This is a genomic window from Sphingobium sp. TomMM15 (genome assembly GCF_055397045.1).
Genome location: NZ_AP027316.1, coordinates 1 through 57,671 on the forward strand (window position 1 = coordinate 1; position 57,671 = coordinate 57,671).

Consider the following 57,671-nt stretch of genomic DNA (forward strand, 5'->3'; position numbering starts at 1 on the left):
ATGTTGATGGAGGAAAAGGCGCTTGATCGCTCTAACGGATCGACAGCCGATGTGGACGGGATCCGTCCTGCCTTTCTCGGCCCCAAGGCCTTGCTTGCGGCGGTAGAGGCGCTTGCACCCGAACTGACCGCTCGCGGCGATGAGATCGAGCGGGCGCGCGTCATGCCCCAGGACATATTCGAGAAGATTCGCGAGACAGGCATATTTCAGGCTATTCGAGATCCCCGCTACGGTGGCGCGGGATTGCGCGTGCCGGATATGCTGCCTGTGATGGAGGCCATGGCCCGCGGCGACGGATCGACGGCATGGTCGGTGATGGTCGGGTCCGAGAGTCCGATCGCATGGCAATGGTTTCCGCCCGACGTCCAGGAAGAGGTGTTCGGGAGCAATCCGGACGCTTTAACCCGGGCCACGGTAACGCCGCGGCCCAACATCATACGCGTGGACGGCGGGGTACGTATCAAAGGTACGTGGCCACTTGGCAGCGGATCCTATCCCGCCAACTGGGCAGTCGTCGGTGGTATGGTCACGCTGGCGGACGGAACGCTGTCCGTGGGAGCGGACGGCAAGCCCGAGATGATAGTAGCGGCAATTCCCTTTTCGGAAATCCGGGCGCTCGACACCTGGTACGCCCTAGGCATGCGTTCCACAGAAAGTCATGACTTTGCCGTCGATGACCTGTTTGTCCCCGATCGGTTCACAGCGCCTTATCATGGCGCGGGCGTTGCGGGATCCACCTTGTCGCGTCTGCCCTGGTGGCTTGGCGTAGGCCCGTTCCATGCCGGTGTCGTATTGGGCATTGCGCAGGGGATGCTTGACGAGATCGTCCCGCTTGCAGCAGGCAAAAAGCCGTTTCTCAATCCCCGCGTGATATTGGCGGCTGATCCCATTTTTCAAGATCGGATCGGCCGGCTCCAGACACGGCTCTCAGCTGTTCGCGCCTTGGCAATGCAGGAAGCAGAAGCCGTCTGGGAGATGGCGGAAACCGTATTCCCGTTGCCTCCCGAGGTGCGAGCCCGCTTCCGCTCAGCGATTTCGCACGTGCATTTTGAGTGCCTCGACGTGGCGAATGATGTGTTCACGCTTGGGGGGACGACGGTACTTTACGACAGCGCATCGCTGCAGCGCCGCTTCCGCGACATCCGGACCGCTTGCCAGCATGTTTGCGGCAGCGCCGACCTGTACCGGCCTTATGGAGCTCTTCTTCTGGGTCAGGTCCCTGAAAATGTGGCGATGCTCTGATCGAGCTGTCGGAAGGAAACGGCTGATGGAGCTCATTAATGTTACGGCATCGATCGATGCGCCCGTGGAGATGGTCTGGTCCTTATTTTCCGACTTTGGAGGAGTTGACAGGATTTTCCCGATTGAGGGCGTGCCGCCACTGGGATGCATCGAGAAGGTGGACATGGAAGGAGAAGGCCTCGGCTCAATTCGCACCATGTATTTTTCGAATAGCGATCCGGTACAGGAGCGTCTTACGCGCTGCGATCACGACTCACTGATTATGGAATATGAAGCGCTTGCGCTTCCTATAGGAGTTGAAGACTATAGGGCGCGCATCATGTGCCAGCGAGAGGCAGTCGGTCGCACCGGCGTTATTTACACGGCACAAGGGGTCCCAACTTTTATGACCCAATCCGAGCTTCGAGAAATGCTGACCCCGCTCTTCTCTGCACTGATTTCGCGCGCGCGAGAGCTCGCTGAACCGCGTGTGAAGACGGCTTGAAGGATGCGCGATTGAACCATTGAGGTGCATCGCTCTCGCGAAATGAAATATTGATACATTATTGCGCGCGCCGGAAAGTGGATTGTTCTTGCAAGAACGTCCGTCGGGCGGATCGTTGCGGCAATTGTTGGAGATCAACATGACGAAACAAGAAATCACAGCGGTTCGCAATACGGCCTTCGAATCCGGCGACTTCGACGTGGTGATAATCGGAGCAGGCGTGTCGGGCATCGGCATGGCGGCCTACCTCCGGCGCGAGTGTCCATGGGCACGATTCATCATCTTCGAGGCGCTGGACAGCTTCGGCGGAACGTGGTGGACGCACCGCTATCCGGGCGTGCGGTCGGACACCGACATGTTCTCATATGCTTACAAGTTCAAGCCTTGGACGGGCGAAGTGTTCGGGGCGGGCCCCGACATTCTGCAATATCTTGGCGAGGTGATCGAAGAGCAGGAACTCGCGAGCAGCATTCATTATGGGCATCGGGTCCAGTCAGCGTCGTGGTCAAGTGATGCAGCCCGCTGGACTTTGTCCGTGGACACCGGGGGCGAGAAGCTGGCCGTCCGGGCATCTTTTCTTTGGACCTGCTCGGGCTATTTCGGCCAGGAAACCCCCTACATCCCGGACTGGCCGGGCAACGAACGGTTCCGCGGCAAGATCGTGCACCCGCAACATTGGCCGGCGGACCTCGATGTAACCGACCAGCAGGTGGTCATCATTGGTTCTGGGGCCACAGCCGCGACCTTGATCCCGTCGATCGCGGATAACGCAAAACATGTCACGATGCTCCAGCGCTCGCCGACATATTTTTACTGCCCGCCGCGCAAGACCGAACTGGAGATGACGCTAGAAGCACTTGGTATCGATCCTTTGTGGACTAGCGAAATCCTGCGCCGCAAATTCTTGCAGGATCTCACAGCGATCGGAGCACGCTGCGCGGCGGAGCCGGACGCTGTGGCCGCCGATCTGATTGCAGGAGTAAAGGCTATCGTCGGCGACAAGGTGGACGTCGCGCGCCATTTCACGCCGCGCTACACGCCGTTCCGGCAACGTATTGCGCTCCTCCCTGATGGCGACATGCTTCACAGCATCGCATCGGGCAAGGCAAGCGTCGAGACTGACGAGATCGAGTGTTTCACCGAAACAGGGCTAGTTTTGCGTTCAGGCAAGATGCTCGACGCCGATATTATCGTCTCGGCGACTGGGTTCAATATATGCGTGCTCGGTGACATAGAATTCCACGTGGACGGCAAACTGGTCTCTTGGAACGACACGGTCACCTATCGGGGAATGATGTTCACCGGCGTGCCGAATCTTCTGTGGCTCTGGGGCTATGCAAGATTTGCCTGGACGCTTCGGGTCGATCTCATCGCCGAACTGGCTTGCCGCCTCCTCAACCATATGCGCGAGCGAAAAGCCGATATTGTCGTACCGGTGCTCCCGCAGGGCGAGGAAGCCGTTGGCTACTGGTTCGATCCGGAAGACTTCAATCCGGGATATTTGATGCGCAGTCGCGACATTTTGCCGCGGTCTGGCCGGGCAATGGAGTGGCAGCATCCCCAGAACTACTGGACCGATCTCGACGAAATGCCCAACCTGGATTTTGAGACAGCTCCTTTCGATTTCTCCAGTGCCAAGCAGGAGATGGCGCCGGCTTGAACTCAACCCGAATAAGCACGCTGACAATCGGAGGCGGGGCCGGGATTGTTCGCTGCTCAGAAGGATAGGCAATGATTGTGCATTCAAATGTTCCGAACAGCGGGGAGCAGACTGAACCTGTCGCCGCGTCGTCAGGCTATCCACTTCTTCTGAAGCGATTGCTACAGTCGGGCATTGCGCGCGCGCCGGGACAAGAGATCGTCTACCGCGATCTCGTCCGCTATAACTATGACGAACTGGGTGCGCGCGTAAGCCGGCTGGCCAATGGCTTGGCCGCATTGGGCTTACGCGCAGGCGCGACGGTCGGCGTGCTCGACTGGGACAGTCATCGTTATCTGGAGTGCTATTTCGCCATTCCGAGCATGGGTGCGGTGCTGCACATGGTGAACATTCGCCTGTCGCCTGAACAGATTCTCTACACGATCAACCATGCGGAGGACGAGGTGTTGCTCGTTCATACCGATTTCCTTCCCATGTTGGAGAGCATCTGGGATCGCATCGAAGGCGTGCGTGCTGTGGTTTTGCTCACCGATGACGGGTCGGCGCTTGCTACATCGATACCGGTCAACGTCGAATATGAAGCAATGCTCGGCGCCGCATCGGCCGATTTCCTTTTTCCGGATTTCGACGAGAATATGCGGGCCACGACCTTCTATACCACAGGCACGACCGGGCTGCCGAAAGGCGTGTTCTTCAGCCATCGCCAACTCGTGCTTCACACATTGGCAATCGCCGCCACATTCGGCGCCAATCCCGTGCAGGGCCACCTGCATCGGGCAGATGTCTATATGCCGGTCACACCTATGTTCCACGTTCACGCCTGGGGACTGCCGTTCGTGGCGACGATGCTAGGGCTCAAGCAAATCTACCCCGGGCGGTACACACCGGAGATGCTATTAGCGCTCTATGAAAATGAAGGAGTGACTTTCTCTCATTGCGTGCCGACTTTGCTGCATATGCTGCTGACCAGTCCCGCAGGAACGGACGTCGATATGTCCGGCTGGAAAATTGTGATTGGCGGTTCGGCCCTGCCGAACGGACTGGCGCGCGCGGCCATGGAACGTGGCATCGACGTTTTCACAGGCTATGGGATGTCCGAAACTTGCCCGGTCCTGACCCTTGCCCAACTTTCGAACGACGACCTCGCAAAATCTGCCGAGGAACAGGTCGAACTGCGCGCGCGCGCGGGCAAACCGATACCGCTGGTTGATATCCAGATCGTAGATCCTGCAATGGCGGTACAGGCGCGCGACGGCAAGACCACCGGAGAGATCGTCGCCAACGCGCCGTGGTTGACGCAGGGCTATTTGAAGGACCCTCGCAACTCAGAGATTTTGTGGGACGGTGGCTATCTCCACACGAACGACGTAGGTCTTCTTCATCCGGACGGTACATTGCAGATTACCGACCGGATCAAGGACGTAATCAAGACGGGGGGCGAATGGGTCTCTTCGCTTGAGATCGAAAATCTGATCTCGCAGTGCGAGGGGGTAAGCGAAGTTGCAGTAATTGGTGTCGCCGACGAGCGGTGGGGGGAACGGCCGCTCGCCATAATCGTCCCGAACACCCAGGACGAAGGCCATGTATGCGAACAGTCAATCAAGGCCTACCTTACGGAATTCAGCGAACGTGGTGTAATTTCCAAATGGGCGGTGCCGGCCCGTATTGTGATCACCGGCAGTATAGCGAAGACAAGCGTCGGCAAGATGGATAAGAAGGCGCTGCGGACGCAATATGCTTGAGGTTGCATTCGGGTAGTCTCATCCCGGCGCAGGGCTATTCCGCCCCGAAGGCCGCACTATGTCCACCCTGCGGAGAGGGGGGCGGGGATCACGCCTAACCGGCTTCGCGGCCGCGGAACTATGTGCTAGCGCCGCGCTTGATGATCAGATCCAGCACATCTTCGGCCCTGAGTAATGAGGGTTCGAGCCGCCGCCGCCAGATATTGGAGATAGCCGCTCAGCTTTTCGCGCGGAAAGGCTATCGCGGAACGTCAATGCGGGACATTGGCGAAAAGGCGGGGGTGCTGGGCGGCTCGCTCTATCATCACATCAAATCCAAGGACGCGCTGTTCGTCGAATTGCACAATGCCGCGCTGGATGGCGCCGCGGAGAGGATTCATGCCGCGGTTGAACAGGAGCGCGAGCCCTGGGCGCGGTTGGAGGCCGCCTGTGCGACGTTGCTGGATATTCAACTCGCCCCTGATTCGCTGACGATGCCGATGATGAACGATTTCCGCGAGGTGCCCCAGGAGGTGCGGGAGCAGTTGATCGCACGGCGGGACAGGTTCGAGGAACAGTTCCGGACGCTTGTGGGGGAACTGCCGCTGCCTGGACATATCGACAGGTCGCTGTACCGCAACCTGTTGCTGTCGCAGCTCAATTCAGTGGCGGATTGGTATCGCGCGGGCAGATTGAGCCCAAGCGAAATCGCGGGGCAGATTGTTGCCATTTTCCGGCACGAATAGGTTTTTCCGAGAATGAAATAGTGAATTGACAGCGTTTCGACGGCGCGCGGTTGACTGTAACAGATGTTTGGTATAGCTGCTCCTCCCGTACTTTGGGAGAGGCCTGATGTTCAGCTATGTTCCGCCGCTTGACGACTATCGCTTCCTGCTGAGCGAAGTGCTGGGCTTTGATCGGGCGATGGGAGAGATCGGCAAGGAGGTCGATGCGGACCTGGCTGCCGCCGTGCTGGAAGAGGCCGGCCGGATGTGCGCGGAAAGGCTGTTTCCGATCAACCGCGAGGGCGACGAACAAGGCAGCCGCCTGATCGACGGGCAGGTGAAGACCCCCGCGGGCTTTGCGGAAGCCTGGCGCGATTTTGCGCAGGCGGGCTGGACATCGCTGTCGGCGGAGCCGGAGCATGGGGGACAAGGCCTGCCCTTCATCCTGCAGCTCTGGCTGGACGAGATGATCTCTGCTGCGAATCTGTCCTTTGGCCTGTTTCCGGGCCTGACGCGTGGAGCATGCGAAGCAATTTCCGCCCATGCCTCCGAAACGCTGAAAGCGGCCTATTTGCCGCCCATGATCAGCGGCGAATGGACCGGCGCCATGGCGCTGACCGAAGGCGGAGCGGGCACCGACCTTGCCCTGCTCAAGACCAAGGCGGCGCCGCGCGGCGATGGCAGCTATGCGGTCACGGGCCAAAAGATGTTCATATCCTCTGGCGATCATGATTTCGGGGGCAATGTCATCCACCTCGTCCTCGCCCGCCTGCCCGATGCGCCGGCGGGGGTGAAGGGAATCAGCCTGTTCCTGGCGCCCAAACATCTGCCGGACGCGGATGGCACCTTTACGGTTCGCAACGCCATGTCGGTGGGCGCGCTGGAAAAGAAGATGGGCATTCATGCCCAGCCGACCTGCGTCATGAACTATGACGGCGCGACCGGCTGGCTGGTGGGTGAGCCGAACAAGGGCCTGGCCGCCATGTTCACGATGATGAATGCGGAGCGGCTGATGGTCGGCATTCAGGGGTTGGGCATCGCTGGCGCTGCCTATGGGCAGGCGGCGGCCTATGCCAAGGAGCGGCTTCAGGGGCGGAGCGCGGATGGCGCGCGGGGGCCGGTGGCGATCATCGAGCATGCCGACGTGCGGCGCATGCTGCTCAACATCCGCGCTTTTGTGGAAGGCGGGCGCGCGCTGGCCGGATGGACGGCATTGCAGCTCGACCGGGCGCGCCATCATCCGGATCCAGCTGAACGAAGCAAGGCCGATGCGCTGGTTGCGTTGCTGACCCCGGTGATCAAGGCAGCCTTCACCGATTGGGGCTTCGAAAGCGCGGTCCAGGCGCAACAGATATTCGGCGGCCATGGCTACATCCGCGAATGGGGCATGGAGCAATATGTGCGCGATGCGCGCATCGCCCAAATCTATGAGGGCACCAATGGGGTGCAGGCGATGGACCTTGTCGCTCGCAAGCTGCCGCTGGGGGGTGGCGCCGTGGTCGAGGGCTTTTTCGCGCTCGTAGCGGCCGAACTGGACGCCGCAGGCGACATGGTTGTGGCGGAAAGGACGCGGGCGGCGCTGACCCTGCTGCGCACCGCCACTGCTTCTCTCCGGCACGCCGGGGTGGAGGCGGCTGGCGCCGCGGCGGTCGAATATCTGCGGCTGTTCGCGCTGGTTTCAATGGGCTGGATGTGGACGCGCATGGCCGCTGCCGCACAGAGCGACAATATTTTGCATGAGGCCAAGCGCGCCGTGGCCGGCTTCTTCGCCGAACGGATGCTGCCACAGGCGAAGGGCCTCGCGGCGAGCGTCGCGGCGGGTGAAGCGACGATCATGGCGCTTGGCGCCGACACCTTTTGAGGAAAGGGACTTCCGTGGCTATCGAGATTTCCCATGCAGGCGCGATCATGATCCTGCGCCTGTCGAATGGACCCGTAAACGCCCTGTCCGCCGGCAACGGCTTTGTCGAGGAAATCAGGGCGGCGATCAGGCTGGCGGTGAGCGATCCCGTCTGCCGGACGGTCATCATTGCCGGCGCAGGCCCCATGTTCTGCGGAGGGGCCGATATCAGCGATTTCGACAATGATCCGGCGCAACTCCTATCATTGCGCGAACTCATGACCGCGATCGAGGATTCCAGCAAACCGGTGATCATGGCGATCCACGGCATGGCGCTGGGCGGCGGGCTGGAACTGGCGCTAGCGGGGCATTATCGCATCGCTCAGGCCGGCAGCCGCCTGGGCCTGCCCGAAGTGACGCTGGGACTGCTGCCCAGCGCGGGCGGGACGCAGCGGCTGCCTCGCCTGATCGGGGCGGGCGTAGCGCTTGACATGATGCTGACGGGCAAGCCGGTGAGCGCGGAACAGGCGCTGTCGCTGGGGCTGGTGGATCAACTGGTGGAGGGCGATGTGGTGGAGGCGGCGCTGGACGTGGCGCGCCGTACCCCCGCGCTGCGCCGCACGGGCGCGCTGCCGGTTCCCGCCGATCTTGCCGAAGCGGTCGCAGCGCACCGGACGAAGCCGGGCGCGGGTTTGAGTCAGGCGCCTGCCCGGATCGTCGATTGCGTCGCCGCGTTATCGGACGATCTGGCCGCTGGCCTGGCGGTGGAAGCGGAACTGTTCGGAAAGCTGGTGCGGTCCGAGGCGTCGCGCGGCCTGCGGCATGCGTTCTTCGGCGAGCGAACCGTTGCGCGCATTCCCGGGCTGTCGCGGGACGTGCGCCCGCGCGATGTGCGGCAAGCCGGCATCGTGGGCGGCGGCCTGATGGGGACCGGCATCGCCCTTGCCCTCCTGAATGCGGATGTGCCCGTGACGATGGTGGAACTGCGCGCCGAGGCGCTAGCCCAGGCCCAAGCCACCATCCGCACGACGATCCAGCGCGATGTCGAGAAGGGCCGGATCGATCAGGGCGTGGCCGATGCGCGCCTCGCCGCCTTCACCGCCGCGACGGAACTGAAGGCGCTGAGCGACGCCGATCTGGTGATCGAGGCGGTGTTCGAAGAAATGGGCGTCAAAAAGCAGGTCTTTTCCGCGCTGGACACGATCACCCGGCCGGATGCGATATTAGCGAGCAATACATCGACGCTCAACCTCGACGCGATCGCCGCGCTGGTGCGAGATCCCTCGCGGGTCGTTGGCCTGCATTTCTTTTCGCCGGCCAATATCATGCGTCTGCTGGAGGTGGTGCGCGGCAAGGACACCGCGCCGGATGTTCTCGCCACGGCGATGGCCCTGGGCAAGCGGATCGGCAAGGTTGGCGTTGTGTCGGGCGTCTGCGACGGCTTCATCGGCAACCGCATGTTCGAGGAATATCTGCGGCAGGTTTATTTCATGCTGGAGGAAGGCGCGCTGCCGCAGCAGATCGACGCTGCGATGGAGCGTTGGGGCATGGCGATGGGGCCATGCCGGACGATGGATCTGGCCGGGCAGGACATTGGCTGGTCGATCCGCAAGCGCCGCGCGGTGGAGCAGCCCGGCCGTCCTTATTCAGGCGTGATCGATCGTATCTGCGAACTCGGCCGGTTCGGCCAGAAGACCGGGAAGGGCATCTATGCCTATCCGGACGGCCGGACGGCGGAGCCCGACCCGGAGGTCACCACGCTGATCGAGGATTATTCGGCGGAGATCGGCCTGACGCGGCGCGCCATCGGCGACGAAGAGATTGTCAGCCGCTGCCTATTGGCCCTGATCAACGAAGGCGCGCGGATCGTGGAGGAGGGGATCGCCTACCGGCCGGTGGATGTCGATATGATCTACCTCCATGGCTATGGTTTTGGCCGTGAGCGCGGCGGGCCGATGTTCCAGGCCGATCTGATCGGCTTGCCCACGCTATTGGACCGGCTTCTTACCCTTGCCGCCGGCCGCAACGGCTGGGCATGGACGCCCGCGCCGCTGATCGAGCGGCTCGCAGCCAATGGTGGACGTTTCGAGGATCTAAACCTTCAGGACAGGAACAGCATATGACGGACGTCTTTCTGGTATCGGCGGCGCGTACCGCCATTGGCAGCTTCGGCGGGTCGCTCAAGGATCAGAAGCCGGGCGAGTTGGGCGCGCATGTCGCCCGGGCCGCGATTGAGCGGGCGGGCATAGACGCAAGCCAGATCGGCAATGTCGTGCTGGGCAATGTCATCCACTGCGAGCCGCGTGATGCCTATGCCGCCCGCATAGCCGCGATCGGCGCAGGGGTTCCGCAGGAAACGCCCGCGCACAGCGTCAATCGCCTCTGCGGATCGGGCCTTCAGGCGATCCTGACCGCCGCGCAATCCATCATGCTTGGCGACTGCGACATTGCGCTGGGCGCGGGCGTGGAGATCATGAGCCGGGCGCCCTATTTCCTGCCGGCCGCCCGCTGGGGCCAGAAGATGGGCGATGCGGTCATGCAGGACGGGCTGACCGGCGCGCTGACCGATCCGTTCCAGGCGATCCATATGGGCGTCACCGCGGAAAATGTCGCGGCGCGCTATGGCGTTTCGCGGGAAAACCAGGACGCGCTCGCCTATGAAAGCCAGAAGCGGGCGGCCAACGCCATTGCGCGGGGCTATTTCAAGGATCAGATCGTGCCGGTCGAAGTGATGGTGCGGCGCAAGTCGGTGCCATTCGACACCGATGAATTTGTCCGCGCCGATGCGGCTGCGGAGGATTTCGGCGCGCTGAAGCCGGTATTCCAGAAGGGCGGGACAGTGACGGCGGGCAATGCGTCGGGGATCAATGACGGCGCCGCAGCTGTCGTGCTGGCGAGCGGGGCATCGGTCAAGGCGCAGGGTTTGAAGCCCTTGGCGCGGCTGATCGCCTATGGCCATGCGGGGGTCGATCCCGCCTATATGGGCATCGGCCCGGTGCCAGCCACGCGCAAGGCGCTGGAGCGGGCGGGGATCAGCGTAGGCGATCTCGACGTGATCGAATCCAACGAAGCCTTTGCGGCGCAGGCCTGTGCCGTCTCGCGGGAGCTGGGCTTCGACCCGGCCAGGGTCAATCCCAATGGCAGCGGCATTTCGCTGGGCCATCCGGTTGGTGCGACGGGCGCCATCATCACGACCAAGCTGGTTTATGAATTGCAGCGCACGGGCGGCCGCCTGGGCCTGACGACGATGTGCATCGGCGGCGGCCAAGGCATCGCCGCCATCTGGGAACGCGTCTAGAGCGCGCTGCGTTAAACCAGACGGAGGTCGCGCTCGCCCGCCATTTGAGGCGGGCGCATTGGTCCTCCCGGCGGCTGCCCCCTTGAACATCGCCCGAGTGCGCTACATTATCGTGTCGGAGGCGCGCGCTACCCGCAGCAGTACCAAATCTATCGAACAACCCTTGACATCGATAGAAGCTCGCCATACCTACCTACTAGTAGGGTGAACTCTTGATGGAGTGCAGGATCATGCAGACGGGTCAATTTGAAGGTCGCAAACTTCTGGTAGTCGGTGGCACCAGCGGGATCGGCTTGGATGTCGCGCAGATGGTGGTCGAGCAGGGCGGCGCAGCTGTCGTCGTCGGCAACCGGGTCGAGAAGGCAGAGGCTGCACGCCAGCAACTGGCCGCGGTCGCCGGCGAAGGTGCTGCGTTCGCGCTGTCGGCCGATCTCTCGGACTTCTCTCAAGTCGAATCGCTGATCGCGACACTTGCGTCTGAACATGGCGATATCGACCTGCTCGTGAATTCGGCCGGGATCTATTATCCAAAGGCGTTCCTCGATCATACGCGCGTGGATTATGACAATTTCCTCAATCTCAACCGCGCGCTGTTCTTTATCACGCAGCATGTGGCAGGAGCGCTGGTCGCTGCAAAGAAGCCGGGATCGATTGTCAATGTGACTGCCGTCGCAGCGCGCCAAGCCGTCGAGACGGTTCCCGCCTCCGCCTATTCAATGGCGAAGATTGGCCTGGAAGCCATGACGAAGCATGTGGCCGCCGAACTCGCCAAGCACGCGGTGCGCGTCAACGCGGTCAGCCCTGGCATCGTCGAGACGAAAATATTCGAGCGCTTTATCCCACAGGAGCAGTTGAGCGGCGCACTGGACAATTTCCACAATTTTCATCCGCTGGGCCGGAACGGTCTTCCCCGCGATGTCTCTGAAACCATCACTTTCCTGCTTTCGGACAAGGCCTCCTGGGTCACCGGCGCAGTCTGGGATGTGGACGGCGGCGTCATGGCCGCCCGCGGCAACTAAAGCGGAAATCATCAGAACCGAGGTACATAGGATGGAAAATAACTGGAGCGAAAGGCTCACCGCGCTGGTCAAGCGTGTGGGCGCATTTTCGAAGGCGAATGCGCCGGTTGCCAGCGCCTTTCATAAGCTGGAGACCGCTACGCGGGAAAACAGCGCGCTTGATGCAAAGACGCACGAGTTGATCTCGCTAGCCGTAGCGGTGACCACAAGGTGCGACGGGTGCATCGCCGCGCATGCCGGAGCCGCGAAGAAAGCGGGCGCCACCCGGGAGGAGATTGCCGCTGCGCTGGGCACGGCGATCGCCCTCAATGCAGGGGCGGCCTATGTCTATTCCTCCCGGGCCCTTGAAGCCTATGAGGAACTCTGATCCGGGCGACCGGTGACAAGGTGAACAATATGCGCGGAAACGCGCGATGGATGGAAAAGATGGCGACCGGAACGCGCGACGCACTGATTCAAACGGCCGAAGGCCTGATGCGCACGAAAGGCTATGCAGCCTTTAGCTATGCGGATCTGGCCAAGACCGTTGGCATCAGCAAGCCGAGCATACATCATCATTTTCCCACCAAGGAGGATTTGGGCACGGCCATCGTTGAAGCCTATATCGATCGGGTCCGGGAGGATTTCGAGCGGATCGAGGCGCGGAACGACATGCTGATCCCCCGGCTCGAAGCGTTCTTCCGGATGTTCAGGACCAGCGCAGAAGGCGGGTTTCTGCCTCTGTGCGGGGCGCTGGCGGCGGAAATGTCGGCGCTGCCGGCCGGGTTGCAGGCGATCACACGGCGCTTCTTTGGTATCCAGCTCAAATGGTTGACGAGGATCATCGATCAAGGGATCGATCGCGGGGAAATCCCGCGCGGGTCCGGGGCCAGGCAGAAGGCGTTCGTGCTGCTGAGCTTGCTGGAAGGGTCCAGCTTCATCGACTGGGCGACGAAGGACGGCGATCTCATCAACGACGACATGATCCGTGTCATCGTGGAGCGCGCCTGAACGAGACACCTAAAATACCCAAGCGCGGAGCCCGGGACGGCTCCAGAGGAGGGCTTCCTTTTGCCAGTAAACCTACCAACTAGATGGTTTGTTTATCACGCGCAGAAGGGCGTCCGATCATGAAAGGAACGAAGATCATGAAAACGGTCAATGTGGAAATGTGGTCGGACTTTGTGTGTCCGTGGTGCTGGATCGCCAAGCGCCGTCTGGAGACGGCAACTGCCGCGCTCGCCGGGCAGGTCGAGGTGTCAGTGACGAGCAGATCATATCGCCTCGCCAAAGGCATGGCCCCGGCCGGCTTTGCCCAGGCCCTTCATCAGAAATTCGGCAATCGGGAGATGGCGATGGGCATGATGGCGGCAGTCGGCGAGAATGGACGCGCCGAAGGGCTGGTCTACAATTTCGATACCATGCGCTTTGGCGACACGAGCGATGCGCATGCCCTGATCCGGAGCATCGCGGCGCCTGAATTGGCGGCGCGTGTGGCTGAACGGCTTTACAAGGCGGGGACGACCGACGGGATCGACATCTTCGATCGCGCCGCGCTCCTGACGCTGGCCCGAGATGCAGGCGCGGCCGATATCGACTTCGATTTCGACTCACCCGCCATCGCTGCCGGAATCGCCGATGACGAGGCGCGGGCGAACCAGATCGCCAACGGCGTTCCGCTGTTCGTGTTCAACAACAGTTTCTACCTCTCCGGCGCGCAACCGGCATCCGTGTTCCAGAAGGCGTTGACGGACGCCGCGATCGACAGGCCCGACCCGTTGAGCGCCAGCGGAGCCTTCTGCACGGTTGACGGCTGCACCGGCTGAGCCGGTTCCCCGAGAGTTTTCCCTATCATTCCACATTCAATAACAAGGATATTTTCCATGACCGATAAACCCAATGGCATCGACGTCGCCGCCCTTCAGCAGTTCGCCCGGGGCGTCGCCCAGGACCCTGCGAAGCGCAACGCCCGTTTCAACGTCAAGACGAAATGGGCTGGACAGACCCGTTCGGTCGCGACCGTCAGGCACTATTCGCTGGGCGGCGTCGAATACCAACGTGCCCATGAGATCGTGGCGGACGAGCCGGCCGAACTGCTCGGCCAGGACTCGGCGCCCAACCCGCAGGAACTTCTGATGGCGGCGCTGAATGCCTGTCTGACGGTCGGCTATGTGGTCAACGCGTCAGCGATGGGGATCACCGTCCACAGCCTGGAGATCGAGACCGAAGGCGAACTTGACCTGCGCGGGTTCCTGGGCCTCGATGACAGCGTCAACCCTGGATATGACGAAGTCAGCTATGTCGTTCGCCTGGCGACCGATGCCTCGCGCGAAAAGCTCGAGGAACTGCACGCCACCGTCACCAGGACCTCGGTCAATCTGGCGAATTTCTCCAAGGCGATCAGGATGGTCTCCAAGCTCGAAATCGTTGGCGCGTAAACGCGGCGTCCGCGACCTTCCCATCAATAGCGGTGGCCATTGGCAGGCCGCGTCCCTTTTAAAGAGAACCAGCATGAGCAAATTATTCACCCCCTACGATCTGTCCGGCACCTCTCTTGCTAATCGCGTCGTCATGGCGCCGATGACGCGCACCCGCACGCCGGAGAATGTCCCGGGCGAACTGACCGCGCTCTATTATGCGCAGCGGGCCTCGGCCGGCCTCATCATCACCGAGGGCCTGCCGATTTCCGAGGAGGGCCGGGGCTATCTTTACACGCCCGGCATATATAGCGACGAGCAGGTGCGGGGCTGGCGCATCGTCACTGACGCCGTGCATGCGAAGGGCGGAAAGATCTTCGCCCAGCTCTGGCATGTCGGCCGGATGTCGCATGTTTCGATCCAGCCGGGCAACGCCGCTCCCGTTTCGGCGGGTGTAGTGCCCGCGACCGGCACCACAGTCTATGCGTTCACCGATGAGGGCCAACCGGGTCCGGTCGCGCCCAGCGCCCCGCGCGCGTTGACCACGGGAGAGGTGCACCGCGTGACGCAGGACTTCGTCGCATCCGCCCGCCTGGCGATGGAGGCCGGGTTCGACGGGATCGAGCTTATGGCGGCCAACGCGTTTCTTTTCGACCAGTTTCTCAGCAGCGAACTGAACAGCCGCACCGACCAATATGGCGGCTCGATCCAGAACCGCATGCGTTTCCTGCTGGAAACCGTCGATGCACTGGCAGACGCAATCGGAGGTGCACGCGTCGGCGTGCGCATCTCGCCATTCGGCCGGCTATATGACTTCAAGCCCTTCGCCCAAGAGGCGGAAACGTGGATGCAGGTCGCATCGGCGCTGGACGAGCGGGAACTGGCCTATGTCCACCTGAACTATCAGCCGACCATCACCGCCGCCGAAGTCCCCGCCGGGTTCGGCGCCGATTTCCGCAAGGCATATCGCGGTACGCTGATTGGCGCGGGCGGGTTCGACCGGGAACTGGCCGAGGCCGAGCTGGCCAAGGGTGAACTCGATCTGATCGCATTTGGCACATCCTATATCGCCAACCCCGATCTGGTCGAACGGATGCGCCACGGCTGGCCGCTCGCGCCAAGCGATCATTCGACCTTCTACGGCGTCATTGGCGTCAAGGGATACACGGACTATCCCTTCTATGATGCCGCAAGTAGCCAGCGGGAGACGCTGGAAACCGTGTAAACGCATCGGGGGGGGGCGGCGGGCAACGGTCGGCCCCACTCGCCATTATGATGCGTTTCACGCCTGGCAGGTCGCGCGTTACAACTGGTGTGTCGCACGGCGCGGCGTTGTAACGCAAGGCCCCTCGCGACGATGTTGCTAACGATCCGATTGTATGCGCAATTTCGCGTACAGATCGCCTAGCATCATTCGCACGTCGATACTTTGGTAAACTCGAATTTTACGCCCATCACTTCGTGCACGAGGATTGCCTTTAGCATCCAGTTGCGGCGCGATCGTCTCGATAAAGACGCTCGACCCGGTTCGCTCGAACTTTGGCTGTCGGCCAAACTGGCTGGGCACCCAGTCAGTGAGCGCTGTAAGCAGGACGAGAGGGTTATCGCCCATCGTCCAAGTTTCGCCGGTGTTCATACGAAAACCCGCCATTTTAACATTGGCCGCTAGCAGCTTTTCGTAGAGCCAAGGGCCGATCTCGCCATAGGGCGCGATGAAAGCCTGTATCTCCGTGTTTGAAACCAGGGAGGTCGCATAGGCTTCTTTTGGCACCTGCCAGATCGGGACCGTCGTTTCGTTGAACACATATTGAGCGGCAAGGGGATCGATAGCGAAATTATATTCTGGCTCATGCGCCGCAGGGGATAGGCTGCCGCCGATCCAGATCAGTGTGAGACGCCCGGCAATGGCGGGATCAAGCATCAGCGCGCTCGCTACTTCCGTCAGGCCGCCGCCAACGGCGACATAGAGTGGCAGAGACGTGTCATCCCGCATCGCTTCTGCAATGATCGCCTGGGTGCCTGCCGATCGGATCGCTGTGCCCGGCGCCGTCAGCTTCCCTTCGGCGCCGGCATAGAGCGGAATCTTGCCATCCCGATTGGTCAACCGCAGCATTTCATGGGCCAGGGCAACCGAGGCCTCGGCGGTTTCGCCACGGGCACGGGTGGCCGTTCCGATAATCGCGCGAAGCTCTATCGAAGGCGACAAAAGCATATGAGCCGCGGCAAAGAGGCCATCGACGTCGCCGCTCAGGTCGTTGACCAGCACGACCCGCGCGCGCGGCCCGGCCTTGGGTGCATAGGGGGTTTGTCGGGTAGCCGTTGTTGCGGCGAGCGCTTGGGAAACCGGAAAAGCTCCTGCCGCAACCAGGGATATTCCGATCATCATCCTTCTGCGATTAGGGTCCACCGGCTTCATTCTCCCTCTGCCCATAGCGCGACAACCAGGCGCGCCGTCCCTTAAATAACGGTGAGCGTGGCGTGTTTCAGCGCTTCGGAGCTGTTTCCGGCGCTGATGCGGAAGGTGCCGGGTTCGACCGACCATTTCATGTCCACGTCCCAGAAGCCGAGTTCGTCCGGCCCGAGTTCGAAGCGAACGGTTGTCCGCTCGCCCTTCTTCAACGTCACGCGACGGAAAGCCTTCAATTCCTTGACGGGACGAGGCGCCGAACTTTGTTCGTCGCGGATATAGATCTGCACCACCTCATCGCCCTCGCGGCTGCCGCTATTAGTGACATCGACTTCCACCTGAACCCTGCCATCCGGCGCAATCCTGTCCGCTGACAAGCGGGGAGCAGATAGATCGAAAGTGGTGTAACTCAGGCCATGGCCGAACGGAAAGAGCGGCTGCTGCTTGCCTTCGACATAAGGGTACAGATTGGCGGAAGGGTGGCGGTCATAGGAGGCGGGCAGTTCACCCGCTTCGCGCGGCAGGGATACGCTCAGCTTGCCGCCTGGAGTGATCCGGCCAAAGAGCATGTCGGCTACCGCATGGCCGCCCTGTTCCCCCAGATACCAGCACTCGACCAAAGCATTGGCTTTCTCGGCCAGCTTCGCCACGGCCAGCGGCCGCCCGTTGATGAGCAGGGCGACGATCGGCTTGCCCGTCTCCAGCAGCGCATCAACCAGCGCATCCTGATCGCCGAACAGGCCAAGGGTTCTGCGATCTCCCGGCAGCATGGCCATGACAGCTTCCCGCGTGATCTGTTCGTTATCGCCGACCACCAGCAGGATGATGTCGGAGCGCTGCGCCAGTTCGACGGCCTGGGCAATGCGGGCCCGGTTCTCGGTCTGCGGCACGGGACGAAAAGGCGCTGTTTCGGGCCGCTGGATCTTGCTGGCCTGCGAAAGCCACACGCCATCGGCCTGTTCGATGGTCGTCCCCGGGCCGACGGCAGCTTTCAGGCCTTCCAAGATGCCGATATCCGCTTCAAGCGCGCGCGAATAGCCGCCGAGGCGCGGCACTACGGAATTGGGACCGATCAGCGCGATTTTCGTCGGCTTGGAACGCTCGAGCGGCAGGATGCCATCGTTTTTGAGAAGAACCATGGATTTTTGCGCCGCCTTGCGCGCCAATGCCGCGCCCACAGGGTCGGCCAGCACGCGCGCCGCTCGCTTCACGTCCACATAGGGGTTTTCGAACAGACCCGCCTCGAACTTCAGCGCCAGCATCCGTGCAACGGCGGCGTCCAGACTTTCGACCGGTACGCGCCCGGACCGGACGAGGTCGGGCAGATGGATATAGCAGGCACTGTCGGGCAGATCGATATCGACCCCCGCCTTCATCGCCAACACCGCCGCCTCCTTCTTGTCGAGCGCGACATGATGGTCGGACACGAGACGGTCAATCGCGTTGTAATCGCTCATATAGACGCCCCGGAACCCAAGCAGCCCGCGTCCCGCGTCCTGCAACAGGAACTTGTTGGCATGAGCGGGCAAGCCAGCCACTTCATTATAGGATGGCATCACGATGGCAGCCTGACCCTCCTTGACGCATTTAGCGAAGGACGGAAGGTAAACGGCGCGCAGGGTGCGTTCGGACATGTCGGCAGGTGCGACGTTGACGCCGCCCTCCGGCGTTCCGTGCACAAAATGCTTCAGCGTCGCGAAGATGCGGTCGGGGCCGATCGGGCGGGTGCTGCCCTGCAATCCGCGCACGGCGGCCAGCCCCATCGTGGACACCAGGAACGGATCTTCACCAAAAAACTCTTCGCTCCGCCCCCAGCGCGGATCGCGGATGAGATCGACCACTGGCGAGAGCGCCACCGCGATGCCCCGTATCCGTGCCTGACGTGCGATAAGCGTGAATACCTGTTCAATCAGTTCGGGATCGAAGCTGCTGCCAAGGCCCGTAGGTATCGGGAAACTGGTTGCGCCCTTGACCATCAGGCCATGCGCGGCTTCCTCATGGAACAGCGCCGGAATGCCAAGGCGCGTCTGTTCGACACAGTATTTCTGCACGGCGTTGATGAACGTGACCGCATCCGCCGGATCGCGAAAGGGCTGGGATACGCCCACGTTGGTGCCGAACATGTCGGACGGGCGGGCGATCTGCCCGATGCCGTCCGGGATCGCGGCCTTGGCCTTGGCCGGGTTGAATGCGCCGGTGGCGGCATCCATGATCTTGCTTTTCCCAGCCCACAGGCAACAGAGTTGCGCCGCCTTTTCATCGAGGGTCATGCGGCCAAGCAGATCCCTGACGCGCACCGCTAGCGGGGCGTTCCGGTCACGGTAGGGCAGCGGTCGCGACTGCGCGAAGGCGGGAACACTTACCAGAATGCTCGTCGTCGCCAGCAGAACCCGTCGCGAAATCTTCATGAAGCCTCTTCCCAACCAATATATCGTACAGCGCCGTATAGTAACGTTCGCGACTGGGATTTGACACAGCAAAATAGCAGCAGGGATGCGTCACGCCCGCTGCGCCGATGACCCTGAAAACCAAAGCCTGGCGTCAGATATGGGCGTCGAGATCTTCTTTTTTTGAGCGAACTATCGCGCTTTGCCCCAGCACGAACAAACGGGTCGCCCTGTTGGCGTGCGACGCGAGAGTCTCGTCGTCCGGCAATACATGGCCCAGCAGCAGATGATGGTGAATTGGCGCCAGCAGCAACGAGGTGAACAGGTCGGCCGCTTCCCGGCCATTGTTGTCGGCCAACCCGGCCTCGTAAAGGTAATCGGCAAGGGGCTGGACCAGATATTGCTCCCGATTGCGCCGCGCCAGTTCCGCGAGCTGGGGAAATTCGCGCGCTTCTCGGATGAGCAGCGCCCCGAAGCCAATGCTCCCCGGCCGAGCGAGTTCCATCAGGAGCGCCACGCCGAATGCCAGCAGATCTTCCTCGACGTCCGCGTTGGGATCGAACCGCAATACCGGGAACCGAAGTGCACCATCGACCAAGCAGGCTTTGAACAAGGCGGGCTTGTCTGTGTGCCAGAGGTAGAGAGAGCGCTTGGAAACGCCCGACACCTGGGCGATCATCTCCATCGTGGCTGCGCGATATCCATGATGCACGAACTGGCTGCGCGCAACGTCGAGCACGCGCTGTTTCTTCGCTAAGGTCTGTTCCGCCCGGCTCGACTGCAACAGCTCCCGATCGGCGTTGGTGTCGATTGTCACTTCCGTTTTTTGCCTCCCAAAATGATTGCTGTCGTGCGGTTCTCCTATCCCGTTCGCGACGAGCAGGATACTGCGTCGTTCTACCATGGGCTCGCCGCGCTATACGTCGATAGGGCGGGGGTAAGGAGCCCCCCCGCCCAATTATGGACGGCTCAATCGACCAGCCCGCCGCTGTTGATTGGTTCCGTTTGGCTTTTTCTAATTCGTATACCGTCCAGTTTACGAGTCAAGTGACAAGCGCCGTCGGCGGCCATCGTGCGACGCGCTGAAGCGATCGTTGGGGAAGATCGGACCAGACGAAGGCGCTGCCGGCAAATATGCATCATCGGATGACTAGCACTACTTTGGCAGATTCTTGGGATTGAAGGTTCTGCTACAATGCGGGCAGCGGGTTGGGGGCGGCTGCGCGAGCGCGATGAGGATTGCGTGACGGACGGCGGGGAGGCTTGGTTGGGGTGGCGGCCCGAGGATTCTTTTTCCCCCCTCTGGCTTTGCTGAGCCGGCGGGACTGGAGGAAGGCGTAGGCGATCATTGCCATGAGCGCGTGTCGGTGCAGGCCCGTCCACGAGCGGCCCTCGAAGTGATCCAGGCCAAGTTCTTCCTTGAGCTGCTGATGCGCCTGTTCGCAGACCCAACGGGCCTTGATGGCGCTGGCAAGCTTCCTGAGCGGTGTGGCGGCCGGCAGGTTGGACAGGTAGTATTTGCGTTCGCCGGTCGAGCGGTGCTCGCCGATGACCCATACCTCCTCACCGGGCAGATGCTGGGCGCCCATGTCCCGGATCCGCTGGGGTGGGCCGTCGGCAACCCGGACGCGGACCGCGGCGAAGCGGGCAGAGAGAGGCCCTTTCGTGCCGCGACGCCAACTGACCGTTCGCCAGGGGGCCGTCTCCAACATTGCCCGCGCGGTGATCGACTTCATGTCGGGGATATGCCGCTGGCGGGGGCGCCCGCGTCCGGCGACAGGTAAGATCATCGCCACCTCGGCTGGATATACCTTCTGCTTGAACGGAATGCCGACTGCCCAAGAGAGGCCGCGCTCGCTCAAGCCCTGCCGGAACGGTGCGCTCAAGCCATACCCGGCATCGGCGAGCACGCAACCAAAGCGCGCGCCGGCCGCACGCACCCGGTCGATCTCTGCCAGCGCGATCTCCGGCTTGGTCCTGTAGGCACGATGGTCATCGGGCACGCCGGCACGGTCGAGCTTGGCGGCTTCGCTTGCCCAACTCTCGGGCAGGAACAGCCGCAGCGCGACCATGACCGGTACCTCGCCGGACGCCAACGTCAGCGACACCAGCGTCTGACAGTTGGAAGTCTTGCCAAGCGCCGAGGCATATTGTGGTGCGACACCAACCGAGTGGCGCCCCTTCTTCGGCAAGGCCGTGTCGTCGATGATCAGCCAAGCGGCATCACCGCCCACTTGCCTGTCGGCTTCGGCGAGCAGCACGGCCTCCAGGGGAGCGGCATCCCACACGCCGCTCGCGATGAAGTGATGCAACCGGTCATAGCTGACATCGGCATCGCGCGCCGCGATCGGCTGCATGCTCTTACGATCACCCGGACCGATCAGCCCGGCGATATAGGCCGGACACATCCGACCTCGGGTCTTGTGCCGCAATGCCTCGATAAATGGCGCCAGCCAGGCATCAAGGTCGCTCCGCCAGTCCTCTTCCATCACCAGCCTCCACAAAGCTGGCTTCCTATGAATCACCGAACCTGCGCTGAGGGAATCCTAAAAATCACCAATCTGCCAAAGTAGTGCTAGCGCGTAGACTCATTACGCGGCACACCATAGGCGTGTGCTGACGAGTTTGACGGCGGCCAGATAGTTGGCTGGATCCTTGTCATAGCGGGTGGCGATGCCCCGGAACTGCTTGATCCGATTAAAGAAGCGTTCGACGAGATTGCGCTGACGATAGAGCCAGGGCGAGAAGCCGAAGCGCTGTTTGCGGTTGGATCGGTTGGGAATGTTGGCCCAGACACCTTTGGCCGCTGCCGCCTCGCGGATAGCATTGCTGTCATAGCCCTTGTCGCCCAGCAAAGTGGCGCCTTCGGGAATGGCCTCGATCAGCGCCTCTGCCGCGCAGGCATCGTGGACCTGCCCACCAGTCAACCTCAGGCTGACGGGGCGTCCATCAGCATCGACAAGAGCGTGGAGTTTGGTCGTGAGGCCGCGCCCGGGAACGTCCCATGCCACGATCGCAGCTTCCCCCTTTTTGCCCGTCGCACCATGCTGGTGGACGCGCATACAGGTGGAATCGATCATCACCAATTCGCCGTTGAAACCGGCAGAAACCGCTGCCAGCAGTCGGTCCCAGACCCCAGCCTTGCGCCAGCGGACGAACCGGTTGTAGCAGGTCGTCGATGGTCCATAGCGCTCTGGAATTTCCGCCCATGTAGCACCAGACCTGAAGCGCCACATGATCCCGTTGAGCACTCGCCGGTCATCCACCCGTGGCACGCCGCGTGGCTTGTTGGGCAGCAAAGGCGCGATGACCTCCCATTCTCGATCTGTCAGTTCATACCGTCGCCGTGCCATCAAGCCCTCCAATTCTGGAAGGCCGTGAATCACCCCAGGCGCCAAATCTCAAGATATTTTATGAGTTTACGCCCTAGATTACGGCGATAGGGCTGCTGGCCCATCAAACGTTCTGTGATCGCAGCGGGGCAGTCCTCGAGATGTATGCCGTCCGGTCGCGGCACCCTGAGGTCGCGATGATGGATCAGGCATACTTACTTCAGCCCATTTCTTGCGTGGCCGCCTTCAACAGCGCGATCAGTTCGTCGCGCGTCACCGCCGCTCGAAGCGGCTGAGACGACGGCGCCGGTTATTGCAAGGCAGAAGTGGCTTGTCGGTGTTTCCGGCTTCAGAGGCATCCAATCGCCTCGCGCTCGCCAATGGCGAGGATGGCGATACGCGACGCGTCATGCCGGAAACTGCTTCGTAAACAACACCATCATTCTGAGGGGTAGCCACCAACTTGGTTACCTGGGATATGCCGGCCCATCATCGCATCTATCCTCCACCTATGTATGTGCGTAAGAAGGTGGTTATCAGCTCATCTCCGTGTCAGCATTCCACCACGTTGACGGCGAGGCCGCCCAGGCTGGTTTCCTTATATTGGCGGGCCATGTCGCGGCCCGTCTGCCGCATGGTTTCGATGACAGCGTCCAGGCTGACGACATGGCTGCCGTCGCCATTGAGCGCGAGATAGGCGGAATTGATCGCCTTGACCGCGCCCATGGTGTTGCGTTCGATACAGGGGATCTGGACGAGGCCGGCAATGGGATCGCAAGTGAGACCGAGATTATGCTCCATGCCGATTTCGGCGGCGTTTTCGATCTGCGCGTTGCTAGCGCCCAGCGCCGCCGCCAGCCCCGCCGCCGCCATCGAGCAGGCGACGCCGACCTCGCCCTGGCAGCCCATTTCGGCCGCCGAGATCGACGCGCGCCGCTTGTAGAGAAAGCCGATGGCCGAGGCGGTGAGCAGCAGGTCGAGCGAGCCCTGCTCGTCGGCGCCGGGCACGAAATCCTCATAATAGCGCAACACGGCCGGAAGAATGCCCGCGGCGCCATTGGTGGGCGCGGTGACGACCCGGCCGCCGGCGGCGTTTTCCTCGTTCACCGCCATGGCCCAGAGGCTGACCCATTCGAACAGCGCGGCTCCGTCCCGCTCCGACCCTTTGGTCAGCAAGGCTTCGTGGAGGTTGCGGGCGCGCCGCCTGACCCCAAGCCCGCCGGGCAGAATGCCTTCGCCCGTCATGCCGCGATCGATGCAGGCGAGCATCGCGGCGCGGACCTGAAACAGGAAAGCGTCGGTCAGGGCCGGGTCCCGCCATTCCGCTTCATTCTTCCGCACGATGTCGGCGATCGAGAGGCCATTGGCGTCGGCGATGGCGAGCAGTTCGGCGGCGGACGTGAAGGGAAGAACCTCCCCCCGGTTGCTGAGCGGCAGGCTTTCGCCTTCGCGATCGATCGCGCCGCCGCCGATCGAATAATAGGTTTCCTCCGCCTGGCTGCCGTCGGCGAACGTGGCGGTAAAGCGCATGGCGTTGGCATGCTGCGTGAGGGTTCGGCTGCTATTGAAGACGATGTCGCGCGCGGGAACGAACGGCACCTGATCCGCGCCACCGAAGGGGAGGGAGCCCCGCTCGCTAATCTCGGTAATGATCGCGGCGATCGCGTCGGGATCGATGGTTTCCGGACCATGGCCCGAAAGGCCCAGGATGACGGCGCGGTCGGTCGCATGGCCCTTGCCGGTCAGGGCCAGCGATCCATAGAGATCGCACCTTATCGCCACCGGCGTGGCCCTCGCCAGCATCCGTTCGGCAAACAGGCGCGCGGCGCGCATGGGGCCGACGGTGTGGGAACTGGACGGGCCGATGCCGATGGTGAAGAGGTCCATGACGCTCATCGGCTGGGTCAGTATCTGCATGCCCGCAGGCTGCCGATCCTGAGGGAGCGCGTGGTTCACTGGCCGAACCTTAGCGGAGGCGACATGCGCGCGCCTTTGCGCCGGTTGCTGCTCCGCCGCAGGGAGACGATGCGGTTCGATGCGAAGTTCACAAGCACCCGGTTGGGCCAATGCTTCTTGGGATTTCGCACGAACCACATGTCGGTATTTTCCGTGGTGCGATCAAGGGCGAGTTCGGCCAGCGTCTGCCCGTTGCGCGCGCCGATCGGCATGCCATGGCCCCAGCAGCCGCAGGCGTAGAGAATGCGCGGATCGCGCGACACGCCGATATGGGGCACGGAATCATAGGTGATCGAGATCGGCCCGCCCCAGGTCTGAACCGTCTTAATGCCGCGCAGGGCCGGGAAGAACTGTTCCAGATGGCCGTGCCCTTCGGTCAGGAAGCGCGTGTTGATTTCCGGACCCAGCTCGCGGCCGCGCGGGAAGCCCAGATAATAGCCGCTGACATAGACCAGCCGCCCGTCGATCGTCGGGCCGAAGGAATAGAAGAGTTCCGACAGCACATTCACCCCGCAGCGGCGCGCCCAGCCGACCGCTTCCCACTGGGCGGGGGTCAGGGGTTCGGTGACGCTGGCATAGACCATCATCGGGCTTTGCAGGCGTTCGGCGTCGATCGTCCGCAGACCGTCCAGAAGATGCGTGTAGGCGTTGGTCGCCAGCACCAGCTTGGAACAGCGGATCCGGCCGGCGCCGGTGATGACTTCGATTTGTGCGCCGGACGTTTCGATATGGGCGACGGGGCTGTTCTCATAGACGCGCGCGCCCAGACGCTCGGCGCCCTGCTTGATGCCGCGCACCAGCTTCAGCGGGTCGAGCTGGCCGCCCCGGCTGTCATAAATGCCCGCGCCCAGATAGGGGCTGTCGAAGGCGGTGGCCATCTGATCGGCGGACAGCTGGGTCAGGGATTTCCTCTGGCCGATCTGATCGACATAGCGGCTATAGGCGTCGAACAGGGTGGGGCTGTCCTGGCGCAGGCTGACCTCTATGAAGCCGGTCTGGGTATAGTCGCATTCGATCGCCTCGTCGGCGATGAACTGTTCGATCCGCTGGACGCCCTTGTCGACATAGTCCCAGCCCGCACCCATGCGTTCCGCGCCGAAGCGCCGCAGGTTCGCGCGGAAATCGCCGCCGCCGAAGGTCACGATCAACTGGCCCGCATTGCGGCCGCTCGCGCCGAAGCCGACCACTTCGGATTCGATCAGCGCGACGTCGCAGCCGGGGTCCGCTTGTTTTAGATGATAGGCCGTCGAAACGCCGTTGATGCCGCCGCCGATGATGCAGACATCCGCCCGCTGGTCGCCCTTCAGCGGCTCGGACGGGGCGTAGGGGGACGCGCGGTCGAACCAGTAGGATCGCCCTCTATGATAGGTCTGTGTTGCGTCCATGGATTGTTCTGCTCTCTGTTCAGACGGCGAGGGTGGGGCGGCGTGGAAGGAGGTGGCGATCGCCAGGGCGCTACCAGACGACCTTCAGGGGATCGTCATGATCGAAACGGCGAATGGGGTGCTGGCCATCCCAGCTGTTCGCCTGGCTCTTGATGATCGCGCCGCGCTGCTTGTGGATGTCCTTGACCTTGATGAACTCGATCAGCCCGCCATTGTGGAAATCGGTGTCGAGATAGATGGTTTCCACGCCCGCGATGTCGCGGCTGTATTGGATCAGCTTGGCGCCGTTGGCGATCAGACCCGCCGAGGCCGCCTCCAGATCGTCGTCGTAGCGCGCCATGTGGACAAGGCCGTTGGGCGCGCTCTGCTTGAGCGTCGTGTACATCGAGGGCACGTCATTATGCTGGTAGATCAGTTCGATCTGCAGATCGCCGATGAAGGAAAAGGCGAGGCTGAGGTCGATCGGCGTTTCTTCGCCACGATAGGTGAAGGTCTCATAGGCCACATGCTCGTGCACGAAGAAGGGGCCGACGCCGCACCGTTTCGTCCAGTGGTCGATGGCGGCATAGAGATCGGTGACGACGAAGCCGAGCTGTTCGATCTTGCCGATGGTGTTCGGCACAGCTGGTAGCATATCAACCCTCCATCAAAGCCGGCGGGAAGGGGCGGGCGCCCCTCCGGCCATAAAGTCGTGCCGCAGCCTCCCCGGCTCGCGCCAAGGCAGGCGGTTGACGCCCGATCCTGAGATTTCATCGAGAAGGCCCCGAACGCTCAGCGCGAGCGACTATGGATCGTAATTGGATATTAGTCAGGTTATGTCAAGGCCGTTATTGCCCCGGCGCCAGCAAGACCATGCGCGACGCGCAGCGCGTTGGCCGCGATGGTGAGCGATGGGTTGGTGCCGCCGCTGCTCGGCAGGAAGGAACTGTCGACGACGTAGAGGCCATCGGCCTCATGCGCGCGATTGTCGCGGTCGAGCACGCTCGTGGCCGGATCGTCCCCAAAGCGGCAGGTGCCGCACATATGGCCCAATGTCCGGTTTCGTTCCGCCACCTTGAGCAGGCGGAACCGGTCGGGACCAAGCAGGTCGGCGACACGCGCCCGGAAGGTGGCGATGCGTTCCCTTTCATAGGGATGAAGGGCATAATGATAGGTGATGGATACGCCGTCGGGCGTGAGGGCCACGCGGTTGCTGCGATAGGGCAGGTCTTCCATGATCGCCGCCAGCACCAGCGAATCCTTGAACATGCGTTTCAAGGCCCCTTCGATCAGCGGGCGGTAGAGCGGGAAGGCGCGCGCGAGGAGCCGGGATTTCGACCGGATGTCGTCCTTCAGCCCCTTCGCCAGGAAAGAGATGGGCGCCATGCGGCCATTGGACTGGATCGTGCCATATTTGGTCCCGTCCACGATATAGAGATCGTTGAGCGCGACCTGCTTGGTGAGGGCGTCGGCGTCCGGCGGCGTCTGCGGGTAGAGAATATAATAGTCGAGATAGTGGCGCATGAGATTGCGGCCCACTTCGCCCGATCGGTTGGCGATGCCGCCAGAGCGCGGCCCGTCGCCCGACCGCAGCAAGATCGCCGGGCTGTGGATCGCGCCGGCCGCGAGAGCGATGATCCGTCCCTTGAGCCGCACCGGGCGGCCGCTGGCGGTTCCGCTCACGGCGCGCGCGCGGCCCTTCTCGACCTCCACCCGATGAATGGCGCAATCGGGCAGCAGGAAGGCGCCATGATCCTCCAATGCCGGTTCGAGGCACATGGTCGCGCTGTCGCCCTTGCACTTGCGGCTGCACAGGAAGCCGATGCATTCCCGGCAGCCGGGAACATATTTGCAGGCCATGGGCAGATAATAGGGGTGCTGGCCGCGCTCGCGGAAACGGTCCATCAATTCGGCATTGCCGGGGCTGAAGGGCGGGGGCTGTGCTATGCCGCGATCTTCGCCCGGCGGGCGCAGCGGATCGACCGTCGCGTGGACCTGATACAACGTTTCGGCGGCGCTGTAATAGGGCGCCAGCTCGTCATAGCCGATCGGCCAGGCGTCGGGCAGATTGGCGTCGTCGGGCGCATCGGGAAAATAGCGGGCCGGCGTGAAATCCTCCGGAAACAGGCGTTCCAGCACCATGCCGTAGAGCGCGCTGCTGCCGCCCGACCCGTTGCCGAGCATCGGCGTGAAGGGTTCCGGCTGCTCCGTGCCGAGGTCCAGGAAGGAGTCGACCGTCCGCCCGCTTCTGCGCAGATGGTCGGCGATCGGGATGGTCGCGCCCGTGCGCTGATAGACCATTTCGGCCCAGTCATCCGTGACGACGCGATTGTCGTAGGCCATGTGCGACAGGCCCTTTTCGACGAAAAGGACGCTGCGCCCCGCCTTCGCCATCGCGTGGCCGAACGTGCCGCCACCTATGCCGGTCCCGACGACGATGACATCCCATTCGTGGTCCAGCAGCGCGTCCCGGTCCGGATGGTCCGCGCCGATGACGGCTTCATTTCGCCGCATCGACGCGCTCCAGCCACCGGGCGACGGCCTGTATCACCTGGGGCTCCTCCAGCAGGGGCGGATGGCCGCGATCCTTGACGATGGTGACGGCCAGGCCGGGCGCTTCCCCGACCATGCGGTCGAGGATTTCGGGCGGCAGATAATCGGAATGCTCGCCGCGCAGCACGGCGAGGGGCAGGTCGCGCGCCGCGGCATATTCCGCCCAGAAGGTGGGGCGTTCCGTCATCTGCCGCGCGGTCGCCACATTGGTGTTGAGGTCGAAGTCGCGCTGCCAGCGGCCCTTGTCGTTGCGGCGGTAGGCACGCAGCACCATCCGCGTCCATCCGTCCTCGTCCAGCCCCTTGATGAAGCCTTCATTCTGCGCCTTGATGAGCGCCACGACCTCGTCGAAGGTGAAATCGTCCGACGTGGCGTAGGCCGCCTGGCGCTTGACCGACGCCTGGGCCTTTTCCGGCCCGCAATCATTGAACAGTATGCCGGCGACCCGCTCGGGATGGCGGTTCGCCAGATCGAGCGCCATAAGTGCGCCCAGCGTCGTCCCGGCGATCGCCACCCGCTCGACGCCCAGGCTGTCGAGAAGACGGATCACATCCTCGACGAGCCGGTCGAACAGATAGTCGTCCGTATTTTCGGAATAGCTCGATTGCCCTCGCCCGCGCATGTCGGGGCTGATGACGCGGCGCTGATCGGAAAAATTGCGCCCCAGAACCTCATAGTCGCGGCAGTTGCGCCAATAGCCGGGCAGGCAGAGCAGGGGCGTCCGCTCCGCCGCTTCCGTGCCGTAAAGCCGATAATAGATGGAGAGGTCGGTGCCTGTGGCGAGCCGATCTTCCCTAAATGCCTGTTGATCCATCAGCGGAATCGCCCCTGTTCTTTCTGCGCTGCGAGTCTATTCCAATATGGATATTAATCAACTTTGAATCGAAGATTGTGGCGCGATGGTCCGGATTCAGGCGGCCTGTCCCAGTTCGATGAAGCGCTGGAGGTGATGGTCCTCATCGCCAAGCTGGTGGCCGATCAGGGTCAGGCGCTTGGCGTGGTGGGCCAGCGGCAATTCCCATGTCATGCCGATGCCGCCATGCATCTGGATGGCTTCTTCCACGATCAGGGTGCCGACGCGGCCGATGGTGAACTTGGCGGCGGAGACGGCGCGCTCGCGCGACGGGCGGGGGCCTTCCAAAGCGGCGGCGGCGTTGATCGCTGCGGAGCGGGCCTGCTCGATTTCCAGCGCGGCCGTGGCCATGCGATGCTGGAGCGCCTGGAACTTGCCGATGGGCACGCCGAACTGCTTGCGGGTGCGCAGATAGTCGAGGGTCGCGGCCTTGAGCGCGTCCATCAGGCCCACCGCTTCCCAGCACAGGGCGACGATGCCGGACGCGACCGCGTCTTCGATCAAGGCGAAACCATTGTCGGTGATGAGCGTGGCGGGGGTCGCGGAGAGGCTCACCTCCCCTGCGCGGCCGCCGTCGATCAGGGGATAGCCCCGGACCTTGAGGCCGGCTGCGCCCTTGTCGATGAGGAACAGGCCGATGCCCGCTTCGTCGCCCGGCGCGCCCGAGATGCGGGCGGAGACGAGGATATGATCCGCCGTTTCCACCTGCGGCACGACGGCCTTGGTTCCGGTCAGCGCCCAGCCTTGCGCCGTTTGGGCCGCCTGCGTGGCGACGTCGGCCAGGTCGTAGCGGCTCTGGGGCTCCTCATGAGCGAAGGCGATGACGGCGCCTTCGATGACGGTCTGGAGCAGTTCGTCCTGCCCGCCCGCGCCCGCCAGCGCGCGCCCGGCCATGAGCGTGCCAAGGAAGGGCTCGACCACCAATGCCTTGCCGATCTGTTCGAACAGCACCGCGATATCGAAGCCGGTGCCGCCAAAGCCGCCGCTTTCCTCGGTGAACAAGGCGCCGATCACGCCGAGTTCGGCCAGTGCGGCCCAATGGTCGGAGGACCAGCCGGCGTCCGATGCGCTGATCGCATGGCGCTGGTCGATGGGATAACGCTGCAGCAAATAACGGCCGAGCGTGTCGGCCAGCATCTGGCGATCGTCGCTGTGGGTGAAGTCCATGGTCAAAGCTCCAATATGGCTTTGGTGATGATCTCGCGCTGCACCTCGTTCGAGCCGCCGAAGATCGAGAGTTTGCGGTTGTTGAAATAGTCGGCGGCGATCGGCGCGGCATAATCGGGGCCTACGGGCTCGCCGTTATAGCCTTCGTCCAGCGCCTCCGACACGAAGGGCTGGGCGTAGGGGCCGAGCGCGCGCCGGGCGAGGCTGGTGATTTCCTGGCGGATCTCCGTGCCGCGGATCTTGAGCATGGAGCTTTCGGCGACGGGCGCCGCGCCATGTCCGGCGGCGGCCAGCACGCGCAGATTGGTGGTCTTCATATTTTCCAGGTCGATTTCGAGCCGCGCCAGGCGCGCCGCGAAATAGGGGTCCTGGGCCAGTGGCCGGCCGTTCTTCCGCTGGCTGGCGGCGATGTGGCGCAGATGGTCGAACGCGGCCATCGACGCGCCGACGCCCGCTATGTTGGTGCGTTCATAGGTCAGCAGATATTTGGCGTAGGTCCAGCCCTTATTCTCCTCCCCGACGAGATTTTCGGCCGGCACCCTGACATCGGTGAAGAACACCTCGTTCACCTCATGCTCGCCGTCGAGCAGGATGATCGGCCGCACTTCGACGCCGGGGGTCGCCATGTCGATGAGCAGGAAGGAAATGCCCTCCTGCTTCTTCCCCTCGGTCGAGGTGCGCACGAGGCAGAAGATCATGTTCGCGTGCTGGCCGAGCGTGGTCCAGGTCTTCTGGCCGTTGACGATATAATGGTCGCCGCCCGAATCCCTGGCACGCACCGCGCTGGTCTTGACGCTGGCGAGGTCGGAACCGGCGCCCGGTTCGGAATAGCCCTGGCACCACCAGTCGCTGCCGTCGAGGATGCGCGGGAGCCAGCGACGCTTCTGTTCCTCCGAACCATATTTGATGAGGACCGGGCCGAGCATCGAAACCCCGAAGGGCACGATGCGCGGCGCATGGGCGATGGCCGCCTCGACATCGAAGATGAAGCGTTGCGCCACGCTCCATCCGGGGCCGCCATGTTCGACCGGCCAGTGATTGGCGAACCAGCCGCGTTCATTGAGGATGGCGTGCCATTCGTCCATGTCGGCCTTGGTCAGGCGCTGGCCCGTGCGCACCTTGTCGGCGATGCGGCGCGGTAGCCTTTCCTGCAGAAAGGCGCGCAGTTCCAGGCGGAACGCCTCGTCCTGCGGCGAAAATGCGAGGTCCATCAGAACAGCCTTTCTCTCAATTTGTGGCCCAGGGTCTGGCGGCGTTTCGATCACCCATGTTGAACATTTCCCGATATTAGTCAACTTTGACGCAGGTCGAATGTTGGGTGGGATCAGGCAAAGTTGTGGGAGAATTTCCGCGTCGATCGCGGAATAGGGCGCCGGGAGCGCGGCTGGTTGCAGACCAGCGCGCGTGTTTCGGCTCTACCCGATCATCAGATGCCGTCGCGTCTCGGCAGCGTTTCGGGAAGGATGGAACGCAGATAGGCGATCTGCACTGCTACGGACTCTTCGAAACTTTCATCGTCGATCGTGCCGTACTGGAGGTAGGAACGCGACCAGAGCGCGTCGACGATTTCGCACAAACATACGAAATATCGGGTCAGATGAGGAATCTCGGGGACGATGAACACGGTCCGGAGATTTTCGAGCAACGCTCCGCCGACCGCGTCATTGGCCTCCATATTGGCAAGGCGGGATTCGCGATGGAGGATCGGCCCGAGGAGCACTTCACAGATGTGACGGTTGGCATTGTAATGGTCGCGCGTGTCGGAGGCCATCTTGCGCATCCATTCCTGCCATGTCGCCGACGGGTTCATCCGCAGCGCCTTGTCCATCCGGAGCACGACATCGGACGCCTGCTTATTGTAGAGGCGGCTGAGTTCGATGCGGACCGAGGCCATGGTCGGGAACAGATAATGCACCGATGCCGGGGGCAGATCGGCCCGACGCGCGATGTCGTAGAAGCTGATATCCTCGATCTTCGCGGTCTGCAGCAACTGTTCGGTGGCTTCCAATATGGCGTTGAAACGCTCGATACTGCGTTTCTGCGACGGGCGCCGCGCCGCATGTTCCACCGTCTCGGTGCGGCCTTTTCGCTGGGATGCCTTGGGGCGGATCGGCTGGTCGGCGGATTTCGATGGGTTCACGATTTCGGTTGGCCTGCTGATATTCGGTTTGCCGCGCATATCATAGGCTTTCCTGGCTGTCGCCTGTCACGCGGGGTTGAATGGGGACGGTAGCCAGGGCCATCGTCAATCCTTGTAGGAAGGGTCCAGCTTGTCGAGCTTGCGCAGCAGTCCCGGCCAGGGATTATTGCCCTGCGCCCTGCGGATTTCCGCCGGATAGGTTTCCAGCAGGTCAGGTCGGATCTGGACCAGTTCCTCGCCCCGGCCCGCGAGTATCTGGATCCGGCAAGCCTTGATCAGGCCATACATGCGGTAGAAGGCATGGAAGGCGGTATATCCCAGCGTCAGCAGGCCGTGATTCTTGAGGATCATCCGGTTGGCGTCCCCCAAGGACGCCTGCAATCCGGGGTTCAGCTCCTCATAGGTCTCGACGCCTTCATAATCATGATAAGCCAGCTTGTCGCCAAGGACGAAGGCTGCGCCCTGGGTGATCGGCAGCAGGGGTTCCTTGCGCGCGGAAATGGCGCCGCCGAAATCATCATGGGTGTGGATCACGAAATTGGCGTCTTCGCGGACCGCGTGGACCGCCTTCATCGGATACCAGCCGCCCAGGGTGATCTCGAACTGGGTGGGCGCGACGATATTGCCCTCGATATCAATCTTGATCAGCGAGGAGGCAGTCACTTCCTCGAACAGGAAGCCCATGGGGTTGAACAGATAATGATGTGGTTCGTCGGGGACGCGCGCCGACACATGGGTGATCGACATATCGTCCCACCCCATCATGGGAATCAGCCGATACAGAGCGGCGGTTTCGACGCGCGTCTGCCATTCGGCGTCGGATACCTTGCCCCTGAGCGAAGGATATTCGGTTTCACCGATCTTCATAGATATGCTCCCGATCCGTTGAATTGCATCTGTCCTGCCGTCGCGTGCCCTAGCGAATATAGGGATCGCCGCCGTCCCAGACGCTGGCGGCGGCCTTCAGTCCGGCGAAGGCCTGGCTGAGCCCCTCCGATGCGCGAATGAGTTCGATGACGCCGCCCGGCGTGCTCTCGAAAGGGAGGAAAACCGTTTCCACGCCCGTCCGGGACAGGCCGCGCTGGATCGGCTCCAGCTTGCGGGCAGCGAAACGCTCCAGCTCTGCCTCGAGATCGTTGGACATGGCGCCCAGATGCTGCGCGCCGTAGCCGAAGCTCTCGATCGCGTCGCGAAAGACGCTGGGCGCATCATTATGCTGCTGGACCAGTTCGATCTGGAGATCGCCCGAGAAAGCGAACGCCAGACTGACGTCGGGGTCCGACGGAGCGCCCCGGTAGAGGAACGTTTCATAGGAGGCGTGTTCCTGCAGGAAGAAGGGGCCGACTCCGAGATCGCGACTCCACCTGGCGATCGACTCATGAATATCCTCGACCACAAATGCGATCTGCATGAACGGGGATGCCGGTGTATATATCATCGCCTGATCCGTTTTTCTGAAGCGTTGAACGTGCGGGTCGGCTCCCATAAAAGTTGGGTAATGTCAAGAAAATGCAGGTCAAGGGGAGGGCGGATATGGGCGTATTCCGCCCGAAATGTGCCTGAAACGGTGCTTATCCGGGAGATGTTGAAGGTTCTTGCGCTAATGTTGCATTCGCGTTAAATTTCAACTTTAGTCGGAAATTAAGCGCAGCGGACATGGCGCTGCAAAGGGAAGATTCGCAACTATAAAACCGGAAACGGAGCAAGGGGGTCGTGTGTCTGCATCGAACGGCAAGCCCAAGAGGCTTGTAAGCTATCCTCTCTATACGATGGGGGATGTCGGATCGGGGCTCTATTCCGTTCTGCCCAGTATCCTGCTGATGTTCTACATGACCAACGTCCTGGGGATACCCGTTGCGCTGGCGACCTTGGCGGCCTTCGTGCCGAAGATCGTCGATCTGATATCCAATCCGATCATCGGCGGCCTGTCGGATCGCACCCGCACCCGCCTGGGGCGTCGGCGTCCCTTCATGCTGCTGGCCGCGGTCACGGTCATGCCGACCTTCGCCATGATGTGGATCGCACCCTATAAGGACCCGGCCGCGTCGGCCTATTTCGTGCTGGTGATGTTTTCGCTGTGCACCCTGTCCTTCTGCTGTTTCGTCGTTCCTTTCTTCGCGCTCAACACGGAACTGGCGCGGGACTATCATGAACGCACGGCGCTCAATTCCTACCGCACCAGCTACACCTTTACCGGGGCGATCCTGGCGGGCGCAGGCGCGCCGCTGATCGTGCAGATGGCCGGCGGCGGGCGCCACGGCTATCTGGTCATGGGGCTGGTGATGGGTGTCATCATGTCCGCCGTCATCTTCATGACCTTCACCCACGCACGGGAGCCCGAGCGGTCCGAAACCGATCCGGTCCCCACCATTCGCGAGACGATCGCGGCGATTGGGTCGAACCGGCCCTTCGCCATCCTGTTCGGGTCCTATTTCGTGAACATCACGGCGGGGGGACTCTATGGCGCGGTGCTCGCCTATTTCGTGACCTATGTATTGGGACGGGGCGAAGGTTTCCTGTCGGTCATGTTCTTCATGACCTATGGCGCGTCGATCGTTTCGATCCCCTTCTGGGGATGGATCAGCCGCAGCACCGGCAAGCTCCTGGCTTTTCAGGCCAGCATTGTCATGAGCGTGGTGGCGTCGGTTTCCTTCTTCTTCATTTCGTCCGCGACGCCGCTGCCACTGATCATCGCGGTGGTTTTCGTGCAGGGCCTGTCCCATGGCGGCGTCCAGGTATTCTCCTTCTCGATGCTCGCCGATTGCGTCAGCCAGGGCAATGAGGGCCGCGATTCGGCCGACGCATCGGCCGCGATGTTCAATGCGGTGTTCATTGCGGGCGAAAAGCTCGGCTTTGCGTCGGGTGCGTTGCTGGGTGGCCTTGTCTTTTCAGCGACCGGGTTGATCGCGACGACGCAGGGATCGGTGGCGCAGCCGGAGTCGGCGATCGACGGTATCCGGGTCGCCCTGTCCTGGCTGCCGGCGGCGCTCAACATGGCTGCTGTGGTCATGCTGCTGTTCTACAGACCGTTTGAACGAAAGATGCTCGCCCAGTTGAAGGCGGCGGAAATTTGAGAAAGCGTGGCCCGTTCCTTCGGGGACGGGCCATGGCCTGGAGCAGCGCCGGACGTTGATGCAGAACGCTGAGAATAAGACAGAAAGACGCAATGCAGGGGAATATGGGAAGGCCATATAGGGCCCAATGGACGTTAAAAGCTGACTAAAATTAGGTTTAGGGAGCCGGAATATGATGAATGAAGCTGAACGTTGGCGTATTCGGTCTGTCTGTGGCGCATCGGTCTGGACGCTTGCCATGGTTGCGCATCCCGCGTTCGCGCAGGCGCCGGCATCGCCGGACCAGTCCGCCGCGTCAACCAGCGACAGCAATTCCGGCGGCATCGGAGAGATTGTCGTCACCGCGCAGCGCAAGTCGGAGAATATTCAGAAGGTTCCCATCGCGATCCAGGCGATCAGCGGTGACCAGGCCCGTGACCTGGGCGTGCGCAGTTCGGGCGATATCGGCCGGATCGCGTCCAACGTAGCAGTGCAGCAGCCTGCCGGCGAAGGTTCGGTGACGATCGTCACCATCCGCGGCATCGGGCTCAACGATTACAGCACCAACAATTCCGGGCCGAACGGCATCTATGTCGACGAAGTCTATCTGAGCGCCCCGGTTGCGCAGACATTTCCGCCGTTCGACATTGAACGGATCGAAGTGCTCAAGGGACCGCAAGGCACGCTCTATGGACGTAATACCAGTGGCGGCGCGATCAACTACATCACGAAAAAGCCCAGCCATGAGACGGAGGTCTATCTCAATACGAGCTATGGGTCCTTTTCGTCCGTCAATTTCCAGGGGGCGGCCAATGGCGGCCTGACGTCGAAGTTGGCGGGGCGCCTGGCGTTCAACACCAACATGTCGGACGGCTTTACGCGCAATATTTTCAATGGTCATCGGGAAAATGGCGCCGGCAGCTATTCGGCGCGGGCGGAGCTGCTTTGGGAACCGGCCGATGCGCTCAAGATACTGGTTTCCGGCAACGGATCGCGTTTCGATGTGCGGGGCAATAAATATTGGCATGTGGGCACCTTGGACCCCCAGACTTTTACCCAATGCCCGAATGACCAGATTCTCGCCGGGCAGTGCGTCGATCTTTATGGCTTCGGCACGACCGACCGGTTCGAGGTGGAAGCCAATCGCACCGAACATATGAAGACCAGCATCTACGGCGGATCGGTTCGGGCCGATTATGGCACGGGTCCGCTGACGCTGACTTCCCTGACGAGCTATATCCGCACGAAGCGCTATTTCCCGGAGGATGCCGACGCCAATCCCGCGCGTCTGCTGGAGATCGATTACAACACCGCCTCCCGCACGGTGACGCAGGAACTGCGCGGCAGCCTGACTTTGCCGGGGCTCAATGTCGTCGCCGGCGGTTATTTCCTCGACGAACGGCTGACCCAGAATCAGCCCCTTCGCCTGTTTCAGGATGCCGATCTGTTCTTTGGTCCCGGCGCCGGTGAAGGGCTTGTCATCCCTGGCGTCGTCAATCAGGTGATCTACAGCAACAGTGCGCAGAAGACCCGGTCCTACGCCCTGTTCGGCCAGGTCGATTATGATGTGCTGCCTGATCTAACCTTGACTGTCGGCGGCAGGTACAGCTGGGAACGCAAGAGCTTCATTTATAATCAGAGCTACCAGTCGCAGCAGGGTGGCATCGACAATTATGGTCCGCTCACGGTCCTGCCAACGTTCCGAAACAGGTTGAACGACGGCGCGGCCAATTATCGCGTGGCGCTCAACTATAAGATCACGCCCACGGTTCTGGTCTATGCGAGCAATGCGACCGGCTTCAAAAGCGGCGGTTTCAACGGAAGCTTCCTAAGTTCCGACCCCAGTGAACTGGCGGCGCAGTTGCAGCCGGTCAAACCGGAAAAGGTCCGGTCCTATGAAGTGGGTCTGAAGTCGACCTTCTTCAATCGCAAACTGTTGTTCAATATCGCCTTTTTCTACAATGATTACCGCGACATGCAGGTCTTCACCCCCATTGCGACCTCATCAAACCTGGTCGTGAACGTGCTGGACAACGCGCCCAAGGCTCATACCCAGGGTATCGATGCGCAGCTTGCCTTCTCCCCGATCGAGGGGCTTACCATCAGCGAAAATCTGGGCATATTGAGTACCGAACTGGATCGCTATTCGGTGCGCCTGGCGCCCGGACAGCCGGATCTTTCGGGTAACCGCTTGCCGCTGGCGCCCAAGGTTTCCTCATCCACGGTGATCGATTATCATTTCGATATACCCAGCGGTCGCGTGTCGATCCTGGCCAGCGCGGACTTCAAATCGGAGACCTTCTTCGACACGACGAACGATCCGCTCATTACCCAGGGCAAATATTGGCTCGTCAACGGGCGGATCGGCTACACGCATAATCTGCCGAAGGGGACGATCGAACTGGCGGTGTTCGGACGTAACCTTACCGACAAGAAATATCTCGTAGGCGGATCGAACCTGTCGTCTCTTGGCATGCTGGAGGACATCGTCGGCCGCCCGCGCGAGTTCGGTCTCGAGTTGAACATGCGCTATTGAATACAGGCAATCGCTGAAACGAGAAGGAGCGCCGTCCCGTGGAGGGGCCGCGCTTCTTTCAGCTTTCCGAAATTATGTTCTGACGGGGTTGCCAGCTGGCGAGGCCGAGTTGCTTCATATAGGTCTGTTGTCCCACAACAGATATTCCTCGCTCATCGTGCCCTGCTTGTTCCTGGCTGACCGTCGCCATTTTCAACCTGAACGCCTTGCTGGCCGGCGGAACACTTTGCCGTCCGCCGTGGTCATCGGCTTGGTGAAGGTCCTGACGCACCACGCCTGGGGCGCGATGCGCCTGAACCCATATATCACTGCAGGCGAAACGAATCGACGGACAACCTTGTGTGTCCGCCGATGTCGATATGGTTTCAATCGCGGGCGGGCGTTCCTTCCACCACAGCGGAGGGTCTGGGCGAGCATGCAGTCGATCCACGTGTGAAAATAGCGTCGTAACGGGTTTCGAAATCCTTGAATTCGGTGCCGCACAGCTTGTCCCACCAGCGGAAGTAGAGCGCATAATTCCCGCGCACCATCTGGTGATGCATATAATGGTGCAGGCCCGTGGTCTTCCATTTGAGCAGGGGAATGCGGTGCCAGAAGGACGGGTAGATCTCATACCCCAGATGCCCGATCACATTGAAGGCCAGCATCCCCAGGCCCCAGACGACGGGGATGGAAACATGCCAGGGCACGGTGAGCAGGACGATGAGGATCGACGCGCTGGCGAGCCCTTCCAGAACGGCCTCGAACGGATGGAAATGGAAGGCGGAATAGGGCGTCGGGTCGGTGCTTTCGTGATGGATGCGGTGAATCCAGGCATAGAGTTTGGGATGATGCGCAATCCGGTGCATCCAGTAGAAATAGGCGTCGTGCACCACGAAGACGGCAAAGAGGACGGCCGCATAATAGAGCCATCCATATTCGCTGATCTGCGTGTAGGAATTGTTCTTCGACGCCGGGACGAGATAGGCGATCCAGAGGTCGACGCCGAGGAAGGTGAACTGGGTGCAGACGCTGAAGAGCGCCTCGCGCACCATCTGTCCGTTCTTGGGCCAGGATTTGCGCGACAGCTTGCGATTGCGCATCGGCCGGGCGAGGATCACCCAGAAGAGCAGGAAGAAGCCGGTCGCGAAGGCGAGATATTTTCCCGTCTCTGAGAGGAAGGTGCCAAGCTGTTCCCCGACATGCGATTCCAGCAGCGGATTGAGCGCGGTCAGGGCGAGAGCAAAGCCGGCACCGCAGAGCGCCAGCCAGGCGGGGGCCCTGGACGATCCGGCGGGCTGTGATTTGGTCGCCATATATTTCTCCATCAGTGATGGCCGGCCTTAACAGCCTTGTGTGGACGCTCGGTGGAAGGCCGGCAGAATTGAAAAGCTGTCGTTAGTCAGATTTTATTTGCGCTGTTTCCAGTTGCCGCTATTCTGTGGGGAAGTCGTGCGCATCCATGTCCCATGGTTGCCGCGTGGGGTGGGATGTGCCCGGCGATGATTTCCTGGGGGTCGAAAGCCAGCAGGGCGACGGACATCGCCCCGTTCGAAGTGCAATTTCCCCACGCGATGCGCGAACGCGGACCAAGGCTGATAGAGGTGGTGCTGTGAGTGAAGATATGACGCTGGATCATGCTTCTGGCGAAGCTGTTTCGACGCCCGGACGGACCAATGCCATGAACGGCGCGGAAAGTCTGGTCCACACCTTGCTGGGCGCGGGCGTTGAACTGTGTTTCGCCAATCCGGGTACCAGTGAGATGCATTTCGTGGCCGCGCTCGACCAGATACCGGGCATGCGCTGTGTGCTGGGGCTGCAGGAAAATGTCGTCACCGGCATGGCGGACGGCTATTTCCGGATCGCCGAAAAGCCCGCCTGCACCTTGCTCCATTGCGGGCCGGGCCTCGCCAACGGCATGGGCAATCTGCACAATGCGCGGCGGGCGCGCAGCGGCATCGTCAACATCGTCGGCGATCAGGCGACCTATCATCGACCGCTGGACGCGCCGCTGACGGCCGATACCAGCGCCATGGCCCATAGCGTGTCGCACTGGGTCCGCACCAGCCGGTCCGCGCCTGAGGTCGGACGGGACGCTGCCGATGCCGTCCGCGCGGCGCGCACCGCTCCGGGCGGGATCGCCACGCTGATCCTGCCTTCCGACGCGTCCTGGGATGAAGGTGGGATCGTGGCGCCTCCCGCTTCCTGCCCGGTTCCCGCCGCGACCGATCCGCTGGTGATCGAAACCGCCGCCAGGGCTCTGCGCGGCGGAGGCAGGGCGCTGCTGCTCCTGGGCGGGGCCGCTGCGCTGGAACCTGCACAGCGGCTGGCCTGGGCGATCGCTCAGCGGACGGGCGCGCAGATTTATGCGGAATTTGCCATTGGCCGCGTGGCGCGCGGGCAGGGGCGGTTGCCGCTGGAACGCGTGCCCTATGATGGGGATCAGGCGGTGAAGGCGCTCGCGCCGTTCGACCATATCATTCTGATCAATGCCAAGCCGCCCGTCGGATTCTTTGCCTACCCGGACAAGCCGTCGCTGCACTATCGGCCGGATGCGCAAATCCACCAGCTTTCGCGCTTTGACCAGGATCCGGTCGCGGCATTGCAGGCGCTGGCCGACGAGCTGGGCGCGCCGTCCGTTGCTTTTCCCGATCCTGGACCACGGCCGGAGCCGGTCAGAGGCGCGCCCACGCCGGAAGGTCTGGCGCGCACCATCGCGGCCTTGATGCCGGAGCAAGCGATCATTTCGGACGAAAGCATTTCCTTCGGGCGTGGTTTCTATGCGTCGACCCATGCCGCGCCGCCGCACGACTGGCTGCATCTGGCAGGCGGTGCGATCGGCGACGGGCTGCCCGTCGCGACGGGTGCGGCGATTGCAGGGGCGGGCCGCCGCGTCATCAGCATCCAGGCGGACGGGTCGGCCATGTATTCGCTCCAGTCGCTATGGACCCAGGCGCGCGAGCGGCTGCCCTGCACCACGATCCTGCTCAACAATGGCAAGTATAACATCCTCATCGGTGAATATGGGCGGGTCGGCGCGCAGGCGGGACGCACCGCGATGGATATGCTGAGCCTGAGCGATCCCGATCTCGATTGGGTCAAGATCGCGCAAGGCATGGGCGTGGAAGCGGCGCGGGCCGAGACGCTGGAGGTCTGCGCGGACCTTCTGTCGGCGAGCTTCGATCGTGCCGGGCCGTTCCTGATCGAACTGATGATCTGACAGCCATTTTCAAGGACGAGGGATGATGCGCGACTGCAGGCAATTCTATATCGATGGTGCGTGGATCGAGGCGGAGGGACGTCCTGTCCTCGACGTGATCAACCCTGCTACCGAGGGTGTCGCGGGCGTGGTCGCGATCGGCACGGCGCAGGATGTCGATCGCGCGGTGGCGGCGGCGCGCGCCGCCTTCCCCTCCTGGTCGCAAACCAGCGTGGAAGAGCGGCTGGCGGTGCTCGACCGCGTGATCGAAGCCTATCAGGCGCGTTATGCCGATCTGGCGGCGGCAGTGACCGAGGAGATGGGCGCTCCGGCCTGGCTCGCGGAGCAGGCGCAGGCTGTCATGGGACTGGCTCACTTCCAGAAGGCCCGCGAAATCCTGGCCAGCTATGAATTTAACGAGTTCATGGGGACCACCAGCGTTCTTCGTGAACCTGTTGGCGTATGCGCCTTCATCACCCCGTGGAACTGGCCGCTCAACCAGATCGCGTGCAAGGTCGCGCCGGCATTGGCCGTGGGCTGCACCATGGTGCTCAAGCCTTCGGAAGTCGCGCCCTTTTCGGCCAGCATATTCGCACAGGTGATGCACGATGCGGGCGTGCCCGCCGGCGTGTTCAACCTGGTCCATGGGGATGGTCCGGGCGTCGGGACGGCGCTGGCAGAGCATCCGGACGTTGACATGATCTCCTTCACCGGATCGACCCAGGCCGGTATCGCGGTCGCCCGCAACGCTGCGCCCACCGTGAAGCGCGTGCATCAGGAACTGGGCGGCAAGTCGCCCCATGTGATCCTGGCGAGCGCCGACCTGGCGGCAGCGGTGGAGTCCGGCGTCACGCGGCTGATGGTCAACAGCGGGCAATCCTGCAACGCGCCCACCCGCATGCTGGTGCCGGCTGACCGCATGGCGGAGGCGGCCGCGATCGCGCGGTCCGTCGCGGAAGCCCATGTGCCGGGCGATCCTGCCCAGAATGCGCGGATGGGGCCGGTCGTCTCCGCCACACAATGGACGAAGATCCAGCAGCTGATCGAAAGGGGCGTTAGCGAAGGCGCGACGCTGGTGGCAGGCGGACCGGGCAAGCCCGACGGTCTGGACCAGGGCTATTTCGTCAAGCCGACCGTGTTCGCCGATGTGACCAACGACATGACCATCGCCCGCGAGGAAATTTTTGGGCCGGTCCTGTCGATCATCGGATACACGGGTGTCGATGACGCCGTCAGGATCGCGAACGACACGCCCTTCGGCCTTGCGGCTTATGTCCATGGCGCGCCCGACGAGGCGCGCCAGGTGGCGAGGCAGTTGCGCGCCGGGCAGGTCTTTCTCAACGGCGCGATGGCTGATTTCGGGGCGCCCTTCGGTGGCTACAAACAGTCGGGCAATGGGCGTGAATGGGGCCAGCATGCCTTTGCCGACTTCACCGAACTCAAGGCCATAATGGGCGATGGCGCCGCCGCCTGACGCAAAGGGGCCGAAGCCGGGACATGCGCAGGAGCAGCGACCCGGCGCGGCGTCTTATCTCGCCTCGCCACGGCCCGGTGCGCTGGTGCTGATCGTCGAGGATGAGCCCAAGATCGCCGAGATCATCCGGGCCTATTTCGAAAGCCATGGCTATCGCACCGTGCGCGCGGCGGACGGCCCGACCGCCGTGCAGCATCATCGCCGGCTCTCGCCCGATCTGGTGATCCTGGACGTCAAATTGCCGGGCAGCGACGGCTGGTCGGTGCTGGCCGATATCCGCCGGACGTCCGACACTCCCGTCATCATGGTGACGGCGCTGGGGGAGGATGCCGATCGCCTGGCGGGCCTGCGGGGCGGTGCGGACGACTATGTCGTCAAACCGTTCAATCCGGCCGAACTGATCGAACGCGCCGCCGCCCTGCTGCGCCGAGTCCAGCGGCTGCCGCGCGCAAATATCATCCGGCTGTCGGTACTGGAGATCGACCTCGACCGGCATGAGGTCAAGGTCGTGATGCCCGATGGCGACCATGTTCTGGAGGTGACCTCCACCCAGTTCCGCCTGCTCCGCCACCTCGCCGACATGGCGCCCCGCGTGGTCGAGAGAAGCGCGTTGCTGGAGTCATGCCTGCCGGAGGGCGATGCGCTGGAGCGCACGGTCGACAGCCATCTGAGCAAATTGCGGCGACGGCTGGAGGAAGCGGGCGCCGGCGAACTGCTCCAGTCGGTGCGCGGCGTGGGATACCGCCTGGCGATATGAAGCCGCGTCCGACCCCCAGCCTGCGCAGCCAATTTGCCCTGGGAATGATCGTCGCGATCCTGATCGCCATCCTGTTCGGCTATATTGCGCTGAGGCTCTTTGTCGAGGAGCAGCGCCGCACCGCGATATCGACACTCGATCCGGTCGCGCGGCAGACGCTTGCGACGATCGACCGGGGCGGTCAGGCATCGGCGCGGGACGTAACCGCGCTCTACCGGGAAACCACGGCTACCTCCAAACGCATCGATCATGAGCAGGACCAGATGTTGGTGCTGCTGGCGGCGATTGCCTGCATGGTCGGGGTGGGTGTCGGCTGGGCCTTCGCACGGCGCTTTACGCGCCCGATCGAGGAGATCGGGACCGCCGCGCGTCGGATCGCGTCCGGCGATCTGGCTGCGCGGGCGACGCCGCCGCGACCGGGCGCGGGCGAACTGTCGGCCCTGCTGGACGATTTCAACAGCATGGCGGACGCGTTGGAGGGCTTTGACCGGCGGACGCGGGAGGATTCGGCGGCCATCGCGCATGAGCTGCGCACGCCGCTGACGATATTGCGGGGGCGGTTGCAGGGCTATGCCGACGGGATATTCACGCCCGATGCCGAAGATATTCGCGGGCTTACCGAGCAGGTCGATCTGCTGACGCGGATCGTCGAGGACCTGCAGATGCTGAGCATGGCGCAGTCTCATCGGCTGGACTTGCAGCATGTTCACCTTTCGCTGGATTCGCTGGCTGCGCAGCTCTTACAGACGCTGGAGCCCATGTTGCGCGACAGGGGCATCGAGGTGCGGCGCACGCTCGGGCCGGCCGTCACCTTCGCCGATCATCAGCGCATCGCGCAGGTGCTGCTCGCCCTGATCGACAATGCCATGCGGCATGCCGTCGAAAGCCGGGCGATCGCGGTGGAGACGAAAAGCGAGGAGGGCTCTGCGATACTTGTCGTCAGTGATGAGGGCCCCGGTCTAGCGGACGAACAGATTGCCCGGATGTTCGAGCCCTTCTGGCGCGACGAGGGGTCGCGTAACCGGGCGCTGGGGGGGAGCGGGCTTGGCCTGGCCGTGGTGAAGGCCATCGTCGACGCGCATGGCGGCACCATCGACGTGACCCGCCGCCCAGCGGGTGGGTTGCGCTTCGAAGTCCGGCTGCCGGCGGCCGACGGCGCTTGATCGATAGCCCGTTCAGGCGGGCATGCGCGCCATCAGTTCGACGTCGCGCGCGGCCTTGCGAAGCGCCTTGACATAGCAGGTCCGCAATTCCGCGATCGGAACCCGGTTCGCTGGCGCCGTCACGTTGATCGCGGCCACGGCCCTCCGGTTGACGGTGATCGGCACGGCGACCGACCGCAGTCCGACTTCCAGTTCCTGATCGACCAGGGCGAAGCCTTCTTCGGCGATGGTGCGGAGAATCTTTAGCAATTGGCTGGCTTCGGTCACGCTATGCTCTGTCAGCCGCTGCGGCTTGACCCGTTTGAAATAGGCTTGCTGCTCGCCGACCGGCTGGCTGGCCAGCAGCACACGCCCGACGGAGGTGGGATAGAGCGGCAGGCGACTGCCGATGCGCAGCAGGCTGGCGATGATTCGCGACGATTCGGCTCGGGCGACATAATAAACCTCGTCCTCGTCCAGGACGCCCAGCGAACAGGATTCGTGCAGTTCGTCCCGCAGTTGATCGAGGATCGGTTGGGCCCGGAACGACAGCGAACTGGAGGACAGATAGGCATAACCCAGCGCCAGAACCTTAGGGCGCAGGGAATAGCCAAATTCCGTCTGGCTGACGAAGCCGAGGTGCGAGAGCGTATAGAGGCATCGCCGCGTCGCGGCGCGACTGAGGCCCGTGAGATGACTTGCCTCGGTGATCGTCATCGGACGTTCCCGCTCCGAAAAACATTGCAGGACGGCGAGGCCTTTCGCCAGCGAGGCCATGAATTCGGGATCCCCGGAGGGCAGGTTTACGGCCATGCGATCGCTCCAGATCGAATAGGTTGTTCGGTTACCGGATCAGCATCCGGTTAACGGTTGACTACATAAAGCCTAGCCGCTTAGCTGCAAGAGTTGATGTTAGTCGAAAACAGATTGTTTGACTCAATTCTGGATGTCTGAGGGATATGCGGGTGGTCGATGCCTTTATCTGCGATGCTGTACGGACGCCGATCGGGCGTTATGGCGGCGCGTTGGCGGGCGTCAGAGCCGATGACCTAGGCGCCGTTCCGATGGCGCATCTGCTGTCCCGAAATGCCGGCCTGGACCCCGCCGCGATCGAGGATGTCTATTATGGCTGCGCCAATCAGGCGGGCGAGGATAATCGCAATGTCGCCCGGATGAGCCTGTTGCTCGCGGGCCTGCCCGTGAGCGTGCCGGGCGTGACGATCAACCGCCTTTGTGCGTCGGGCCTCGAAGCGGTGGGCACGGCTGCCCGCGCGATCGCCGGCGGCGAGATGGCGCTTGCGATCGCGGGCGGGGTGGAGAGCATGAGCCGCGCGCCCTTCGTGGTGGGCAAGGCGGGCGCGGTGTTCGATCGCAACCAGTCGATGGAAGACACGACCATGGGATGGCGTTTTGTCAATCCTCGGCTGAAGGCGCTCTACGGCGTCGACACCATGCCGCGCACGGCGGAATCGGTCGCCAAGCAGTTCGATATTTCCCGCGCGGATCAGGATAGTTTCGCTCTGGAAAGCCAGCGCAGGGCTGCACGTGCCACCGAGGAAGGCTATCATGCGGCGGAAATCGTGCCGGTCCCGGTGCCGGGTCGTCGCGGCGAAGAGAGACGGATCGTCGTTCTGGACGAACACCCCCGGCCCGCTACGACACGCGCCTCGCTGGAGGATCTAGCGCCGCTTTTCGACGATGACGGCACCGTGACCGCCGGGAATGCGTCGGGCATCAATGACGGCGCCGCGGCCATGTTCATCGCGAGCGAGGCGGCGGCGAACACCCACGGCCTGCGCCCGCGAGCGCGCATCCTGGGCATGGCGAGTTCCGGGGTCGAGCCGCGCATCATGGGGATCGGTCCGGTCCCGGCCATCAACAAGTTGAACCGCAGGCTGAACCTCTCGGTCGCCGATTATGATGTGATCGAGTTGAACGAAGCCTTTGCCAGCCAGTCGCTGGCGGTACTCCGCGCCCTGAACGTGGACGACGCCAGCACGCGAGTCAACCCGAATGGCGGCGCGATAGCGTTGGGACATCCGCTGGGCATGTCGGGCGCGCGCATCGCCATGACGCTGGTCCATGAACTGGAACGCTCCGGCGGGCGTCTGGGCGTGGCAGCACTGTGTGTGGGTGTCGGCATGGGCGTGGCGCTTGCCGTCGAGCGATGCTGACGGGCGGAAATAATGAATAAACGGCAGATTTAAGAGCCGACGGTCGCTAACAAAACTGACTAATATCAATTAAATGTCAAGATGATGAGGTTCTAACGCATAACTGAGGGGGATTATATGACCATTGGGAAACGAATATATTGTTCGGTAGCACTTGGCGCCCTGGCGCTATCCTTCGTGGCGGGTCAAGCGAGCGCGCAAGCGCAAAATGAGCCGGCCGCGCAGGGAGACAAGCTGCCGGAAATTGTCGTGACGGCGCAGCGACGGAACGAAAGTGCCCAGAAGGTGCCGATCTCCATGACGGTGCTCGATGCCGGGCAACTTTCCAAGCTGCAGACCGCAGCGGATATCGGCAAGCTCGTCCCCAATGTTCAGGTCGAGATGACCACGGGCATCGCCAATACGCGCGTCGGTATCCGGGGCATCGCCCAGGCGGATTTCAACGCCAATTCCACCACCACCAACATGGTCTATCTCGACGATGTGCCGATGAACGCGGCGATCTCGCAGGGCGTGCCGATCTGGGATCTGGGCCGTGCGGAAGTGCTGCGCGGGCCGCAGGGTACGCTGTTCGGCCGCAACGCGACGGGCGGCGCCATCCGCTATATCGCCGCGATGCCGACAAAAGAGGTTGAAGGCTATGCCGACGTCACCCTGGGCCGCTTTTCCCAGCGCGAGGTCCATGCCGCGCTCAGCGGACCGTTGACCGATACACTGCTCGCGCGTGTCTCCTATGTCGGCCTCGACCGTGGGGGTGATGTTTATAACGTCACGCTGAACGAGCGTCAGGGCAAGCAGGACTATGTCGGCGTGCGCGGCATATTGGAATGGAAGCCCAATGAGGCGCTATCGGCAGTCTTGCGCGCACAATATTTCAAGAGCGACTTTCAGACGCTGATATGGAAGACGACGCCTGGACGCACGGCCTTTCCGGCGTTCGAGCCGGACTCCAACGGTTTCACCAGCGCGAACCAGCTGCAGCAATTCTACGGCTTCCAGAATCTGGGCCAGTCGTCGCACTACAAGCTGACGGAGTCGGACGTCCGGCCGAACGAGCATGTCCGGCATATTCCGGTGTCGCTCAACCTGGACCTTGATCTGGGCGGCGTGCAGCTGACCTCGGTCACCGGTTTCCTCGACGTGCGCCATTCGACGATCAACGACACGGATGCGTCGCAGGCGCCGATCCTCACCGAATATGGCCGCAACCATGACCGGCAATGGACGCAGGAAGTCCGTTTGACGTCCCAGAATGACGGGCCGTTCCAATGGATCGCCGGCGCATTCTACATGCATGAACGGGTCAATGCGAAGCTGGCCTTCGACGCGACGGCATGGCGCGGCAATGTGAGTTATCTGTTCCCCAACGCCAGCACGGTCATGTACATGCGGGCTGCCGACCAGACGCTGGAAACCTATGCGGGCTTCCTGCACACAACCTATCAGATCACGCCCAAGCTCATGCTGACCGCGGCCGCGCGGTGGACCCATGAGCAAAAGGATGTGACGTACACCTTCCGCTCGCAACATGAATTCCCCACCAACGTGCCGCGCACGCCGCAACAGTTTTCGGATTTCATCAAGGCGATCGACACCGGCAATTACGGGAACCTCCTGGCGGCTGCCGCCCCGTCCTTTTCGGGGGGCAAGAGCTGGAAGGAGCTGACGTGGAAGCTGGCGCTCGACTACCAGCTTGCCGACCGCACCTTGCTCTTCGCGGTGATGTCCCGCGGTTTCAAGGGCGGTTCCTTCAAGCCGACATCCAATTCGCCGGGTGAGGTTCTGGACGCGAACGGCAACTTGCTCGCCGTCGATCCTGAAATCGTCACCGACTATGAAATCGGCGTGAAAAGTGACGTCATTCCTGGCCGGCTCCGCGTGAATGGCGGCGTCTTCTACTATGACTATAAGGATTATCAGACCAATCAGCTCGACCCCGGCACGGCGACGCAAGCCCTGAGCAATCTGCCCAAGTCCCGGTTGCTGGGTGCGGAACTGGAGGTCAATGCCATTCCTCTCGACAATCTCCATCTCGACTTCGGCATGGGATATACCGATACGAAGATCACCAAGTCCATCGATCCTGGCCTGATCGGCAACAAGTTGCCGCTGGCTGAAACATTCAATTTCAACGGATCGATCCGCTACGATATCGAGACCGGGCTGGGCGTCTTCTCACCGGAGATCAGCGCCAAATATCATGGCACCTATTACACCACCAAGGAGAATGACACCAAGCTGGGCGACTATGCGACCTATGATGCGCGCATCGGCTTTGAATCGGCCGGCCGCCGGATCTATGGCGCCGCATGGGTGAAGAACCTCACGAACAAGATCGTCCCCATCGTGGTCGATGATGCCAGTGAGTTCTTCGGCGGCAATTCCGCCTATATCAATGCCCGGCGGACCTACGGCATCACCCTGGGCGCGCGTTTCTGAGCTCGCTGATTCAAGGGGGGGGCACGGGAGAACGGGTTCTGCACAAACCAGTTCGCCCGTGCCGAAATACCGGGCTGCGCGCCGTAACGAAAGAGAATGATGCTCAACTCGACCAAGTCCGCGTCCCGGCCGCTGGACGGGATCAAGATATTGGAACTGGCGCGCGTCCTGGCTGGACCATGGTGCGGGCAGCTTTTGTCCGACCTGGGCGCGGACGTCATCAAGATCGAGCGCCCGGGTGCCGGCGACGATACGCGGTCCTGGGGGCCGCCCTTCGTGACCGCTCCCAGCGGTTCGCATTTCGATGCCAGCTATTTCCACGCCTGCAACCGCGGCAAGCGATCGATCGCGGTTGATCTGGCCAAGCCCGATGGGCAGGCGCGGGTGCGCGCTCTCGCGGCCGAGGCGGATGTGGTGATCGAGAATTACAAGGTCGGCGGCCTTGCCCGCTATGGACTGGATTATCCCTCACTCAAGGCCGTCAACGAAGGGTTGATCTATTGTTCCATCACCGGGTTCGGGCAATCCGGTCCCTATGCGCAGCGGCCGGGTTATGACTTCGTGATCCAGGCGATGGGCGGCCTCATGTCGATCACGGGAGAGATCGGACGTCCTCCGCAAAAGGCCGGCATTTCGGTCGCCGACATTTTTACCGGCCTCTATTCCGCCGTCGCGATCCTCGCGGCGCTGGAGCAGCGGCATCGGACCGGGAAGGGCGCGCATATCGACATGGCGCTGCTCGACACCCAGGTGGCGGTGCTGGGCAACCAGGCGCTCAACTGGATGACATCGGGCGTCGTCCCCAGCCAGATGGGCAACGGGCATTTCAATCTGGTGCCCTACCAAAGCTTCCCCACCCGGGAAGGCGAACTGGTGATCGCGGTGGGGAATGACCGGCAATATGCGAGCCTGTGCGAGACATTGGGTGTCGCCGTCCGTCCAGAGCATGCGACCAACGCCCTGCGCGTGGCGGACCGCGAAGGCCTCATCGCCTGGCTATCCGGACTGACCCGGTCATGGGACGCACAGGCACTGGCTGACCGGCTCGAAGCCGTTGGCGTGCCTGCCGGGCCTATCAACAGGATCGATCAGGTGTTCGACGACCCGCAGGTTCGCGCGCGGGGCATGCAGATCGTAGCCAGGGGCGACAAGGCGGACATTCCGGGGGTCGCTTCGCCGATCGTCATCGACGGGCAACGGATGGTCAAGGCCGTCGCCAGCCCGCGGCTGGGGCAGCATAATGCGCTGTGGGACGATATTGCGTACGGAGCGGCCTGGCCCGATTGACCGGTCGCGGCCGCCCTCGCTATTTATCGACTAGAGCAGACTCCGATCCGATTGCACCGGCTCGGCCGCATTAGGTTTTTGTTTTGCCGCGTTTTCCGAGTCAGCAGGTGATACCACCTGCTTAGAAAACGCTCTAATATCAATTTTTGGAGTGGTCTGATTATGGCTGCGTGGCGGTTCGCTTTCGCCTTGATCGGACTATGCCTAGCGCCGCAGCTGTTGGCGCGGGAATCCGGATTGCCTCCGGTCGGGCAAGCGGTCTTTTTCGGCGACAGCCTAACGGACGCGGGCACCTATGGCTTCCGCTTCACGACAAATCCGGGGCTGACCTGGGCGCAATGGGTGGCGTTGCATTATGGCCAGCCGCCGCTGCCGAACGAACATGTCGACAATTATGCCGACGTCTATGTCGGAAAGGCCGCGAAATCCGGTCCAGCCGGGCTCAACTACGCTCAGGGTGGCGCGCGGTCGAACAATCCCTATTCCTCGGTTTCCCAATCTTCCCAAGGCGCGCCGATTTCGGCCATGGTGCAGGTCGGTCGATATCTGGCGCAACATTATCGCTTTACGGACAATCAGCTTATCGCGCTCTATGTCGGCACGAACGATGTCGCGTTTAACTTCGATCCGGCAAACGATCCTGCCTTGTCGGCCACTCTGCGCGAAAACCGTGAGCCTTCGGCCGAGCAATTGGTGCAGGAGCGGGCCCGGGTGGCGCAAGCAGCGGCTGATACCGCCGCGACGGTTCGGCGCATCATCGCCCATGGCGGCAAACGGATACTGGTGTTCAAGCTGCTCGACATGGGCAATTTGCCGCTCTTCCAGACGAGGGCGGCGCAGCGGTTCATGACGGCTCAGAGCCGTTTCTACAATGAGGAACTTGTCAAAAACCTCCCTGATGATCCCGCCCTATTGCTGATCGACGTGCAGGATTTCGTCGATGAAGTGTCGAAAGACAGAAAATCCCTGGGTTTATCCCATCTGGCCCATGAGGATGCGTGCCGGTTGCCCAATCAGGACTTTTGCTATGCGGGCGCACTCAAAAGCGAGCACGCCGATCGCACATACCTATTTGCCGGCGGCGAGCACATGACGACCCGGGGCAACGAGTTGCTCGCACGATATGTGCTGCGCAAGCTGAACGAGAGCCACCTCAGATAGCGACCATGGGCAAATGAGTTAGGGCGCAAACTCGGATTTTAACGAGCCCCCTTTTACCATCAATCTGCTGGTTCACGTTTTTCCTGCTCGCCAGTCCGAGGCGCTGGCGGCGGTGACCTGCATGGCGCCGCCGGTCATTCTGAAACCCTGTGCTATGCCTGAGGCGTTCGAGGCCTAACCGTCAAATTTCGGAATACGACGCTCGCGGAAGGCTGCGACACCTTCCGCGAAGTCCGAACGGCCGAAGGCGGCGACGAAGTCTTCCGCTGCCGCCGGGTCCCCAGCCAAGGATCGCTTGAGCATGCGGACGCTGGAAGGCGCATTGCCTGCGACCGCCGAGGCGAAGTGCTTTGCAGCCTCTTCGGGATGATCAACTATTTTGTCGACCAGCCCGATTGTCCGCGCGCGATTGGCGTCGATCGTTGCGGCCGACAGCAGCAGCCATGCGGCCTGTCCGTTCCCCACCAGGCCCTTGAGCCGTGCGACGTCAGCAGGCGGATAGCTTATGCCCAGCTTCGCCGGTGTGATGGCAAAGCGTGCGGCAGGGCTGGCGATCCGAATGTCGCACGCCATCGCCATCGCCACCGCCGCGCCGAAGCAGCCGCCGTCTATGACCGCGATGGTGGCGATGGGGAGCGCCGCCAGCATCTCGATCGCTCCGCCCATCTCCTCATGAAAACGCCTGCGGAGCGCTGGCTCGCCGGTGAGAGCCGCAAGCTCAGCTATGTCCGCGCCCGCCGAAAAACTTCCCTCCATCCCTGAGCGCAGGATCAGTGCTCTGGCTCCGCTCCGCGCGACGCCGTCCAGGAGACCGGACAGATCGTTCCAGGCCCGTAGGGGTATCGCATTGCGCGCGGCGCCTCTATCGAGGGAGATCCTGGCTGTGCTGCCGGTCAAATCCAGGGAGAACATATTCGGCCATTGTCCGGAATGAAGGTGATTGTCCATTTCCCACGATACAGGCGGCCCGATCGATCACAATATCTCGAACAAGCCCGCGGCCCCCATGCCGCCGCCCACGCACATCGTCACGACGGCGTAGCGAGCGCCGCGCTTTTTGCCTTCGATGAGCGCATGGCCCACCATCCGGGCGCCCGACATGCCATAGGGATGGCCGATCGAGATCGCGCCGCCATTGACGTTCAGCCGGTCGCCCGGAATGCCGAGCCGGTCCTGGCAATAAAGCACCTGCACGGCGAAGGCTTCGTTGAGTTCCCACAGGCCGACATCGTCCATGCGCAGGCCGAAGCGCTGAAGCAGCCTTGGCACGGCAAAGACCGGGCCGATGCCCATTTCGTCCGGCTCGGTGCCCGCCACCGCCATGCCCATATAACGGCCGAGCGGCTGCAGATTGCGGCGCGCGGCAAGGGCGCCGTCCATGACCACGCAGGCGGAGGCGCCGTCCGAGAGCTGCGACGCGTTGCCCGCCGTGATGACTCCGCCGTCAATCACGGGCTTGAGGGTCGCCAGCCCGTCCGCCGTTGTCTCCGGCCGGTTGCCTTCATCCTTTTCGAGCGTGACCTGCTGCTGGCTGACAGCGCCGGTCGCCTTGTCCGCCACGGACATCGTTGCGGTCACGGGGATGATTTCCTCCTTGAAGGCACCGCTCGCCTGCGCCTTTGCGGTGCGCTGCTGCGAGCGCAGGCCGTAGGCGTCCTGCCGGTCGCGGGGAATGCCATAGCGTTGGGCGACGATTTCGGCGGTCTGCAACATCGGCATGTAGATGTCCGGCACCATGGCGACCAGTTCGGGGTCCGGATTGACGCGCAGGGCGGGCGTCTGCACCTGGGAAATGGATTCGACGCCGCCCGCGACCACCACGTCCATGCGGTCGACGATCACCTGCTTGGCGGCGGTGGCGATGGCCATCAGGCCCGATGAGCATTGGCGGTCCATCGTCATGCCGGCGACCGTGACGGGCAGCCCGGCCCTCAGCGCGGCGGTGCGGCCGATCGTATGTTGCACGCCTTGGGGCAGGGCGGCGCCGAAGGCGACATCCTCGACCTCCGCCGGATCGATCCCGGCGCGTTCGACGGCCGCGCGTATCGCATGGGCAGCCAGAGTGGGCGCCGGAGTGGCGTTGAACGCGCCCTTATAGGCGCGCCCAATGGGCGTGCGGGCGGTGGAAACGATAACGGCATCGCGCAAGGGGTTTCTCCTTCAGCGTTGATCAGAGGGGAGGGGTGTCAGAGGGTTTAGACCAGCCGAGTCAGGCGAAGGCTTCGTCCGGCATCATGCGCGCTAGATCTCCGTGGCGCTCGACGATCGACAGCCAGGCGTGGGCCTGGGGCAGTTCATTGTCGAAGAAGAAGCGGCAGGCGAAGGAAAGGCCGGTACGGAGACGATCATTGCCGATCGAGCTGGTGGCAATCTGGTCGAGCCAGAGCCACGCCACTACCCCATGGCCGAAAGCGCGCAGGAACAGCGTCGCGTCGTCCAGCGCTTCGGGCAGGCCGCGGAGCCGCAGGCCGGCAATGACCTGTTCGACATGAGTCCAGTAATCGAGCAGGGCTGAAGCCTGGATGGCCCAGTCTGCCTGCGCCTTGGCGCGGGCGGCGGTCGCGCCGATGCGATCGCGCAGCTGGGCGAGAGGGCGGCCGTCAGACATCAGGATTTTCCGGCGCAGCAGGTCGATCGCCTGAATGCCCGTGGTGCCTTCGTGGATCGGGTTGAGGCGATTGTCGCGCCAGAGCAGTTCGACGTCGAAATCGCGGGTATAGCCATAGCCGCCATGGACCTGGATCGCGAGGTCGTTGGCGATCAGGCCGAATTCGGACGGCCAGCTCTTTGCGACAGGCGTGAGTAGCGCCAGCACGGCTTCGGCTTCCTCTCCGCCCCTGTCGAGCAACCGGGCGCAATAGAGGCAGAGCGCGAATGCGCCCTCCGCATAGACCTTCTGCTGCAACAGCATGCGACGCACGTCGGGATGGGTCATGATCGGGACGGGCGCGCCATGTTGTTGCCCCGCCTCGCGGCCCTGCGCACGTTCCTGCGCATAGCGCAGCGCATGGCAATAGCCGCGATAGGCCAGCGCCGCCGCACCCATGCCCACGGAAATGCGCGCCTCGTTCATCATCATGAACATCTGGGCCAGCCCCTGCCCCTCCGCGCCGACGCGCCAGCCGGTGGCGCCGCCTGCCTCGCCGAAATTGAGGAGGCAGTTCGACGTGCCGCGACAACCCATCTTATGGTTGAGCCCGGCCACGGCGACGTCGTTGCCGGTGCCGTCGGGCAGGATCTTGGGCACGATGAAAAGCGATATGCCCTTTGATCCTTCGGGCAGGCTGCCATCGGGCCGCGCGATCTTGGCGAGGACGAGGTGGACGATATTCTCGCTCACATCCTGGTCGCCGCCCGAAATCCACATCTTGTTGCCAGTCAGGCGATAGCGGACGCCATGCTCGTCCTCCCCGTCGGGAATGGCCCGGGTTCTTATGTCGCCCAGGCTGGAGCCTGCCTGCGGTTCGGACAGGCACATGGTCCCGAACCAGCGACCTTCGATCTGCGGCAGGGCGAAGCGTTCGGATTGAAGCGGGGTGCCGAAGGTGGAGATCAGCCGGGCATTGGCCGCCGTCAACATGGCATAGCCCGCGGTCGAGGCGTTGGCGGCAGCGAAGATGCTGTACACCGCGAGCGAGGCGGTGAAAGGAAGGCCGAGGCCGCCGAGCGCTTCGGGAAAGCTCGCGCCGAACAGGCCCAGATCGGCATAGCTACGCAGCGCCCCATGGATCGCCGGGCACAGGCGCACGCGGCCGTTTTCGAGACGGGGTTCCTCGATATCGGCCTGACGGTAATGCGGCATGAAGGCGTCGACGGCGAGGCGGCGCGCCACATCCATGATCGCGAGCAGCGTGTCCTGATCCGTCGTCTCTCCCACATCGAGCCAGTGGAAAAGCTGGAAAGCGAGCATGTCGGATGAAGGCAGGAGGTCGTCGGGACGGCTCATGCGGGCTCACCTTCCCCTAGAGTGGCGAATTGCGCGCGGAGCAGCTTCTTGTCGATCTTGCCCACGCTGGTCTTGGGCATGGCGTCCAGCACCACAAACTGCCCGATTTTGGCGTAGCGCGTGATTTCGCCTCGTTCGATGGCGGCCAATATGGGTGCGTTGATCGTTTCCAGCGTCGGCGTGAAGCCGGCGTGGGCCACGACCGCCGCGAGCGGACGCTCGCCCCATTGCGGGTCCGGCACGGCGATGACGGCGGCTTCGTCGATCCCCTCGACGGTGGAGATGAGTTCTTCCAGCAGGATGGAGTCGATCCATTCCCCGCCCGTCTTGATGACGTCCTTCAGCCGGTCCCGGATCATGATGGTCCCTTGGGCATCCAGGGTCGCTATGTCCTGCGTGTGCATCCAGCCGCCGCGCCAGAGCGCCGCCGAGGCTCGGTCATCGCCGACATAGCAGGGTGTCAGCCATGGCGCGCGCAGCACCAGTTCGCCGCGCGTGCTGCCGTCGGCGGGCAGGTCATTCATGTCCTCGTCCACGATACGGGCGGAAACGAGCGGAACGGGGATGCCGCTCGCGCACAGGGCCTCGACGATCGCCGCTTCCTCGTCGCCATCGTCGAAGCGCCGGCGCGCGATCGCGATGGTGGGCGCGGTTTCCGACATGCCGTACCCCGCGACCAGGTTCATGCCCCGCCGCCGCCCTTCCGCGCACAGCGCCTGCGTCAGCGCGGCGCCGCCGATGGTCATGGTCCAGCCGTTGAGGTCGGCTCCGGTGCGGTCCGCCGCGTCCAATATCATCCGGAGGATCGTCGGCACGCAATGGGAATAGGTGACGCCATGTTCGGTCCGGAGCCGGCAGATCATCTCCGGCTCATAACGGCCGGGATAGACCTGCTTGAGCCCGAGCATCGTCGCGACAAAGGGCATGCCCCATGCGTGGACATGGAACATGGGCGTCAAAGGCATATAGACCGATTCCACGCCGAAACTGGGGCTGAGCGCGCTGACGCCGAAGGGCGCCTTCGCGGACAGGGCGTGCAGCACCAATTGGCGATGGGTGAAGCACACGCCCTTGGGATCGCCTGTGGTCCCGGTCGTGTAGAAGGTCGTTGCCAGCGCATTCTCATCGAAATCGCGGAAGGGGAAATCCGCCCGCGCGGCGGCCGACAGCGCCTCATATTCGCCATTGGCCCAGGCGGGCAGCGCGCCGTCAGCGCCGTCCATGATCGCGACGACCGCCTTGATTTTCGGGAGATGGGGCAGAACGGCCTCGATCAGCGGGAAGAAGTCGCGGTGGACGATCAGGATTTCCGCGCCGCTGTGGTTGAGCGTGTAGCTGAGTTGCTCCGGCGGAAGGCGGACATTGCCGGTCAGCAGCACGGCGCCCATCATCGGGACCGCGAAATAGGCCTCCAGATAGCGGTGGCTGTCCCAGTCGAGCATGGCGACCGTCGAGCCTTCCCCGGCGCCCAGTTCCGTGAGCAGCGATGCCAGGCGACCGAGGCGGTCATGAAAGTCGCGGTAGGTGTAGCGATGCTGGTCGCGATAGATGATTTCCTGATCGGCGGAGGAAAGCATGGCGCTGTCGAGCAGATGGCCGATGGTCAGGGGGAACTGATAGGTTTCTGGCGAGATGGTGGGAAAACGTAGGGGCATTTTCCTCTCCTCATTTATGGTTGCGGATTGCGATCCGGCGCTTTTCGATTTTTACAGCAAGCCGCCGCTCGCGGCGCGCGCTTTCAGCAAGGGCGAGACGAGGAAGTCGGGGCCAAGACGGTCGCGATAGCGGTCGAGCGCATCGACAATGGTGGCAAGGCCGGTCTGCCCGGCCCAGAACATCGGGCCGCCCTTATGCCGGGGCCAGCCATAGCCGTAGATCCAGACCACATCGATGTCGGACGCGCGCTGGGCGATCCCTTCCTCCAGGATCTTGGCGCCTTCATTCACCACTGTGTAGAGCGTTCGCACCTCGATCTCCTCG

Annotated in this window: 46 protein-coding genes (1 of these 46 running past the window's edge); 24 read left to right on the top strand and 22 right to left on the bottom strand. The window is 62.6% G+C overall.

Features of this window, described 5'->3' with window-relative positions; genetic code table 11:
* The 14 genes from ACZ51H_RS17030 to ACZ51H_RS17095 all read left to right on the top strand — a co-directional run bounded on the left by ACZ51H_RS17030 (nt 1) and on the right by ACZ51H_RS17095 (nt 15,610).
* Nucleotides 1-1,242, top strand: coding sequence for an acyl-CoA dehydrogenase family protein (locus ACZ51H_RS17030; protein ID WP_464803596.1), 1,242 nt, complete (start codon nt 1-3; stop codon nt 1,240-1,242).
* Nucleotides 1,243-1,267: 25 nt separating this feature from the next.
* A complete protein-coding gene (locus ACZ51H_RS17035; protein ID WP_464803597.1) occupies nt 1,268-1,726 on the top strand; it encodes an SRPBCC family protein in 459 nt (152 codons plus the stop codon).
* Between the two features lie 139 nt (nt 1,727-1,865).
* Nucleotides 1,866-3,386: a flavin-containing monooxygenase gene (locus ACZ51H_RS17040; RefSeq protein WP_464803598.1), complete on the top strand. Its 1,521-nt coding sequence runs from the start codon at nt 1,866-1,868 to the stop codon at nt 3,384-3,386.
* 71 nt (nt 3,387-3,457) lie between these two features.
* Nucleotides 3,458-5,128, top strand: coding sequence for a fatty acid--CoA ligase (locus ACZ51H_RS17045; RefSeq protein WP_464803599.1), 1,671 nt, complete (start codon nt 3,458-3,460; stop codon nt 5,126-5,128).
* Nucleotides 5,129-5,268: 140 nt separating this feature from the next.
* Nucleotides 5,269-5,853 (top strand): TetR/AcrR family transcriptional regulator, encoded by a 585-nt coding sequence (locus ACZ51H_RS17050; RefSeq protein ID WP_464803600.1) that lies wholly within the window; start codon nt 5,269-5,271, stop codon nt 5,851-5,853.
* 106 nt (nt 5,854-5,959) lie between these two features.
* Nucleotides 5,960-7,693, top strand: a complete 1,734-nt coding sequence (locus tag ACZ51H_RS17055) for an acyl-CoA dehydrogenase family protein (protein WP_464803601.1) — start codon at nt 5,960-5,962, stop codon at nt 7,691-7,693.
* A gap of 14 nt (nt 7,694-7,707) precedes the next feature.
* Nucleotides 7,708-9,795 (top strand): 3-hydroxyacyl-CoA dehydrogenase NAD-binding domain-containing protein, encoded by a 2,088-nt coding sequence (locus ACZ51H_RS17060; protein ID WP_464803602.1) that lies wholly within the window; start codon nt 7,708-7,710, stop codon nt 9,793-9,795.
* Nucleotides 9,792-10,970 (top strand): acetyl-CoA C-acyltransferase family protein, encoded by a 1,179-nt coding sequence (locus tag ACZ51H_RS17065; RefSeq protein ID WP_464803603.1) that lies wholly within the window; start codon nt 9,792-9,794, stop codon nt 10,968-10,970. The genes ACZ51H_RS17060 and ACZ51H_RS17065 overlap by 4 nt, the downstream gene beginning before the upstream one ends.
* Nucleotides 10,971-11,200: 230 nt before the next feature.
* Nucleotides 11,201-11,989, top strand: a complete 789-nt coding sequence (locus ACZ51H_RS17070; protein WP_464803604.1) for an SDR family NAD(P)-dependent oxidoreductase — start codon at nt 11,201-11,203, stop codon at nt 11,987-11,989.
* A 31-nt stretch (nt 11,990-12,020) separates the two neighbouring features.
* Complete coding sequence (locus tag ACZ51H_RS17075; RefSeq protein WP_464803605.1) at nt 12,021-12,356, top strand: carboxymuconolactone decarboxylase family protein; 336 nt, start codon at nt 12,021-12,023, stop codon at nt 12,354-12,356.
* 59 nt (nt 12,357-12,415) lie between these two features.
* Nucleotides 12,416-12,979 carry a TetR/AcrR family transcriptional regulator gene (locus tag ACZ51H_RS17080; protein ID WP_464803606.1) on the top strand — a complete coding sequence of 188 codons (564 nt, stop codon included), beginning with the start codon at nt 12,416-12,418 and terminating at the stop codon, nt 12,977-12,979.
* A gap of 137 nt (nt 12,980-13,116) precedes the next feature.
* Nucleotides 13,117-13,794, top strand: coding sequence for a DsbA family oxidoreductase (locus tag ACZ51H_RS17085; protein WP_464803607.1), 678 nt, complete (start codon nt 13,117-13,119; stop codon nt 13,792-13,794).
* Between the two features lie 57 nt (nt 13,795-13,851).
* Entirely contained in the window at nt 13,852-14,406 is a 555-nt protein-coding gene (locus tag ACZ51H_RS17090) for an OsmC family protein (protein WP_464803608.1), read from the top strand.
* A 73-nt stretch (nt 14,407-14,479) separates the two neighbouring features.
* Nucleotides 14,480-15,610, top strand: coding sequence for an alkene reductase (locus tag ACZ51H_RS17095; RefSeq protein WP_464803609.1), 1,131 nt, complete (start codon nt 14,480-14,482; stop codon nt 15,608-15,610).
* Nucleotides 15,611-15,748: 138 nt separating this feature from the next.
* Here the strand turns inward: ACZ51H_RS17095 and ACZ51H_RS17100 are convergent, their stop codons facing one another.
* From ACZ51H_RS17100 to ACZ51H_RS17170, 15 genes are all read right to left on the bottom strand, one after another.
* Nucleotides 15,749-16,768: a nucleoside hydrolase gene (locus ACZ51H_RS17100; protein WP_464803610.1), complete on the bottom strand. Its 1,020-nt coding sequence runs from the start codon at nt 16,766-16,768 to the stop codon at nt 15,749-15,751.
* A 74-nt stretch (nt 16,769-16,842) separates the two neighbouring features.
* Nucleotides 16,843-19,200 (bottom strand): glycoside hydrolase family 3 N-terminal domain-containing protein, encoded by a 2,358-nt coding sequence (locus ACZ51H_RS17105; RefSeq protein WP_464803611.1) that lies wholly within the window; start codon nt 19,198-19,200, stop codon nt 16,843-16,845.
* Nucleotides 19,201-19,333: 133 nt separating this feature from the next.
* Complete coding sequence (locus tag ACZ51H_RS17110; RefSeq protein WP_464803612.1) at nt 19,334-19,996, bottom strand: TetR/AcrR family transcriptional regulator; 663 nt, start codon at nt 19,994-19,996, stop codon at nt 19,334-19,336.
* A 373-nt stretch (nt 19,997-20,369) separates the two neighbouring features.
* Complete coding sequence (locus ACZ51H_RS17115) at nt 20,370-21,668, bottom strand: IS701 family transposase (RefSeq protein ID WP_464803613.1); 1,299 nt, start codon at nt 21,666-21,668, stop codon at nt 20,370-20,372.
* A 102-nt stretch (nt 21,669-21,770) separates the two neighbouring features.
* Nucleotides 21,771-22,532 carry an IS5 family transposase gene (locus tag ACZ51H_RS17120; RefSeq protein ID WP_464803614.1) on the bottom strand — a complete coding sequence of 254 codons (762 nt, stop codon included), beginning with the start codon at nt 22,530-22,532 and terminating at the stop codon, nt 21,771-21,773.
* 531 nt (nt 22,533-23,063) lie between these two features.
* The gene (locus tag ACZ51H_RS17125; protein WP_464803704.1) at nt 23,064-24,407 is read right to left on the bottom strand and encodes an L-serine ammonia-lyase; all 1,344 of its coding nucleotides are present in this window, start codon (nt 24,405-24,407) and stop codon (nt 23,064-23,066) included.
* A gap of 56 nt (nt 24,408-24,463) precedes the next feature.
* Nucleotides 24,464-25,852, bottom strand: coding sequence for an NAD(P)/FAD-dependent oxidoreductase (locus ACZ51H_RS17130; RefSeq protein WP_464803615.1), 1,389 nt, complete (start codon nt 25,850-25,852; stop codon nt 24,464-24,466).
* Between the two features lie 70 nt (nt 25,853-25,922).
* Nucleotides 25,923-26,486, bottom strand: coding sequence for a VOC family protein (locus ACZ51H_RS17135; RefSeq protein ID WP_464803616.1), 564 nt, complete (start codon nt 26,484-26,486; stop codon nt 25,923-25,925).
* A 179-nt stretch (nt 26,487-26,665) separates the two neighbouring features.
* A complete protein-coding gene (locus ACZ51H_RS17140) occupies nt 26,666-28,345 on the bottom strand; it encodes a GMC oxidoreductase (protein ID WP_464803617.1) in 1,680 nt (559 codons plus the stop codon).
* A complete protein-coding gene (locus ACZ51H_RS17145) occupies nt 28,332-29,198 on the bottom strand; it encodes an alpha/beta fold hydrolase (protein ID WP_464803618.1) in 867 nt (288 codons plus the stop codon). Before ACZ51H_RS17145 ends, ACZ51H_RS17140 begins: the two co-directional genes overlap by 14 nt.
* Before the next feature lie 96 nt (nt 29,199-29,294).
* A complete protein-coding gene (locus ACZ51H_RS17150; protein WP_464803619.1) occupies nt 29,295-30,404 on the bottom strand; it encodes an acyl-CoA dehydrogenase family protein in 1,110 nt (369 codons plus the stop codon).
* A 2-nt stretch (nt 30,405-30,406) separates the two neighbouring features.
* A complete protein-coding gene (locus tag ACZ51H_RS17155; protein WP_464803620.1) occupies nt 30,407-31,615 on the bottom strand; it encodes an acyl-CoA dehydrogenase family protein in 1,209 nt (402 codons plus the stop codon).
* Between the two features lie 215 nt (nt 31,616-31,830).
* The gene (locus tag ACZ51H_RS17160; protein WP_464803621.1) at nt 31,831-32,583 is read right to left on the bottom strand and encodes a TetR/AcrR family transcriptional regulator; all 753 of its coding nucleotides are present in this window, start codon (nt 32,581-32,583) and stop codon (nt 31,831-31,833) included.
* A 66-nt stretch (nt 32,584-32,649) separates the two neighbouring features.
* A complete protein-coding gene (locus ACZ51H_RS17165; protein WP_464803622.1) occupies nt 32,650-33,411 on the bottom strand; it encodes a class II aldolase/adducin family protein in 762 nt (253 codons plus the stop codon).
* A 49-nt stretch (nt 33,412-33,460) separates the two neighbouring features.
* Complete coding sequence (locus ACZ51H_RS17170; protein ID WP_464803623.1) at nt 33,461-33,955, bottom strand: VOC family protein; 495 nt, start codon at nt 33,953-33,955, stop codon at nt 33,461-33,463.
* Nucleotides 33,956-34,259: 304 nt separating this feature from the next.
* Here ACZ51H_RS17170 and ACZ51H_RS17175 point away from each other — a divergent pair, with 304 nt between their 5' ends.
* A complete protein-coding gene (locus ACZ51H_RS17175; protein WP_464803624.1) occupies nt 34,260-35,618 on the top strand; it encodes an MFS transporter in 1,359 nt (452 codons plus the stop codon).
* Between the two features lie 172 nt (nt 35,619-35,790).
* A complete protein-coding gene (locus tag ACZ51H_RS17180) occupies nt 35,791-38,133 on the top strand; it encodes a TonB-dependent receptor (protein WP_464803625.1) in 2,343 nt (780 codons plus the stop codon).
* A 365-nt stretch (nt 38,134-38,498) separates the two neighbouring features.
* On the opposite strand, the gene ACZ51H_RS17185 is transcribed toward ACZ51H_RS17180, so the two are convergent.
* Nucleotides 38,499-39,428, bottom strand: a complete 930-nt coding sequence (locus ACZ51H_RS17185; protein ID WP_464803626.1) for a sterol desaturase family protein — start codon at nt 39,426-39,428, stop codon at nt 38,499-38,501.
* Between the two features lie 365 nt (nt 39,429-39,793).
* Here ACZ51H_RS17185 and ACZ51H_RS17190 point away from each other — a divergent pair, with 365 nt between their 5' ends.
* Genes ACZ51H_RS17190 through ACZ51H_RS17205 form a run of 4 tightly spaced genes read left to right on the top strand, consistent with a single transcriptional unit; the run spans nt 39,794 to nt 44,705 of the window.
* Complete coding sequence (locus ACZ51H_RS17190; RefSeq protein ID WP_464803705.1) at nt 39,794-41,332, top strand: acetolactate synthase large subunit; 1,539 nt, start codon at nt 39,794-39,796, stop codon at nt 41,330-41,332.
* 25 nt (nt 41,333-41,357) lie between these two features.
* Complete coding sequence (locus ACZ51H_RS17195) at nt 41,358-42,785, top strand: aldehyde dehydrogenase family protein (RefSeq protein WP_464803706.1); 1,428 nt, start codon at nt 41,358-41,360, stop codon at nt 42,783-42,785.
* On the top strand, nt 42,769-43,542 hold the full coding sequence (locus tag ACZ51H_RS17200; RefSeq protein ID WP_464803627.1) for a response regulator: 774 nt from the start codon (nt 42,769-42,771) through the stop codon (nt 43,540-43,542). The genes ACZ51H_RS17195 and ACZ51H_RS17200 overlap by 17 nt, the downstream gene beginning before the upstream one ends.
* Nucleotides 43,539-44,705, top strand: a complete 1,167-nt coding sequence (locus ACZ51H_RS17205) for an ATP-binding protein (protein WP_464803628.1) — start codon at nt 43,539-43,541, stop codon at nt 44,703-44,705. Before ACZ51H_RS17200 ends, ACZ51H_RS17205 begins: the two co-directional genes overlap by 4 nt.
* Before the next feature lie 12 nt (nt 44,706-44,717).
* On the opposite strand, the gene ACZ51H_RS17210 is transcribed toward ACZ51H_RS17205, so the two are convergent.
* Nucleotides 44,718-45,497, bottom strand: coding sequence for an IclR family transcriptional regulator domain-containing protein (locus ACZ51H_RS17210; protein WP_464803629.1), 780 nt, complete (start codon nt 45,495-45,497; stop codon nt 44,718-44,720).
* Between the two features lie 146 nt (nt 45,498-45,643).
* Between ACZ51H_RS17210 and pcaF the strand changes: the two genes are divergently transcribed.
* The 4 genes from pcaF to ACZ51H_RS17230 all read left to right on the top strand — a co-directional run bounded on the left by pcaF (nt 45,644) and on the right by ACZ51H_RS17230 (nt 51,745).
* A complete protein-coding gene (pcaF, locus tag ACZ51H_RS17215; RefSeq protein WP_464803630.1) occupies nt 45,644-46,858 on the top strand; it encodes a 3-oxoadipyl-CoA thiolase in 1,215 nt (404 codons plus the stop codon).
* 117 nt (nt 46,859-46,975) lie between these two features.
* Complete coding sequence (locus ACZ51H_RS17220) at nt 46,976-49,297, top strand: TonB-dependent receptor (protein WP_464803631.1); 2,322 nt, start codon at nt 46,976-46,978, stop codon at nt 49,295-49,297.
* A gap of 96 nt (nt 49,298-49,393) precedes the next feature.
* Complete coding sequence (locus ACZ51H_RS17225) at nt 49,394-50,584, top strand: CaiB/BaiF CoA transferase family protein (RefSeq protein WP_464803632.1); 1,191 nt, start codon at nt 49,394-49,396, stop codon at nt 50,582-50,584.
* Between the two features lie 162 nt (nt 50,585-50,746).
* Entirely contained in the window at nt 50,747-51,745 is a 999-nt protein-coding gene (locus ACZ51H_RS17230; RefSeq protein ID WP_464803633.1) for an SGNH/GDSL hydrolase family protein, read from the top strand.
* Between the two features lie 174 nt (nt 51,746-51,919).
* On the opposite strand, the gene ACZ51H_RS17235 is transcribed toward ACZ51H_RS17230, so the two are convergent.
* The 5 genes from ACZ51H_RS17235 to ACZ51H_RS17255 form a co-directional block, all read right to left on the bottom strand.
* Complete coding sequence (locus ACZ51H_RS17235; protein WP_464803634.1) at nt 51,920-52,693, bottom strand: enoyl-CoA hydratase/isomerase family protein; 774 nt, start codon at nt 52,691-52,693, stop codon at nt 51,920-51,922.
* A 27-nt stretch (nt 52,694-52,720) separates the two neighbouring features.
* A complete protein-coding gene (locus ACZ51H_RS17240; RefSeq protein ID WP_464803635.1) occupies nt 52,721-53,893 on the bottom strand; it encodes an acetyl-CoA C-acyltransferase in 1,173 nt (390 codons plus the stop codon).
* Between the two features lie 61 nt (nt 53,894-53,954).
* Nucleotides 53,955-55,691, bottom strand: coding sequence for an acyl-CoA dehydrogenase (locus ACZ51H_RS17245; protein ID WP_464803636.1), 1,737 nt, complete (start codon nt 55,689-55,691; stop codon nt 53,955-53,957).
* The gene (locus ACZ51H_RS17250) at nt 55,688-57,346 is read right to left on the bottom strand and encodes a long-chain-fatty-acid--CoA ligase (protein ID WP_464803637.1); all 1,659 of its coding nucleotides are present in this window, start codon (nt 57,344-57,346) and stop codon (nt 55,688-55,690) included. Before ACZ51H_RS17250 ends, ACZ51H_RS17245 begins: the two co-directional genes overlap by 4 nt.
* Before the next feature lie 51 nt (nt 57,347-57,397).
* Nucleotides 57,398-57,671, bottom strand: the final stretch of a protein-coding gene (locus ACZ51H_RS17255) for a 3-hydroxyacyl-CoA dehydrogenase NAD-binding domain-containing protein (RefSeq protein ID WP_464803638.1). It continues 1,751 nt past the right edge of the window; the window shows 274 of its 2,025 coding nt (coding positions 1,752-2,025); its start codon lies beyond the right edge, outside the window; its stop codon occupies nt 57,398-57,400.

Bases quoted from the DNA above. Each gene is read 5' to 3' on its own strand.
- ACZ51H_RS17035 (WP_464803597.1), top strand. From the start codon at position 1,268: ATGGAGCTCATTAATGTTACGGCATCGATCGATGCGCCCGTGGAGATG.
- ACZ51H_RS17030 (WP_464803596.1), top strand. From the start codon at position 1: ATGTTGATGGAGGAAAAGGCGCTTGATCGCTCTAACGGATCGACAGCC.
- ACZ51H_RS17135 (WP_464803616.1), bottom strand. From the start codon at position 26,486: ATGCTACCAGCTGTGCCGAACACCATCGGCAAGATCGAACAGCTCGGC.
- ACZ51H_RS17250 (WP_464803637.1), bottom strand. From the start codon at position 57,346: ATGCCCCTACGTTTTCCCACCATCTCGCCAGAAACCTATCAGTTCCCC.
- ACZ51H_RS17155 (WP_464803620.1), bottom strand. From the start codon at position 31,615: ATGGACCTCGCATTTTCGCCGCAGGACGAGGCGTTCCGCCTGGAACTG.
- ACZ51H_RS17130 (WP_464803615.1), bottom strand. From the start codon at position 25,852: ATGGACGCAACACAGACCTATCATAGAGGGCGATCCTACTGGTTCGAC.
- ACZ51H_RS17125 (WP_464803704.1), bottom strand. From the start codon at position 24,407: ATGAGCGTCATGGACCTCTTCACCATCGGCATCGGCCCGTCCAGTTCC.
- ACZ51H_RS17195 (WP_464803706.1), top strand. From the start codon at position 41,358: ATGCGCGACTGCAGGCAATTCTATATCGATGGTGCGTGGATCGAGGCG.
- ACZ51H_RS17180 (WP_464803625.1), top strand. From the start codon at position 35,791: ATGATGAATGAAGCTGAACGTTGGCGTATTCGGTCTGTCTGTGGCGCA.
- ACZ51H_RS17115 (WP_464803613.1), bottom strand. From the start codon at position 21,668: ATGGAAGAGGACTGGCGGAGCGACCTTGATGCCTGGCTGGCGCCATTT.
- ACZ51H_RS17170 (WP_464803623.1), bottom strand. From the start codon at position 33,955: ATGCAGATCGCATTTGTGGTCGAGGATATTCATGAGTCGATCGCCAGG.
- ACZ51H_RS17045 (WP_464803599.1), top strand. From the start codon at position 3,458: ATGATTGTGCATTCAAATGTTCCGAACAGCGGGGAGCAGACTGAACCT.
- pcaF (WP_464803630.1), top strand. From the start codon at position 45,644: ATGCGGGTGGTCGATGCCTTTATCTGCGATGCTGTACGGACGCCGATC.
- ACZ51H_RS17190 (WP_464803705.1), top strand. From the start codon at position 39,794: ATGAACGGCGCGGAAAGTCTGGTCCACACCTTGCTGGGCGCGGGCGTT.
- ACZ51H_RS17040 (WP_464803598.1), top strand. From the start codon at position 1,866: ATGACGAAACAAGAAATCACAGCGGTTCGCAATACGGCCTTCGAATCC.
- ACZ51H_RS17090 (WP_464803608.1), top strand. From the start codon at position 13,852: ATGACCGATAAACCCAATGGCATCGACGTCGCCGCCCTTCAGCAGTTC.
- ACZ51H_RS17235 (WP_464803634.1), bottom strand. From the start codon at position 52,693: ATGGACAATCACCTTCATTCCGGACAATGGCCGAATATGTTCTCCCTG.
- ACZ51H_RS17225 (WP_464803632.1), top strand. From the start codon at position 49,394: ATGATGCTCAACTCGACCAAGTCCGCGTCCCGGCCGCTGGACGGGATC.
- ACZ51H_RS17095 (WP_464803609.1), top strand. From the start codon at position 14,480: ATGAGCAAATTATTCACCCCCTACGATCTGTCCGGCACCTCTCTTGCT.
- ACZ51H_RS17140 (WP_464803617.1), bottom strand. From the start codon at position 28,345: ATGCGGCGAAATGAAGCCGTCATCGGCGCGGACCATCCGGACCGGGAC.
- ACZ51H_RS17100 (WP_464803610.1), bottom strand. From the start codon at position 16,768: ATGATCGGAATATCCCTGGTTGCGGCAGGAGCTTTTCCGGTTTCCCAA.
- ACZ51H_RS17075 (WP_464803605.1), top strand. From the start codon at position 12,021: ATGGAAAATAACTGGAGCGAAAGGCTCACCGCGCTGGTCAAGCGTGTG.
- ACZ51H_RS17150 (WP_464803619.1), bottom strand. From the start codon at position 30,404: ATGGACTTCACCCACAGCGACGATCGCCAGATGCTGGCCGACACGCTC.
- ACZ51H_RS17120 (WP_464803614.1), bottom strand. From the start codon at position 22,532: ATGGCACGGCGACGGTATGAACTGACAGATCGAGAATGGGAGGTCATC.
- ACZ51H_RS17210 (WP_464803629.1), bottom strand. From the start codon at position 45,497: ATGGCCGTAAACCTGCCCTCCGGGGATCCCGAATTCATGGCCTCGCTG.
- ACZ51H_RS17200 (WP_464803627.1), top strand. From the start codon at position 42,769: ATGGCGCCGCCGCCTGACGCAAAGGGGCCGAAGCCGGGACATGCGCAG.
- ACZ51H_RS17245 (WP_464803636.1), bottom strand. From the start codon at position 55,691: ATGAGCCGTCCCGACGACCTCCTGCCTTCATCCGACATGCTCGCTTTC.
- ACZ51H_RS17220 (WP_464803631.1), top strand. From the start codon at position 46,976: ATGACCATTGGGAAACGAATATATTGTTCGGTAGCACTTGGCGCCCTG.
- ACZ51H_RS17050 (WP_464803600.1), top strand. From the start codon at position 5,269: ATGATCAGATCCAGCACATCTTCGGCCCTGAGTAATGAGGGTTCGAGC.
- ACZ51H_RS17080 (WP_464803606.1), top strand. From the start codon at position 12,416: ATGGCGACCGGAACGCGCGACGCACTGATTCAAACGGCCGAAGGCCTG.
- ACZ51H_RS17085 (WP_464803607.1), top strand. From the start codon at position 13,117: ATGAAAACGGTCAATGTGGAAATGTGGTCGGACTTTGTGTGTCCGTGG.
- ACZ51H_RS17070 (WP_464803604.1), top strand. From the start codon at position 11,201: ATGCAGACGGGTCAATTTGAAGGTCGCAAACTTCTGGTAGTCGGTGGC.
- ACZ51H_RS17055 (WP_464803601.1), top strand. From the start codon at position 5,960: ATGTTCAGCTATGTTCCGCCGCTTGACGACTATCGCTTCCTGCTGAGC.
- ACZ51H_RS17165 (WP_464803622.1), bottom strand. From the start codon at position 33,411: ATGAAGATCGGTGAAACCGAATATCCTTCGCTCAGGGGCAAGGTATCC.
- ACZ51H_RS17205 (WP_464803628.1), top strand. From the start codon at position 43,539: ATGAAGCCGCGTCCGACCCCCAGCCTGCGCAGCCAATTTGCCCTGGGA.
- ACZ51H_RS17185 (WP_464803626.1), bottom strand. From the start codon at position 39,428: ATGGCGACCAAATCACAGCCCGCCGGATCGTCCAGGGCCCCCGCCTGG.
- ACZ51H_RS17145 (WP_464803618.1), bottom strand. From the start codon at position 29,198: ATGGATCAACAGGCATTTAGGGAAGATCGGCTCGCCACAGGCACCGAC.
- ACZ51H_RS17105 (WP_464803611.1), bottom strand. From the start codon at position 19,200: ATGAAGATTTCGCGACGGGTTCTGCTGGCGACGACGAGCATTCTGGTA.
- ACZ51H_RS17160 (WP_464803621.1), bottom strand. From the start codon at position 32,583: ATGCGCGGCAAACCGAATATCAGCAGGCCAACCGAAATCGTGAACCCA.
- ACZ51H_RS17230 (WP_464803633.1), top strand. From the start codon at position 50,747: ATGGCTGCGTGGCGGTTCGCTTTCGCCTTGATCGGACTATGCCTAGCG.
- ACZ51H_RS17065 (WP_464803603.1), top strand. From the start codon at position 9,792: ATGACGGACGTCTTTCTGGTATCGGCGGCGCGTACCGCCATTGGCAGC.